Below are 57671 nucleotides of genomic sequence, written 5' to 3' on the forward strand. Positions count from 1 at the left end.
GCTGGACCTCGCCGCGATCCGCCGGACCCTGCCCCGGGAGCAGTGGCCCCGGCTGCGGGCGTACACCGTGCGGCGCTGGGACCCGCTCGCCGAGGAGCTGACCGTCGACGTGGTGCACCACGGCGACGAGGGGCTGGCCGGGCCGTGGGCGGCCGCGCTGCGCCCGGGCGATCCGGTGCACTTCGTCGGCCCCGGCGGGGCGTACGCCCCGAGCCCGGACGCGGACTGGCACCTGCTGGTCGGCGACGAGAGCGCGCTGCCGGCGATCGGCGCCGCCCTGGAACGGCTGCCGCTGGGCGCCCCGGCCCATGTCTTCGTGGAGATCGCCGACCCGGCGGAGGAGCAGAAACTACTCAGCCCGGGTGCGGTCCAGCTCACCTGGCTGCACCGCGGTGAGCGCCCGGTGGGTGCCGCGCTGGTGGCGGCGGTCCGAGAGCTGGAGTTTCCGCCCGGTCAGGTGCACGCCTTCGTGCACGGCGAGGCGACCTTCGTCCGGGAGCTGCGCCGGTTGCTGCGCACCGAGCGCGGCCTGCCCGCCGATCAGCTCTCCATCTCCGGCTACTGGCGGCGCGGCATGGACGACGAGGGCTGGCGCTCGACCAAGGCCGACTGGAACCGGCAGGTGGCTGCCGAGGAGACCACGGCCGCCTGAGCACGGTCAGCCGCCGGACCGGCGATCCCACTCCTCGCGGACCGCGGTGAGTCGCCGGTTGAGCAGCACGGCGTACCCGACGATCGCCGCGGCGATCAGGAACAGCAGCAGCCGCGGCTCGCGTACCGTCGCGCCGATCAGGCTGACCGAGACCACCCCGTAGCCGGCGATCGCCACCCGGGCCCTGCTCGGTCGGGCCGAGAGCGCGTACAGGCACAGCCCACACACCACCCAGACCACCACCGAGGCAGCCAGCAACAGCCGCAGCTCCAGCGGCAATCGGCTCGCGCCACGGTCGACCAGCCGGACCGCCTGCCCGAGCGACCAGCCGAGCAGCAGCAGCGCACCGCTGAGCGGGATGTGCAGATAGGTGTACGCCTGCCCGCCACGCAGGCGGGTCGCCGCCTGGCGGGTGGTGACGAAGGTGGTGTAGACCCACCAGACGGCGGCCGGCACGACGAAGGCCAACCCGGCGGTGAGGATCATCTGCGGCCGGGGGTGGTCCGGCACCGCGAAGAGCAGGTTGGCCAGCGCGCTGCCCAGCACGATGATGGTGAATTGCCCGATCCGTTCCGGCAGGTGCCGGTTGTCCACCGGCCATTGCTCGAGCCGGCGTCGGCCGACCCAGGGCGTGGCCAGCTCGATGGCCATCGCGACGATCCACAGCACCGGGCGCGACGCGATCGGCACGACCAGCGAGACCAGCCAGATCAGCCAGCCCAGCCCGAAGCCGAACAGGTAGACCGTGGTCACCGTGCGGGCCTCCGGGTTGGTCGGCCGGGCCCGCAGATACAGCAGGAGCAGTACGCCCCGGACGATCAGGTAGCCGATCGGCAGCAGCGGGCTCTCCGGCACCTCGTCCACGCCGAGCGTCATCGCGCCGGCGCCAACCAGGGCCACCAGCACCAACATCCGGTGCGGCAGGTCGTCCGGGTCGAATCGGGTGTCGTAGTAGACCTGCCCCATCCAGGCCCACTAGACCACCACGAAGAGCCCGATCACGGCCAGCATGGCGTTCGGCGTCGGGGTCGGGTCGGTGCCCAGCCGGGCCACCACCGCCGCCAGCGCGTACACGAAGATGACGTCCAGGAAGAGTTCCAGCCAGGTGGCGTGCCGGTGCCCGGCCTCGTCCGTCAGCGGCTCAGGCCCGCGTACGCCCAGCCAACCGGTCAACCATCCGGGCAGGTGCGCGCTGACGGTCCGTACCCTGCGCATCTGGTCATGGTCCCCGCGCGGACCCGGCTCCCGGGCCGGAACCGAAGAGCCGGTGGCGGCCGCCGCCACACCGGCGTCCCCCGGCCGGCGCGTCGTCGGTCCGGCAGGGCAGGATGTACGCCGAGGGGGTGGCGCATGGCTGGGCGGATCCGGGACGAGGACATCGCACTGGTCCGGGAACGCTCCTCGATCGGGGATGTGATCTCCGAGACCGTCACGCTGAAGTCCGCTGGGGGCGGCAACCTCAAGGGCCTGTGCCCGTTCCACGACGAGAAGAGCCCGTCGTTCAACGTCTCCCCGGCCCGCAACGTCTGGTACTGCTTCGGCTGCGGAGCCGGCGGCGACGCGATCAAGTTCCTGATGGACGCCGAGCACCTCAGCTTCGTCGAGTCCGTCGAGCGGTTGGCCGGCCGCGCCGGCATCCAACTGCGCTACGTGGAGGACGACAAGGGCACCCCGCGCCCCCGTCCCCAGCAGGGCCAGCGCCAGCGCTTGGTGGCCGCGCACGCCGCCGCGGTCGAGTTCTACCGGGCGCAACTCAGCACCGCCGGCGCCCGGCCGGCGCGGGAGTTCCTGGCCCAGCGCGGCTTCGACCGGGCCGCCGCCGAGCGCTACGGCTGCGGCTTCGCGCCGGAAGGTTGGGACCTGCTCACCAAGCACCTTCGCCAGCAGGGCTTCACCCACCAGGAGCTGGTCACCGCCGGGCTGTCCCGAGAGTCCCGCTCCGGCACGCTGATCGACCGGTTCCGCCGGCGGCTGCTCTGGCCGATCCGCGACCTCGCCGGTGACGTGATCGGCTTCGGTGCCCGCAAGCTCTTCGACGACGACGACGGGCCGAAGTACCTGAACACCCCCGAGACGCCGATCTACAAGAAGTCGCACGTGCTCTACGGCATCGACCAGGCCAAGCGGGAGATCGCCAAGCAGGGCCGTGCGGTGATCGTCGAGGGTTACACCGACGTGATGGCGTGCCACCTGGCCGGGGTGACCACAGCAGTGGCGACCTGCGGCACCGCTTTCGCAGCGGACCACATATCTGTCCTGCGTCGGCTCCTGTTCGACAGCGACGAGGTGGCCGGCGAGATTATCTTTACCTTCGACGGCGATGCTGCCGGCCAGAAGGCCGCACTGCGCGCCTTCGAAGACGATCAGCGCTTCGTCGGGCGCACCTTCATCGCGGTCAGCCCGGACAACATGGACCCGTGCGATCTGCGGCTGGCCAAGGGTGACCTGGCGGTGCGTGACCTGGTCGCCCGCCGCGAGCCGCTGGTCGACTTCGCGCTGCGACACGTGATCAGCCGCTTCGACCTGGACACCGTCGACGGCCGGGTCGAGGCGATGCGCCACGCCGCGCCGCTGGTCGCGCGACTGAAGGACCGGGAGAAGCGCCCGGAGTACGTCCGCAAGCTCGCCATGGACCTCGGCATGGAGATCGAGCCGGTGCAGCGGGCGGTGCTCGCCGCCGCCAACACCCCGCCGCCCAACGCCCGGGACGCCGCACCCGCGGCCCGGCCCGCCCCGGCCCGCCCCGAGCCGGCGCTGGACAGCCCGCAGTCGATGGTCGAGCGGGAGGCGTTGAAGCTCGCTCTCCAGCAGCCGGTGCTGGCCGGGCCCATGTTCGACGCGGTCGAGGCCACCGAATACCGCCACCCGGTGCACGTCTCGGTGCGCGCGGCCATCGCGGCGGCCGGCGGGGCCGCGTCGGCGACCGGCGGCGCGGTCTGGATCGAGTCGGTCCGCGACGCCTGCGACGACCTGGCGTCCGCGGCGCTCGTCGGCGAACTGGCCGTGGAGCCGCTGCGGATCGACGGTGAACCGGACCCGCGCTACGTGTCGATCACGATGGCCCGGGTGCAGTTCGGGTCGGTGACGGCCCGGATCCGGGAGCTCAAGTCCCGGATCCAGCGCATCAACCCGGTCAACAACAAGGACGAGTACTTCGCCGCCTTCGGCGAACTGCTGTCTCTGGAGCAGCACGCGCGGGCGCTGCGCGAGCAGGCCGCAGGAGGGCTCTGATGGGACTGTTCAGCCGCAAGCCGAAGCTTCCCCCGGCCGACCGGCCGCCGCTGACCGCCGACGAGCGGGTGCTGGCCTGGGCGGCGGCGGGCAACGGCGAGGGCGACGGGGTGGTGGTGGCCAGCAACCTCGGGTTGTGGCTGCCCGGCCGCGGGCACCGGCTCGGCTGGCACACCATTCTCAAGGCGGTCTGGTCCGGCCGGGAGCTGACCGTCACGCCCGCCGAGACCCTCGTCGAACGCGACGGCTACACGGTGGTCACCGACGGGCCGGCCGAGACCTACCTGCTGCTCGACCCGGGCGAGCTGCCGCACCAGGTGCGGGCCCGGGTGACCCGCTCGGTCGCGTACACCGAACACCACCCGGTGCCCGGCGGCGCGGCCCGGGTCGCGGCCCGGCGCGTGGCCGGGGTGGACGGTCTGACCTGGACCGTCCGCGTCGACCCCGGCACCGCGCCGGACGACGACGACCTGCTCGCCGCGACCGACCGCCTGATCACCGTCGCCCGCGCCGCCACCGCACCTGTCGACGGCTAGCGGTCGGGCGGCCACTGACCGCCCGACCCCGCCCCCCGGTCAGTTGGCGCCGAGACCCTCCAGCGCCTTGGCGGCACCGCGGTGCAGCGGAACCGGCTCGGTCTTGCGGGCGTTCTCCAGGGAGATGCCCTTGGCCGCCGGGTTGGCCTGGGCGAGGGCGTCCCGCTTGTCGAACACCGTCCGGGTGATCGCGCAGGCGACGTTGGCGTCCAGGTCCTTGCGGACCAGCAGCACGTTCGGCACGACGATCGTCGGGGTGTCCGCCGCCGTCTTGTACGCGTCCCGGCCGATCGTTCCGGCCTGGTAGGCGGGGCTCAACTCGTTCATCTTCGGCAGCAGGGGCGCGATGTCGATGAACTTCACCGTGTCGCCGGCGGTGGTGAACAGGTCGGTCAGGCCGCCGGTGGGCAGGCCACCGGACCAGAAGAAGCCGTCGACGCTGCCGTCCTTCATGCCCTCGACCGTCTTGGCCAGGTCCAGGCGCTGCGCACGGATGTCCTTGGCCGGATCGAGGCCCGCGGCCTCCAGCAGCCGGTTGGCGATCACCTCCGTGCCAGACTTCGGGGACCCGGTGGAGATCCTCTTGCCCCGCATGTCGGCCACCGAGCCGATCTGGGCGCCGTTGCGGACCACGACCTGGGTGTAGTTGTCGTAGATGCGCGCGAGCGCCTCGACCGGCTGCGGCGCGGTGAAGCTCCCCTTGCCCTGAACCGCGTTGACCGCCGTGTCGAAGAGGGAGAACGCCACGTCGTACTGGCCGCCGACCAACTGCTCGACGTTCTGCACCGAGGCGCCGGTCTCCGCGGCGGTGCCGGTGAGCTTGCCGCCGGTCGCCCCGGACAGCTGCCCGGCCAGGGCGTTGCCGACCACGTAGTAGACGCCGGTCGCGTTTCCGGTGGCGATGCCCACCCGGGTCTCCCGGTCCACCTCACAGGTGACCTCGCTGGCCGCGTCGTCCTTGGCCGCGCCGCCCTGCTGGCCTCCGCACCCCGCCGCGCCGACCGCCACGAGGGCCACCACACTCAGGCCCGCCACGAGCCGTACGTCGATTCGTCTCACAGTTTCTCCTCCCGGAGGTTGGCTGGTGATCCGGCTCGCGGCCCGCCGGTCCGGCCGGCGGCTCCGCGTCGTACGAGCACCCCCGCCACCGCGACGGCGGCCAGTGCGGCGCCGACCGTGACCGGCACGGGTTCGAGCCAGAGCAGGGTGACCCCTGCGAGTGCGCCGAGCACGCGCTCCGGGGCGCCGGCGGGGCCGACGCCGGGCAGCCAACCGCCGGCGGCGACGGCGAGCACGGCCACGCTGAGCGCGACGACCACACCGGCGAAGGCGATCCGCCCCGCGCCGCCGATGCCGAGCAGCCCCAGCCCGGCCGGCGTGATCACGAAGGCGATCGGGGTCAGGTAGGCCGGCAGCGCGTACCGCAGGGTCTGCCACATGGTCGGCACCAGCCGGCCGCCGGTGACCGCCGCGGCGGCCACCGCGGCGAGCGCGGTCGGCGGGGACACCTCGGACAGGACCGCGAAGTAGAAGACGAACATCGCCGCGGCCGGCGCCGTCACGCCCAGGTCGAGCAGCGCCGGGCCGACGATCACCCAACCGATCACGAACGAGGCGGTGACCGGCACGGCCAGGCCCAGCAGGCTCAGTGCGACGGCCGCGAGCAGCGCGGTGAGCACCAGCACGAGGGTCGGGTCCGAGGTGACCGCCTTGGCCCCGCCGATCAGCAGCGCCGCCGCCTGCGGCCCGAGGCCGGTCTTCGTGGTGGTGGCGGTGATGATGCCGGCGGCGGCGCAGACGGCGGTCACCGCCAGCACCCCGCGTACGCCGGTGACGAAGGCGGTCACCAGCCGGGCCGGGGTGAGCTGGTGCGCCCGGTCCAGGAAGGAGAGCGCCACCGCCAGGAGGGTGGCGAGGACGACCGCCCTCGTCGCGGAGAAGCCGACGGCGAGAAGCACGACGATGGCGATCAGCGAGGCGAAGTGGTAGCCGAACCGGGCCAGCAGGCGCCACGGCGAGCTGACGTCGATCACCACCGGGCGTACGCCGGAGCGCCGGGCGTCGATCTCCACGGCGAGCAGGATGCCGAGGTAGTACAGCACCGTCGGCACGGTGGCCCAGCCCAGCACCTGGAGGTACGAGACGCCGAGGTACTCGGCGATGATGAACGCCGCCGCCCCCAGGGTGGGCGGGGAGAGGATCGCGCCCACCCCGGCGGCGGCGAGCATGCCGCCGGCCCGCTCCGGGGGGTAGCCGGCGCGGCGCAGCAGCGGCCAGGTGACCGCGCCGATGCTCACCGTCGTCGCGGCGCCGGACCCGGAGACGGTGCCGAGCAGGAAGCCGGAGGCCACCGCCGTCCGTCCGGCGGCGGTGCGTGAGCGGCGGAACGCCGCCGCCGACAGATCGACGAAGAACCGCCCCGCTCCGGAGAGCTCCAGCACCGCGCCGTAGATGGTGAACAGCACGATGTACGAGGCGGCCACGTCCAGTGGTGTGCCGTAGAAGCCGCTGTCCGAGTTGTAGAACGCGTCGATCAACTGGCTGAAGTCGAGCCCCGAGTGCGCGACCGGCCAGGCCTGCGGCAGCAGCCCGCCGTAGTAGCCGTAGCCGAGGAACAGCAGGCAGACGGCGGGCAGGATCCACCCGGTGGCCCGCCGGCACGCCTCCAGCAGCAGGAGCAGCAGGACGGTGCCCATCACCAGGTCCATCGGCACGAGCAGGCCCTGCCGGTCGAGGAAGGCGTTGTAGCCGCCGCCGCCCGTACCGATGCTGATGGGCAGCACGGGGTAGAGGCAGCCGGCCACCGCCAGAGCGACCAGGGCCCAGTCCACCGCGGTGGGTCGCGCCGGCGCCGAATGTGGCAGGCCCGGCCCGACCGGTCCGTCGCCGCCGGTGCGGCGCAGCCGGGCCCGGAGCCGGGCCGCGAGCCGCAGGTCGGCCGGGTAGACCAGAAAGACCAGCGGCAGTACGCCCGCCAGAAAGAAGATCAAATAGTATTTGCTGCCCTGCGCGAGGGGGCGGAACACCTGCCAGAGGGCGAGCGCGCCGACCGCCAGCGCCGCCGCGGTGAGGAGCAGACCGGCCGGCCCGGACAACACCCGCCCCGGCTTCTCGTCCTCGAACTGGGCGGCCAGGTCCCGCGTCGCCCGTTCGGCGTCGGCGCGGGCGTCGTCGTCGACCCGCCCGGCCTGGTCGCCGCCGTCGGTCGCAGCGGGCGCGTCGGTCTCGGCCGCTCGTGGTCGGGGCGGTGCGCCGCCGTCGCCCGGTGTGGGCTCATCGGCGGAGGAGTTGGCCGGCTGTGCGGGTGGCGGCGAACCGTCGGGCGAACGGGTGGGCGACACGAGGGGACGATACACGTCGATCAAGCGACAGGTGGGGCATCGACATCCGTTTCGCCGGGTGCGGTCGAGGGTTGTGGCAGCGTCCTGTCGTCCCTGCCGGAATTTGCCTGGAGGGCTGTCGGACCCGGCGGCTAGGGTCGGGCGGTGACTTCGGGGCGACCACTGATTCAGGCTCGCGGGCTGGTGAAGCGGTTCGGCGACTTCACCGCAGTGGCCGGCATCGACGTCGAGGTGCGCTCGGGCGAGGCGTTCGGCTTCCTCGGGCCCAACGGCGCCGGCAAGTCCTCCACCATGCGGATGGTCGGCTGCATCTCCCCACCGAGCGGTGGCGAGCTGCGCATCCTCGACATGGACCCGGTCCGCGACGGGCCGGCGATCCGGGCCCGGCTCGGCGTCTGCCCGCAACTGGACAACCTCGACCCCGAGCTGACCGTCCGGGAGAACCTCACCGTCTACGCGCGCTACTTCGGCATCTCGCGGCGGGTGGCCCGGGAGCGGGCCGCCGAGCTGCTGGACTTCGTCCAGCTCAGCGAGCGGGCCGACAGCAAGGTCGAGCCGCTGTCCGGCGGGATGAAACGCCGGCTGACCATCGCCCGCGCGCTGGTCAACGACCCGGAGATCGTGCTGCTCGACGAGCCGACCACGGGGCTCGACCCGCAGGCCCGGCACCTGGTCTGGGAGCGGTTGTTCCGGCTCAAGCAGCAGGGCGTCACGCTAGTGCTCACCACGCACTACATGGACGAGGCCGAGCAGCTCTGCGACCGGCTGGTGGTGATGGACGGCGGGCGGATCGTCGCCGAGGGCTCACCCCGGGCGCTGATCGAGCAGCACTCCACCCGCGAGGTGGTGGAGCTTCGCTTCGCCGCCGAGTCGCAGGAGCCGTTCGCCGGCAAGCTCGACGGGCTGGGGGAGCGGGTCGAGGTGCTGCCCGACCGGGTCCTGCTGTATGTGCCCGACGGCGACGCGGCGGTCGCCGAGGTCGCCGCGCTGGGGCTCAGCCCGGCCAATGTGCTGGTGCGGCGCAGTGGCCTGGAGGACGTCTTCCTGCACCTGACCGGCCGCACCCTGGTCGACTGACCCGATTGGGCGCCCGACGAACGGGTCAGATGGCGGATGACCGGAGGTGCGCTGCCGGAGTGATCTTGCGTAGCATCGGCGCCCGGGTCGGCATGTCCGCCCGACCCGGAGTTGACCACGGGGGTTTCATGTCCGACGTACAGACCAACAGCCGGCATCAGGCCGGGCTGACCGCCCTCTACCTGGGCATCTTCGCGATGGTCTGGTTCAGCGTGCCCGCCGCGGAGCAGCCGTTGCGTGCCCTGCTGGTGGTGGGCAGCATCGCGGCACTGCTCACCGCCGTGGTGGGCGTCGTGCTGTCGGCCCGCACCCGGGGCGCGGGCGGCCCTCGGGACCGGGCGACCGACCGTCGGTACCTGCTGATCGTGGTCGCGGAGTTCGCCGCCGCCGGGCTGGGCGCCGCCGTGCTCGCCGCCGCCGGCTGGTCCGAGTACATCCCGGTGCTGGTCTGCGCCGTGGTCGGGCTGCACTTCTTCCCGCTCGCCCCGCTGCTGCGGGACCCGCTGCTCCGGCCGCTCGGTGTCGCGCTGTGCGTGGTGGCGGTGGCGGGCCTCGTCACCGCGCTCGCCTCGGCGGTGTCCGCCGGTCTGGTGGTCGGCACCGGCGCGGGGCTGCTGCTGCTCGGCTACGCCGTCCAGGCGCTGACCCGCGCGTACCGCCCGGTGTGACCGGCCCGCGCTTCGCCGCCGAGGTCGACACGGTCCGATCGTTGACGGTTCAGCAGCAGCCTTTCCCGCGTGTCGAGCTGTTGAGCCGCCAACGATCACGGCTCAACGGGCTCTGGCCCAGGTGAGGAATCGGTCGCTGAGTCGGTCGTGACCGGCCTGGCCGGCGAGGTCCCCGGCCGCCTCGTAAAGCAGCGTGGCGAGGTAGATGAGCAGGCCGATCCGATCCTCGCGGTATTCGCCGAGCAGCGACAGACGGGCTGGGAAGCAGGGCCACGCGGCGCCGACAACCTTCCCGCGCTGGTGGCCGTGCGCGACTCCAAGGATCCGACCGGCCCGGTGCTGGCCTTCACGCCCGATGCCTGGCGCGCGTTCGTCGGGTCCGACGTCGTTCGCCGGTAGATAGCGGCCACGCCGTTCCGATCCGCTCCTAGATCCACTCGGCTTCCGGGAAGTCGGGGTGTCGCGGCGGCTTTGACGCCCCGACATCCTGAAAGCCGTGTCGATCATCGGGCCGAAACCCGGGGGACAGGTCGGCGGATGTCGCCGTAGGGTGACCGGCGGCCTGTCGTACCCCCGGGGTAGGAAGGTCGGTGTGGCGGGGGTGGTCGTGGTGAGCGTGGCGGGTTCGGCGCGGGAGCGGGCTCGGCCCGCGCTGCCACGGGTGCCGGCGCTCGCCGTGTTCGACTACTTCCTGGTGGGTTACCGGCGCACCTGGCGGGCCGGGGTGTTCTCCTCGTTCCTGCTGCCGGTGCTGACCGTGCTCGGCTTCGGGCTGGGCGTCGGCGCCTACATCGACCAGGGCGTCGGCGGGGTGCGCTACCTCGACTGGCTGGTCCCCGGGCTGATCGCCTCGACCGCCCTCCAGGTGACCGTCGGCGACTCGACGTGGCCGGTGTTCAGCAACTTCCGGTGGATCAAGACGTACTTCGCCCAGAGCGCGGCGCCGCTGCGGGTGGCCGACGTCCTGGCCGGGCACCTGGCCTTCGTGATGTTCCGGGTGCTCACCACGATCGCGGCGTTCCTGTTGGTCACCGGGCTGTTCGGGGCGTTGCGCTCACCGTGGGCGGTGGCCACCCTGCCGGTGGTGGCGCTGCTCGGGCTTGCCGTGGCCGCACCGACCTTCGCGTACGCCGCCTCGGTGACCAGCGACAGTTGGCTGGCGATGCTGTTCCGGTTCGCGGTCATCCCGATGACGCTGTTCGCCGGGGTGTTCTTCCCGGTCGAGTCGCTGCCCGAGGCGCTGCGCTGGCTGGCGTACGGGACACCGCTGTGGCACGCCGTCGACCTCTGCCGTGCGGCCACGCTCGGCGTCGCCCCACAGTGGTCGATCGCCGGGCACCTGCTCTACCTGGCGGCCTGGTCACTCGCCGGCTGGCTGTTGGCGCTGCGCGCGTTCCGTCGCAAGCTCATCGTCTAGGGAGTTGTCGTGGTCACGCTGACCCTGCCTCGGCTGGTCGACGTCTCCGCCGCGTCCCGGCGGTCGGCGTCGGTGGTCGAGCGCAACGTCGCGGCGCTGAAGTCGGTCTACTGGCTGCTGCTGCTCTCCGGCTTCGTGGAGCCGCTGCTCTACCTGCTCTCGATCGGGGTGGGCGTCGGCACGCTGGTCGGCGACCTGCCGCTGCCCGACGGGCGGCTGGTCTCGTACGCCGAGTTCGTGGCCCCGGCGATGCTCGCCTCCTCGGCGATGACCGGGGCGCTCGCGGAGACCACTTTCAACTTCTTCGGCAAGATGAAATACATGAAGCTGTACGACGGGGTGATCGCCACCCCGGTACGGCCGTTCGAGATCGCCCTCGGCGAGTTGGGCTGGGCGATGCTGCGGGGCAGCGCCTACTCGGCGGCGTTCCTCGGTGTGATGGTCGCGCTGGGCCTGACCAGCGTCGCCCGGGCGCTGACCGCGCTTCCGGCGGCCGTGCTGGTCGGGTTCGCCTTCGGTGCGCTCGGCATGGCGCTGTCCACCTTCATGCGCAGCTGGCAGGATTTCGACCTGATGGGCTCCGCCCAGTTCACCCTCTTCCTCTTCTCCGGCACGTTCGTGCCGGCCCAGGCCTACCCGGCCCTGCTGCACTGGTTGATCGAGGTCACGCCGCTCTACCGGTCGGTGCACCTGATCCGCGGCGTCGCGCTGGGCACCGGCGGCTGGCTCTGGCTGCTCGACGTGCTCTACCTGCTGGCGATGATGGCGCTCGGCCTGTTGGTCGCTTCCCGCCGGATGGGCAGGTTGCTCTACCGGTAGGGGTTACGCGCCGCCCTCCTCGGGGCATGTCGGAGGCGACACCACGACGATGAGGAGGGGCGATGGCCTCCGACCAGTCTTCCGTTGGCAGTGGGCCTGACCGTGACCCGGCCCGTGGGCCGGTCGGCCCGGACGAGGGGCCGGACAGCCCCACCGACCTGCCCGGCAGCGGCTGGAAGGCGGCGCTGCGCCGCACGGTCACTGAGTTCCAGGACGACAGTCTGACGGACTGGGCGGCCGCGCTGACCTACTACGGGGTGCTGTCCATCTTCCCCGGGCTGCTGGTGCTGATCTCCATCCTCGGCCTGCTCGGCCCGGCCGCCACCCAGGGTGTCGAGGACACCGTCAAGCAGGCGGTGCCCGAGGGAAACATTCAGCAGATCATCACGGACGCGATCACCCAGGCGGGTGACAACGGCGGGCTGGCGAGCATCGCCGCGATCATCGGTCTGCTGGCCGCGTTCTGGTCCGCGTCCGGGTACGTTGCCGCGTTCATGCGCGCCTCGAACACCATCTACGACGTGCCGGAGGGACGGCCGATCTGGAAGACGCTGCCGATCCGGGTCGGCGTGACCGCGGTGATCGGCGTGCTGCTGCTGGCCTGCGCGGTGATCGTGGTCTTCACCGGGCGCCTGGCCGAACTGGTCGGAAACGCGATCGGGGTGGGTTCGACGGCGGTCACGGTGTGGAACGTCGCCAAGTGGCCGGTGCTGCTGATCCTGGTCAGCCTGATGTTCGCGATCCTGTACTGGGCCTCGCCGAACGCGCGGCACGGCGGCTTCCGCTGGGTCAGCCCGGGTGGCGTGCTTGCCGTGGTGATCTGGCTGGTGATCTCCGGCCTGTTCGCCTTCTACGTGAGCAACTTCGGCTCGTACGACAAGACGTACGGGACGCTGGCCGGGGTGATCATCTTCCTGGTGTGGCTCTGGCTGAGCAACATCGCGATCCTGCTGGGCGCCGAGTTCGACGCGGAGCTGGAGCGCAGCCGGGCCATCTCGGCGGGCCACTCGGCCGACGAGGAGCCGTACGTCGAGCTGCGCGACGACCGCAAGCTGAGGAAGAAGCGGAACGCCGCGGGCCGTCGCTGACCACTCCCGCCGACCGCCCCGCCACCTGGGTGTCAGGTGGCGGGGCGGTGGCGTGTCCGGCGACGGCACATTGGGCGAGCGGACCCGGGCGCGGAGCGACCCTTTTCTTGATCGACTAGTAGCTTTTGTTCGCATGGACAAAAGTTGGGATCAGAACGGCTGAAGCTCTGGACAGGCGGCACGGAACGCTCCTACTGTGTCGGACACGACACATCGGCATTGCGCCGATGTGAACGAGTCCAATGAAGAGGTGAGTCCGGGTGCGGACCGTCGACCCCCTGCACGTCCGCCTGTTGCGGTTGCTCCGCGACGAGGGGGCCGTGTCCCGGGCCGAGCTGGCCGACCGGCTCCAGATGCCCCGCCCGCGGCTGTTGGCCGAGCTGGATCGACTGGTCGCGTTGGGCTACGTCGCTGAGGCCGGGCTGGCCGCCTCCCGGGGCGGACGTCGCTCCACGCTGGTCGAGCTGAACCCGAAGCTGCGGTTCGCGGCCGTCGACCTGGGCGCCAGCTCGATGGACGTCGAGGTGGTCAACGGCCGCCTCGAACCGGTGGCGCACTACGCCGAAGCCGCCGACATCCGCAACGGACCGAAGGTGACCCTGCAACGGGTCAACGAGCTGCTGCAGAAGGCCAAGGTCGACGGCGCGTACGAGCGGCTGGACGCGGTGGGCATCGGTGTGCCCGGCCCGGTCAGCTTCCGCGACGGCGTCCCGGTCTCGCCGCCGATCATGCCCGGCTGGGACCGGTTCCCGGTGCGCGAGCTGCTCAGCCGGGAGCACGGCTGCCCTGCGGTGGTCGACAACGACGTCAACATCATGGCGATCGGTGAGCGACACGGCGGGGTGGCCCACTCGGTGGACGACTTCCTCTTCGTGAAGATCGGCACCGGAATAGGGTGCGGGATCTACCTCACCGGCGAGGTCTACCGGGGCACCGACGGCTGCGCCGGGGACATCGGCCACATCCAGGTCGACGCGCACGGCCCGATGTGCTCCTGCGGCAACGTCGGCTGCCTGGAGGCGTTGTTCAGCGGCGCCGCGCTGGCCAAGGACGCCACCGCCGCCGCCCGCAGCGGGGTGTCGCCGGCGCTGGCCGAGCGGATGGCCATGCGCGGCGTGGTGACCGCTCTCGACGTCGCCGAGGGCGCCGTCGAGGGGGACGTGACCTGCATCCAGCTGATTCGTGACGGCGGACGGCGGGTCGGTGGGGTGCTCGCCGGCCTGGTCAGCTTCACCAACCCGTCGATGATCGTGATCGGCGGCGGGCTGGCCCAGCTCGGGCACATCCTGCTCGCCGAGATCCGCAGCGTCGTCTACCGCCGATCGCTGCCGCTGGCCACCGGAAACCTGCCGGTCGTGCTGTCCGAGCTCGGCGGTCGGGCCGGCGTCGCCGGCGCGGCGGTGCTCGCCAGCGACGTCGCGTTCGCGGAGGCCACATGAGCCCGCAGTCGCAAGCCGGAGAACCGTCGTGAGCGAGGAGGAGACCGTGGCCCAGTCCGAGGAGAACGTCGCCACCGAGCCGACGGACACCGGCACCGACGCGCCGTTGATCGAAGCCCCCGCCGACACCGTCGCCGGTGAGGTCGTCCTGCGCCTGACCGACGTGGTCAAGACCTTCCCCGGCGTACGCGCCTTGGACGGCGTGCAGCTGGAGGTACGCGCGGGCGAGGTGCACTGCCTGCTCGGGCAGAACGGCGCCGGCAAGTCCACCCTGATCAAGGTGCTGTCCGGCGTGCACCAGCCGGACTCCGGCGAGGTCGAGTGGCGCGGCGAGCAGGTCACCTTCGCCAATCCGCAGGCCGCCATGCGCGCTGGCATCGCGACCATCTACCAGGAACTCGACCTGGTCGAGGATCTCTCGGTGGCGGAGAACGCCTTCCTCGGCCACGAGCACCGCAGCTTCGGGTTCGTCCGGCGCGGCCGGATGGCCCGGCACACCCGGCAGATCCTCGGCCGGCTCGGCCACGGCGAGATTCCGCCCGGGCGGATGGTCCGGGCGCTGCCGGCCGCCGGCAAGCAGATCGTCAGCATGGCGCGGGCGCTGTCGCACGAGGCCCGACTGATCATCATGGACGAGCCGAGCGCGGTGCTGGCCCACGACGAGGTCGGCAACCTGTTCCGGATCATCCGCGAGCTGACCGCACAGGGCATCGCGGTCATCTACATCTCCCACCGCCTGGAGGAGATCCGCGAGATCGGCGACCGGGTCACCGTACTCAAGGACGGCCGGACCACGGCGGCGAACCTGCCGGCACGCGACACCCCGACCCGTGACCTGGTCAGCCGGATGACCGGCCGGACCATCGAGTACGTCTTCCCGGACCGGCCGACCGACGACACGGTCGGCGCCGAGCTGCTCCAGGTGGAGGGGCTGACCCGTCCCGGCGAGTTCGCCGACGTCTCACTCGACGTCCGCGCCGGGGAGATCGTCGGCATCGCCGGCCTGGTCGGCTCCGGCCGCTCCGAGCTGCTGGAGACCATCTACGGCGCCCGCGCCGCGGAGGCCGGCACGGTCCGGATGGCCGGGCGGGTGCTGCGTCCGGGCAGTGTCGGCGCGGCGGTGCGGGCCGGCATGGGGATGGCCCCCGAGGAGCGAAAGAGCCAGGCGCTGCTGCTCGGTGAACCGATCTACCGCAACGTCACGCTGGCCACCTTCGGCCGGTACGCGCGGCTCGGCTTCACCGACGCCGCCAAGGAGCGGGCCGAGGCCGACCGGATCGCCGAGAGCCTGGAGCTGCGGCCCCGGGACGTCGGCCGGCCGGTGCGCACCCTCTCCGGCGGCAACCAGCAGAAGGTGGTGGTCGGGCGCTGGCTGCTCGGCGGCACCAGGCTGCTGCTGCTCGACGAGCCCACCCGGGGCGTGGACGTGGGCGCCCGGGCTGAGCTCTACCAGGTCATCCGGGCGTTGGCCGCGCAGGGCGTCGGGGTGCTGCTGGTCTCCAGCGAGGTGCCCGAGGTGCTCGGCCTCGCCGACCGGGTGCTGGTGATGCGGGAGGGTCGGGTCGTCCGCGAGGCCCCGGCCGGCGAACTCGACGAGAACACCGTGCTCGACCTCGTGATGGCGGGGTCCCTGATGGAAGGCGCACCGGCATGAGCGACGCGACTCCCACTCCCACCGCGACACCGGAGCGCCCGCAGCTTCCTGCGCAGTCTCCGCCGGTGGACCCGGCGGAGACGGCGGCGGCCGGCGACACGACGGCATCCAGGGGCCGGCTCTCCTGGTGGCGGGGTGAAAACGGCGACGGCGTCAAGCGCAACCTCGGTCTGATCGGGGTGCTGGCCGCGCTCATCCTGGTCGGCGCGATCACCAAGCCCGACCTCTACGACGACCCGACCTGGGTCTGGAACAACATCCTGGCCATCCTTCAGCTGGCCTCCGTCGTCGGCGTGGTCACGGTCGGCATGACCTTCGTGATCATCGGCGGCGGGATCGACCTGTCGGTCGGAGCGATCGTCGCGCTGGCCGGCGTCTGGTGCACGACGGTGGCCACCCAGAGCTACGGCGCCGGCGGCATGATCTTCACCGCCATCGTGGTCGGCATCTGCGTGGGTCTGGTCAACGGCGTGCTCATCTCGTACGGGCGGCTGGTGCCGTTCATCGCGACGCTCGCGATGCTGGTGGCCGCTCGCGGGCTCGCGGCATCGATCTCCAACAAGCAGACCCAGGTGTCCAGCAGCACCTTCATCAACGACATCGCGGCGCGCAAGGTGATCGGGATTCCGATCCTGGTCTACATCCTCGGCGCGGTGGTGGTGGCCGGGTGGATCCTGCTCAACCGGACGACCTTCGGTCGGCGGACCATCGCGGTCGGCGGTAACCCGGAGGCCGCGCGGTTGGCCGGTATCAACGTCCGCCGGCACACCATGCTGCTCTACGCGCTCTCCGGCCTCTGCTGCGGCATCGCGGCCATCATGCTCACCTCCCAGGCCACCTCGGCCCAGGCGGCGATGGCCAACCTCTACGAGCTGGACGCGATCGCCGCCGCGATCATCGGCGGGACGCTGCTCAGCGGTGGCCGGGGCACTATCGTCGGCTCACTGCTCGGCGTGATCATCTTCGCCACGATCACCAACCTCTTCGCCATCAACGGCCTCTCCATCGAGGCGCAGAACATGGTCAAGGGCGGCATCATCGTCGCCGCCGTCCTGGTCCAGCAGTTCCAGTTCAAGTCCTTCACTCGGCTCCTCGCGCGGAACAGGCTCACCACCACAACCTGACGCACCGCACGTTGTTCCTGGCGACGTCGAGATATTCGACAGTGGCCGGACCTCGCACACCCTCAACAACTCCATTCCCGTTCCCAGGAGGTCGGCATGACCCAGCACAGTCGCGACCTGTCGCGCCGTCGGTTGCTTTTCGGTGGGGCCGCCGTCGGCGCCGCCACCCTGCTCACCGCCTGCACCAGTAACGAGACCCCGGCGGCGAGCACGCAGACCAAGGCCGCCGGTGACGGCGCCGGCAACAACGCCCCGGGCAAGAAGGTCGTCATCGGCTTCTCCGCCCCGGCCGCCGACCACGGCTGGATGGGCGCGATCCACGCCAACGCCAAGGCGCAGGCCGCCGCGTACTCCGACGTCGAGCTCAAGGAGGTCGACGGCGGGACGACGTCGGAGGCGCAGCGCTCCACGCTCGGCACGCTGATCGCACAGAAGCCGGACATCATCGTCGTGCTGCCGCACGACGGCAAGGAGGTCAACGCGGTCGCTCTCCAGGCGATGCAGGCGGGCATCCCGATCGTCAACCTCGACCGGGTCTTCCCCGACGCGCTGGCGTCGCGGCTGGTCATCAAGGGCGACAACTACGGCATGGGCGTGTCCGCCGGGCACTTCATCGGCAAGCAGCTCAAGGACAAGGGCGTCACCAACCCGGTCATCGGTGAGATCGCCGGTCTGGAGATCCCGCTGACCGTCGAGCGCAGCGCGGGCTTCACGGCGGCCCTGGCCACCTACGGCTTCAAGGTGAACAACCGCCGTTCGGCCGAGTTCACCTCGGACAGCGGCCAGCGCGAGGCGGCTCAGCTGCTCCAGGCGCTGCCCAAGATCGACGCGATCTGGAACCACGACGACGACCAGGGCATCGGTGTCCTTGCCGCCATCAAGCAGGCCAACCGCTCCGAGTTCTTCATGGTCGGCGGCGCGGGCTCGAAGCTTGCGATCGACGCGATCAAGGCCGACAACAGCGTGCTCAAGGCGACGGTCACCTACAACCCGTCGATGGCCTCGTCGGCGATCTCGCTCGCCCGGCTCATCGCGCAGGGCCGGGGCCTGGGCGACTTCACCGAGCTGCAGGTGCCCAAGGAAGTGACCCTCGCCTCGGAGACGATCACCAAGGAGAACGCGAGCAGCTACGAGAAGCTCGGGTTCTGACACACGGGGGGAGACCCACCTTGTCCACGACAGACAGAGAACTGCGGGTCGGCATGGTCGGCTACGCGTTCATGGGCGCCGCGCACTCGCAGGCGTGGCGCACCGTGAACCGCGTGTACGACCTGCCGGCGCGGGCCCGGATGGCGCTGATCTGCGGCCGGGACACCGGGAAGGTGGCGGACGCCGCCGACCGGCTCGGTTGGGACGCGTACACCACGGACTGGCGTGACCTGATCAGCCGGGACGACATCGACGTGGTCGACGTCTGCACCCCGGGTGACAGCCACGCTGAGATCGCCCTCGCCGCGTTGGCCGCCGGCAAGCACGTGCTGTGCGAGAAGCCGTTGGCCAACACGGTGGCCGAGGCGCGGGCGATGGCCGCCGCGGCGGACACCGCCCGGGCAGCCGGGGTGCGGTCGATGTGCGGGTTCAACTACCGCCGGGTTCCCGCGGTCACGATGATGCGCCAGCTCGTCGCCGACGGACGACTCGGGGTGATTCGACACGTCCGAGCGACGTACCTGCAGGACTGGATCGTGGACCCGCAGTTCCCGCTGGTGTGGCGGTTGCAGAAGGACAGGGCGGGCTCCGGGGCGCTCGGCGACATCGGCGCGCACATCATTGATCTGACCCAGTTCGTCACCGGCCAACGGATCACCGGTGTCAGCGCGGTCACCGAGACCTTCGTCAAGGAGCGGCCGTTGCCGGCCGGGTCCAGCGGGTTGGCGGCCTCGGTGGACGGCGGCGGGTCGGCCGACGGCAACGCCTCGGCCACCGGTGCGGTCACCGTCGACGACGCCGCGGTCTTCGTGGCCCGGCTCGACGGTGGCGCGTTGGCCACGTACGAGGCGAGCCGGTTCGCCACCGGCCGCAAGAACGCCCTGCGTGTCGAGATCAACGGCTCGCTGGGCACCGTGGTCTTCGACCTGGAACGCCTCAACGAGCTGGAGTTCTACGACGCCACCCGGCCCAGCGTGGAACAGGGTTTCAGCCGCATCCTGGTGACCGAGGGGGAGCACCCGTACATGTCGGCGTGGTGGCCGCCCGGCCACATCATCGGCTACGAGCACTCCTTCACCCACCAGATGCGCGACTTCATCGAGGCGGTCGCCACCGGCGTCGACCCGGCTCCCTCCTTCGCCGACGCGTTGCAGGTCCAGCTCGTGCTGGACGCGGTGACCCGTTCGGCGGAGATCGGCTCCTCGTGGACCGAGGTGCAACCGGCGCTGGCCGCGGTGGCCGTCTGACCTCTGACCATCCGCGATGGTGGTGTTCGCGCCGCCATCGCCCGACCGGCTTTCCGGAGTCGACCGGCGAGGGACCGGCCGCGGTTTGCGCCCCGCGGCCGGGACGAGGTCGGCACCGGAGGGCGTGCAGCCGGGCCGTACGGCCCGGTGGCGCACGAGCAGGACGGTCGTCCGGTGCGTCCGGACCGGGATTCCCCGGCCGCACCGGAGGACCGCCACCACCCCCGGCGATCCGGAGGACCTGATGGCACCGCCCGCCGCTGCCCCCACCCGTACCGCTTCCGCTCGCCGACGTCCGGCGGGCCGTACACCGGTCGACGATCCGGTGGGCACGGCGGCCTGAGACGTCCGGTCGGGGCACGCCGACGCCCCGGTCGGCCGGATGCGGGGGAGGCAGGGTCGAGACGCCGACCGACCCTGCCTACCAGCCCCGTCTGCCCGCACCCGTGCCGGAAGCCGGCCCGGCGTCGTCGCCGCCGACGCCGATGTCGGGATCCGGTGCCATCCCGGTGCGGGGCGGGCGGGCGGGGCCCATTCACCCAGGGCGTATCTTTTCGAGAAATATTCTGATATTCCTATATTTAGCTACACCGAGGGTTCCTCCTGAACGGGAAGGAGCACCATGCGTACGGGTGTCTGGTTGGTGGGTGCGCGCGGTTCCGTCGCGACCACCAGCATCGTCGGAGGGCTCGCGCTGCGAGCCGGCCTGGCCGGGCCGACCGGCTGCGTCACCGAGCTGCCGGAGCTGCGCGGCCCCGCCCTGCCGTCCTTCGCCGATCTGGTCTTCGGCGGGCACGACCTCGCCACCACCCCACTGTGCAAGCGGGCCGAGGCGCTGGCCGACAGCGGTGTCGTCCCCGGACGGCTGGTCGCCGCGCTCCCGGACGAGCTGGCCACCGTCGAGCGGGAGCTGCGCCCCGCGCCGGTCGGCGCCACCCAGGCCGACCGGGCCGCCGCCGTGGTGCGCGACCTCACCGCCTTCCGTGAGCGGCACGCACTGGACCGGGTGGTGGTCGTCAACGTCTCGGCCACCGAACCGGCTCCCGCACCGCATCCCGGGCACGCCGATCCGGAGGCGCTGCGCGTCGCCCTCACCGGCCCCGACGAGGTGCTGCCGTCCAGCTCCCTGTACGCGTACGCGGCGCTGCTGGCCGGCTGCCCGTACGTCGACTTCACCCCGTCCACCGGGCTGCGGCTGCCGGCGCTGACCGCGCTGGCCGAGCAGGTCCGGCTGCCGTACGCGGGGCACGACGGCAAGACCGGGGAGACCCTGGTCAAGTCGGTGCTCGCGCCGATGTTCGCGATGCGGAACCTGGCCGTGCGCTCCTGGTCCGGGGTCAACCTGCTCGGCGGCGGCGACGGCGCCACCCTCGCCGACCCGGCCGCCAACGCGGCCAAGGTGCAGAGCAAGCAGCGGGTGCTCGGCGAGACGCTGGGTTACCTGCCCCAGGGCGGCACGCGGATCGAGTACGTCGAGGACCTGGGCGACTTCAAGACCGCCTGGGATCTGATCACCTTCGCCGGCTTCCTCGGCACCGGGATGCGCATGGAGTTCACCTGGCACGGCTGCGACTCGGCGCTGGCCGCGCCGCTGGTGCTCGACCTGGCCCGGCTCACCGCCGCCGCGCACGCCGCCGGGCGCGTCGGGCCGCTGGCCGAGCTGGGCTTCTTCTTCAAGGATCCGCTCGGCACACCGACCCACTCGCTGGCCGAGCAGTGGACCCGGCTGGTCGACTTCACCCGCCAGTTGCACGCCGGCCGGGACGGTGCCCATGACCACGCTGGCTGACCTCGCCGAGCTGGTCCGGGCGCCGGCGGCGCTCTCGGTCCCCGGCGACGTGGTCGCCGGCGCGGCGGCGGCTGGCACGCTGGACCGACGTACCCCCGCCCTGGCCGGCGCCTCGGTGCTGCTCTACTGGGCCGGCATGGCCGCCAACGACTGGGCCGATCGGCGGTTGGACGCCGTCGAGCGGCCCGAGCGACCCATCCCCAGCGGTCGCGTCGCCCCGGCCGCCGCGGTCGGTCTCGCGGCCGGCCTCACCGCCGCCGGCCTGGGCCTGGCCGCCGCCGTGGGCGGTCGCCGCGCCGCCGCGCTCGCCGTGCCGCTGGCGGCCAGCATCTGGGGGTACGACCTGCTGGCCAAGAACACCGCCGCCGGGCCCGCCGTGATGGCCGCCTGTCGAGGGCTGGACGTGCTGCTCGGCGCGTCCGGCGGTCGGCTGACCCGGGCGCTGCCGGCGGCGGCGACCGTCGCCGCGCACACCTGGACGGTCACCGCGCTGTCCCGCCGCGAGGTCACCGGGGCCGACGCCGCGCTGCCACTGCGTACGCTGGCCGGCACCGCCCTGGTCGCCGCCAGCGCCGCCGCACCCGCCGGCCGGGCCCGGTCGGTCGGGCTCGTCGCCGCGCTGCCCGCGATACTGTCCGGCTGGTACGCCGCCCGCTACGGCGCGGCCCAGGCCCAGGTGGTCCGGGACCCGTCGGCCGGGCGGGTACGCGCCGCGGTCGGCGCCGGGATCACCGGACTGCCCGCCCTGCAGGGAGCGCTCACCGCGCGCGGCGGTGCCAGCCTGCTCGGGCTGGCCGTCGCCGCGGCGGCACCGCTGGGCCGGCGGCTGGCCCGGAAGGTCTCCCCGACATGACCGCCCCCCAGCCGCGCACCGCGCCGCCGGCCGCCGACGCTCGGACGCTGCGCCTCGGGTACGGCACCAACGGCTTCGCCAACCACCGGCTCGACGACGCGCTGGCCGTCCTCGCCGACCTCGGCTACGTCGGGGTGGCGCTGACGCTCGACCACGACCACCTTGACCCGTTCGCGCCCGGTCTCACCCGCCGGGTCGCGGCGGTGGGCCGGCGGCTGAACGCGCTGGGCCTCGCGGTGGTGATCGAGACCGGAGCCCGCTACCTGCTCGACCCGTGGCACAAGCACGCACCGACGCTGCTGCACGACGACCCGACCCGGCGGGTCGAGTTCCTGCGCCGGGCCGTCCGGATCGGCGCCGACCTGGGCGCGGAGGCGGTCTCCTTCTGGGCCGGCGTCCGGCCCGACGCGGTGCCGGCGCAGACCGCCTGGGACCGGCTGGTGGCCGGCTGCGCCACCGTGGTCGACGCCGCCGACGCCGCCGGTGTCACCCTCGGCTTCGAACCGGAGCCGGGGATGCTGGTCGAGGACATCGCCGGCTGGCGTCGGTTGCGCGCGGCACTCGGTGAGCCGGGCCGCTTCGGCATCACCCTCGACATCGGGCACTGCCGCTGCCTGGAGCCGTGGCCGGTGCCGCAGTGCGTTGCCGAGGTGGCCGCGCACCTGGTCAACGTGCAGATCGACGACATGCGCCGAGGCGTGCACGAGCACCTGGAGTTCGGCGGCGGCGAGATCGACTTCCCGCCGGTGCTGACGGCCCTGGCGCAGGCCGGCTACCGCGGGTTGGTCGCCGTCGAGCTGCCCCGGGACTCGCACGCCGCGCCCGCCGTGGCCGCCCGGTCGATCGAGTTCCTGCGCGCCGCCGCCACGACGGCGGCGGCCCGGAGCACCACCGCGATCGTGACGGCGACCGGCCGGCGCAGCGAGGACGAGGTGCCCACGGGCGCCCTTCGCTCTGCTTCAACGGACGCACCAGCGGCCGTCCGATATCCGGACAGTGGCCGTCGCGTGGAGTGAAGCAGAGCAAGGGGCGCGCCTGGGGTGCCTGCGGAGCAGCACGAGGGAGGAGACGGGATGACACCGGATTCACTACAGGCCGCACTGCGGGGCGTACCCGATCCCGACTGGCTGGAGACGGCGCTGCGCCGGGTCGCGGCCGAGCCCGGCGCGATCAGCCGGCTCTTCCCGGCCACCGGCCGGCGCTGCGGCCGAGCCGCACTGCCCGACGCACCCGGCTGGACGGCCGACGACGCGGCCCGGGTGCTGTTGCTCACCGCCGCGCCCGCTGACCACGCCCAGCTCGCCGACACGCTCTACCGGAACGGCGACGCGGCCGAGCGGCGGGCGGTGCTGCGCGCCCTGCCGCTGCTGCCGATCGGGGCCGCCGGGGTGCCGCTGCTGCACGACGCCATCCGGACCAACGACACCCGGCTCGTCGCCGCCGCGCTCGGCCCGTACGCGCGGCACCTCGACCCGGCGGCCTGGCGGCAGGCGGTCCTCAAGTGCGTGTTCACCGGCGTGCCGCTGGCCGTCGTGGCCGACCTGGACGCCCGCGCCGACGGTGAGCTGGCCGCGATGCTGGCCGCGCTGGCCGCCGAGCGGCACGCCGCCGGCCGGGAGATGCCCGCCGACGCCACCGACCTGCTCGACCGGCTCACCGCGCACAGCGGAGGGACCGGCACCGTCGACAGTCCCACCCCCACGGAGGCGTGATGCGCATCTTCGACCCGCACATCCACATGACCTCACGCACCACGGACGACTACGAACGGATGGCCGCCGCCGGCGTCCGGGCCGTGGTGGAGCCGGCGTTCTGGCTGGGCCAACCCCGCACCAGCGCCGCCTCGTTCGCCGACTACTTCGACTCCCTGATCGGCTGGGAGCCGTTCCGCGCCGGGCAGTTCGGGGTGCGGCACCACGCCACCGTGGCGCTGAACCCCAAGGAGGCGAACGACCCGCGCTGCCGGCCGGTGCTCGACCTGCTGCCGCGCTACCTGGACAAGGACGCGGTGGTCGCGGTCGGCGAGATCGGGTACGACTCGATGACCCCGGAGGAGGACGACGCGTTCGCCGCGCAGCTCGCGCTGGCCGTGGCGTACGACCTGCCGGCGCTGGTGCACACCCCGCACCGGGACAAGGCCCGCGGCGTCGAGCGGACCCTCGCCGTGGTCACCGAGTCCGGCATCGAGCCGGGCCGGGTGGTGATCGACCACCTGAACGAGGTGACCGTCAAACTGGTCCGGGACACCGGCTGCTGGCTGGGCTTCTCCATCTATCCGGACACCAAGATGTCTCCGCCGCGGATGGTGGAGCTGCTGCGGGAGTACGGCACGGAACGAATGCTGGTCAACTCGGCCGCCGACTGGGGGCGCTCGGACCCGCTGCTGACCCGGGCCACCGGCGAGGCGATGCTGCTGGCCGGGTTCACCGACGACGACGTCGACCAGGTGCTGTGGCGCAACCCGGTGCAGTTCTACGGGCAGTCCGGCCGGCTCGACCTGACCGACCTGGAACTCGCGGCCGTGGACCCGGGGACCGGCAACTCGATCCTGCGCGGCGGCAGCTGATGCGGCTGCGGCACGCCGGCGGCGACACCGTGCACCTCGGCTACTGCACCAACGTGCACCCCGCCGAGGACCTCGCCGGCATCCTCGCCCAACTGGACACCTACGCCGTGCCGGTCCGCGCGGCGCTCGGCGGCGACCTGCTCGGCCTCGGCCTGTGGCTGGCCGCCCCGGTCGCCGCCGAGCTGGCCGCCGATCCGGCGCTGCGCCGCCGGCTGCGCGCCGAGCTGGACGCGCGTGGGCTGGAGGTGGTCACCCTCAACGGCTTCCCGTACGCGGCCTTCCAGGCGCCGGTGGTCAAGCACGACGTCTACCGGCCGGACTGGACCACCGAGCAGCGCCTGACGTACACCCTGGACCTGGCCCGGGTGCTCGCCGACCTGCTGCCCGACGACGCCGCCCGGGGCTCGATCTCCACCCTGCCGCTTGCCTGGCGGCAACCCTGGGACGACGAGCGGGCCGACGCCGCGCGGCGCCGCCTCGACCAGCTCGCCGCCGGCCTGGCCGCAGTGCAGAGCGAGACCGGCCGCCAGGTGCGGGTCGGCTTCGAACCCGAGCCGGGCTGCGTGGTGGAGAGCACCGGTCAGGCCGCCGCGCTGCTGTCCGGGATGGACACCGAACGGTTGGGCGTCTGCCTCGACCTGGCCCACCTCGCCTGCGCCTGGGAGGAGCCGGCCGCGGCACTGGACCGGCTGCGGACGGCCGGCCTGCCGGTGGTCAAGGTGCAGGTCTCCGCCGCAGTCGAGGCGGCCGACCCGGCCGGCGGCGCCGACGCGCTGCGCCGCTGGGTGGAGCCGCGCTTCCTGCACCAGACCCGGGGGGCGGGCTGCGCGGGCGGAGCCGACCCGGCCGACCCGGCGTACGCGGCCGACGACCTGGACGCGGCGCTCGACGCGGCGCTGCCCGGCCCGTGGCGGGTGCACTACCACGTGCCCCTGCACGCGCCACCCGAGGAACCGCTCGGCTCCACCCTGCCGGTGTTGCGCGCCGCGCTCGCCGCGCTCTACGCCGGCCCGGCGGCCGGCTGTGACCATCTCGACGTGGAGACGTACACCTGGGGGGTGCTGCCGGCCGCGCGGCGGCCCGGCACCGACGCGGAGCTGGCCGCCGGCATCGCCGCCGAGCTGGCCTTCGCCCGCGACGAGCTGGTCGGCCTGGGCCTGACCCCGGAGCTGACCAGGGCCAGGGCGGGGGTGCCGCGATGAGCCGGCGACTGGTGGTGCTCGACGTGGTCGGGTTGACCCCGCGACTGCTCGCGCACATGCCCCGGCTGCGGGGGATCGCCGACGGCGGCTTCCGGGCCGAGCTGGGCACCGTGCTGCCCGCGGTGACCTGCTCGGTGCAGTCCACCTTCCTCACCGGCGAGCCGCCGAGCGGGCACGGGATCGTCGGCAACGGGTGGTATTTCCGGGAGCTGGGTGAGGTGCTGCTGTGGCGGCAGCACAACGCGCTGGTCGGCGGGGAGAAGCTCTGGCAGGCGGCCCGGCGGGCCGAGCCCGGCTACACCGTCGCCAACGTCTGCTGGTGGTACGCGATGGGCGCCGACGTCGACTGGACGGTCACCCCGCGGCCCGTGTATTACGCCGACGGGCGCAAGGAACCGGACTGCTACACCGACCCGCCGGAACTGCACGACGCGCTCACCGGTCGGCTGGGCACCTTCCCGCTGTTCACCTACTGGGGGCCGACAGCCGGGCTGCCCTCGTCGCGGTGGATCTGCCGGGCGGCCGAGCAGATCCTGGCCGACGTGTCGCCCGACCTGACCCTGGTCTACGTCCCGCACCTGGACTACGACCTGCAACGGCACGGCCCGTCCTCCCCGCAGGCGGCGGCCGCGGCGGCGGAGCTGGACACGGTGCTCGGGCCGCTCCTGGACGCCGCCCGGGCCAGCGACGCGACCGTCGTGGTGCTCTCCGAGTACGGCATCACCGACGTGTCCCGACCGGTGGACGTCAACCGGCTGCTGCGCGCCGAGGGGCTGCTGCGGGTGCACACCCAGGCGGGCATGGAGTACCTCGACCCGTGGACGTCCCGGGCGTTCGCGGTCGCCGACCACCAGGTCGCGCACGTCTACGTACGGGACCCGGCCGACGTCCCTACGGTGGCGAAGCTCTGCGCCGGGCTGCCCGGGGTCGCCGAGGTGCTCGACGCCGAGGGCAAGGCCGCGCACGGGCTGGATCATCCACGCGCCGGTGAGCTGGTGCTGGTGGCCGAGCCAGACGCCTGGTTCACCTATTACTACTGGCTGGACGACGCCCGCGCGCCGGACTTCGCCCGGCTGGTGGAGATTCATCGGAAGCCGGGGTACGACCCGGCCGAGCTGTTCTTCGACCCGGCCGCGCCGGGGGCGGCGAAGCGTCGGGCGGGCGTCGCGCTGGCCCGCAAGAAGCTGGGCATGCGCTACCTGATGAGCGCGGTCGGCCTGGACGCCGGAGCCCGGGCGGTACGCGGCTCGCACGGCCGGTTGCCGACCGACCCGGCGGACGCGCCGGTGCTGCTCTGCTCCGACCCGGCCGCGGCCCGGGAGCGGATCGCCGCCACCGAGGTCAAGGAGCTGCTGCTGGAGCTGGCCGGGCTGACCCGCGGCGGTGGCGCCGACGCGGACGGGCCGGGGGAGGGGCCATGACCGTCACGGTCGCCCCCACCGACGCGAGCGGGCTGCGGGCGCGCTTCGACGCGGAGCTGGCCGGGTTCCTCGACCGGCAGGGCCCGGACTGGCCGGACGGCGCGCCACGCGGCGTGTTCACCGCGTTGCACCGGTTCGTGCTGGCTGGCGGAAAGCGGCTACGCCCGCTCTTCTGCTATTGGGGTTGGCGCGGCGCCGGGGCGCCCGATGGCACCCCGATCGTGGTGGCCGCCGCGGCACTCGAGCTGTTCCACGCGTTCGCGTTGATCCACGACGACATCCTGGACGGCAGCGACCGTCGCCGGGGCGAGCCGTCGGTGCACCGGCTCTTCGCCGACCTGCACGCCCGCTCGTCCTGGCGCGGTGACCCCGAGGCGTACGGGCGCAACACGGCGCTGCTCTGTGGGGACCTCTGCGCGGCCTGGTCGGACCAAATGTTCCACGAGTGCGGCCTGAGCACCGAGCAGGTGCACCGGGGGTACGGGGTGTTCGCGTTGATGCGGACCGAGGTGATCGCGGGGGAATACCTGGACCTGGTGTCCGGGGTGGGCGACGGCTCGGTGGCCAGCGCGCTCACCGTGATCCGGATGAAGGCCGCCCGGTACACGGTGACCCGGCCGCTGCAGATCGGCGCGGCGCTCGCCGGCGCGGGGCCGGAGCTGCTCGCCGCGCTCGGCGAGTTCGGTGACCCGCTGGGCGACGCGTTCCAGCTCCGCGACGACGTGCTGGGCGTCTTCGGCGATCCGGCGGTCACCGGCAAGTCGGTCCTCGACGACCTGCGGGAGGGCAAGCCGACGGTGATGATGGCGCTGGCCCGTAGCGCCGCTGATCGGCCGCAGACCGCCCGGCTGCGGGAGTTGTTCGGCAATCCGGCGTTGGACGCCGACGGCGCGGCGGAGCTGCGCGGGATCATCGAGGCGACCGGCGCCCGAGAGCGCATCGAGCAGATGATCCGGGTCCGGACCGAGGCCGCGCTGGCCGCGTTGGAGAGCGCGGCGGTGGCCGAGGAGGCCCGTTCCGCGCTGGTCGCGCTGGCCGCGCAGGCGATCGACCGCCGCGCCTGACCCGCCGGCGCGCGCCGGACACCGTTCCCCGGACATCGCCCGCGGCGTCTGGGGAATGGCGCTTCCTGCCGACTTTCGATCGTATCGACGAAAGTTCACGCCGATCCACCGGAAGGTATAGACACATCGACACATCGCGATTTAGTGTCGTGGCCAACACGACAATGTTTCGTCGAGGTGAACCGGCGGCGCGGTAACCCATCGGCATCCCCACCACCGCTACGGCATCCGGCGCGACGGCGCGCGCCCGGCCTGGCAGTCATTCGTCAGGAAGGGACAGCACATCATGTCCATCAAGGACGTACCCATCCACCGGTCCCGACGATGGTTCTCCACCGGATCGGCCCTGCTCCTGGTGGTCGCCGCCGGCACGGTGGCGCTCGGCGTCGGCCCGGCCGCGCTCGGTGGCCCGACCCCCGCCCAGGCCCACCCCATCAACGCCACGGACTTTCAGCAGGTCGAGCTGGCCCGCGGCGTGGCCGACATGGGTGAACCGATGTCGCTGGCCGTGCTGCCGGACCGCTCGGTCCTGCACACCGCCCGCAACGGCACGCTGCGTCGCACCGACGCCAACGGCACCACCTCGGTGATCGGCACCCTGCCGGTCTACACCCACGACGAGGAGGGCCTGCAGGGCGTCGGAGTCGACCCCAACTTCGCCAGCAACCGGCAGATCTTCCTCTACTACGCCCCGCCGCTCTCCACCCCCGGCGGCGACGCGCCGGCCACCGGCACCGACTTCTCGGCCTGGAACGGCGTCAACCGGCTCTCCCGGTTCACCCTCAACTCCGACTTCACACTCAACCAGGCGAGCAAGGTCGACGTGCTCGACGTCCCGGCCAACCGCGGCCTGTGCTGCCACGTCGGTGGGGACATCGACTTCGACGCCGCCGGCAACCTCTACCTGTCCACCGGCGACGACACCAACCCGTTCGAGTCCGCCGGCTACGCGCCGCTGGACGAGCGGACCAACCGCAACCCGGCGTACGACGCCCAGCGCAGCGCGGGCAACACCAACGACCTGCGCGGCAAGATCCTGCGGATCAAGGTGAACGCCAACGGCACGTACTCCATCCCGTCGGGCAACCTGTTCGCGCCCGGCACGGCCAGGACCCGGCCGGAGATCTACGCGATGGGGTTCCGCAACCCGTTCCGGATCAGCGTGGACAAGGCCACCGGTGTCGTCTACGTCGGTGACTACGGGCCGGACGCCGGCTCCACCAGCTCCACCCGCGGCCCGTCCGGCCAGGTGGAGTTCAACCGGGTCGCCGCGCCGGGCAACTACGGCTGGCCGTACTGCACCGGCACCAACACCTCCACCGAGACGTACAACGAGTGGGACTTCGCCACCAACACCGGCGGGGCGAAGTACAACTGCACCGGCGGGCCGACCAACAACTCGTTCCGCAACACCGGCCTGCCCACCCTGCCGCCGGCCCAGCCGGCCTGGATCCGGTACGCGGGCGACGCCGGCACCCCGCCCGAGTTCGGCGGCGGCTCCGAGTCGCCGATGGGCGGCCCGGTCTACCGCTACAACGCCTCGTCCACCTCGACGACGAAGTTCCCGCAGTCGTTCGACGGGCAGTTCTTCGCCACCGAGTTCGGCCGCGGTTGGATCAAGCCGATCCACGTCAACGCGGACGGCTCCCGGGGCACCATCGACAGTTTCCCCTGGGTGGGCAAGCAGGTGATGGACTCGGCGTTCGGCCCGGACGGCGCGTACTACGTGCTCGACTACGGCACCGGCTACTTCAACGGTGACGCCAACTCCGCGCTCTACCGCTTCGACTACGTGGCCGGCGGCAACCGGGCGCCCAACGCCACGGCCAGCGCCAACCGGACCTCCGGGGCGGCGCCGCTGGCGGTGACGTTCTCCTCGGCCGGCTCCTCGGACCCGGAGGGCGGCGCGCTGACGTACTCGTGGAACTTCGGTGACGGCACCAGCTCCACGGCGGCCAACCCGTCCAAGACCTATACCGCCAACGGCACCTACACCGCGACGCTGACCGTGCGGGACCCGCAGGGCGCCACCGGCACCGCCAGCGTGGTGATCAACGTGGGCAACACCGCGCCCACGGTGACCATCAACAACCCCGGCAACGGGCAGCTGTTCAGCTTCGGCGACACGGTGCCGTTCAGCATCACCGTGACCGACCCGGAGGACGGCACGATCGACTGCACGAAGGTCAAGATGACCTACGTCCTCGGGCACGACCAGCACGGTCACCAGATCACCTCGAAGACCGGCTGCTCCGGATCGATCACCATCCCGGTCGACGGTGAGCACGACGACGCGGCGAACATCTTCGCCATCTTCGACGCCGAGTACACCGACGCCGGTGGGCTGACCACGCACACCCAGCACACGCTGCCCCCGCGGCACCGGCAGGCCGAGTTCTTCGGCACCTCGTCCGGGATCAACGTGTTCAGCAAGACCCCGGCCGAGGGTGGCAAGACCGTCGGCGACATCAACAACGGCGACTGGATCGCGTTCCAGCCGTACCGGTTGGGCAACGTGACGTCGTTCAGCGCCCGGGTCTCCTCGGCCGGTGCCGGCGGCACAATCCAGGTGCGGGCCGGCTCGGCCACCGGCACGGTGCTCGGTTGGGCCACGGTGCCGGTCACCGGAGGCTGGGAGACCTTCACGACGGTGACGGGGGCGATCACCAACCCGCCGACCGGCACCACGACGCTCTACCTGACCTTCGCCGGGTCGGGCACCGGCGCGCTCTACGACGTGGACGCGTTCACCCTCACCACCGGTACCCCCTCCGGCGGAGGCGGCGCGATCAAGGGCCTGGCCGGTAAGTGCCTGGACGTGCGCAACGCCGCCACCGCCGACGGCACGCAGATCCAGATCTACACCTGCAACGGCAGCGCGGCGCAGACCTGGACGGTCACGCCGAACTCGACGATCAGGGCGTTGGGCAAGTGCCTCGACGTCTCGGGTGGGGGTTCGGCCGACGGCACCAAGATCCAGCTCTGGACCTGCAACGGGACCGGCGCGCAGAACTGGGCCGCGCAGGCCGACGGCACGGTCCGCAACGTCCAGTCCGGCAAGTGCCTCGACGTCTCGGGAAACAACTCGGCGGACAGCACCGCCGTGCACCTCTGGACCTGCACCGCCGCCGCGAACCAGAAGTGGACCCTGCCCTGAGTTGAAAGGAAGGGCCCCTTGTTAACGCCTAGTGTTGTACAAGGGGCCCCTCCTAACCGTTCTTAGGAGAGCGATATGCGCAGACTCCTGCGACCCATCCTCGGCGCGGCCACCGCCGTCCTCGCCGTCCTCGCCTGTACGACCCCGGCCACCCCGGCCAGCGCCGCCGACGCCCCCTACGACGTGCTGGTCTTCTCCAAGACGGCCGGCTTCCGGCACGACGCGATCCCGGTCGGCATCCAGACCATCCGCGACCTGGGCGCGGGGAACAGCTTCACCGTCACCGCCACCGAGGACGCCGCCGCCTTCACCACCGCCAACCTCAACCAGTACGAGGCGGTCGTCTTCCTCAACACCACCGGCGACGTGCTCAACGCCAGCCAGCAGACGGCCTTCGAGTCGTACATCGGCTCCGGCCGGGGGTACGTGGGCGTGCACGCCGCCGCCGACACCGAGTACGACTGGCCGTTCTACGGCAACCTGGTCGGGGCGTGGTTCGCCTCGCACCCGGCCATCCAGCAGGCCAACGTCAAGGTCGAGGACCGGGGGCACGCGGCGACCGCGCACCTGCCGCAGACGTGGACCCGCACCGACGAGTGGTACAACTACCGGACCAACGCCCGGTCCACGGCCCACGTGCTGGCCACCCTGGACGAGTCGTCGTACTCCGGTGGCGGGATGGGCGCCGACCACCCGCACTCCTGGTGCAAGAGCTACAGCGGCGGCCGGTCGTTCTACACCGGCGGTGGGCACACCCAGGCGTCGTACGCCGAGCCGGCGTTCCGGGCGCACCTGCTCGGCGGCATCCGGTACGCGGCCGGTCGCAGCAAGGCGGACTGCCGGCCCGAGACCGGCTACACCCCGCTCTACAACGGCTCGACCCGCGGCTGGTCGCAGGCCGGTCCGGGCAACTTCACCAACTCCGACGCCACCCTCACCTCGGTGGGCGGGATGGGGTTGTTCTGGTACAACGCCAAGCAGTTCACCAACTACTCGCTGAAGCTGGACTGGAAGCTGGCCGGCGACGACAACTCCGGCGTGTTCATCGGCTTCCCGCCCTCCAGTGACCCCTGGTCGGCGGTGGACAACGGCTACGAGATCCAGATCGACGCCACCGATGCGGCGGACCGCACCACCGGGTCGGTCTACACCTTCAAGTCCGCCGACATCGCCGCCCGTGACGCGGCGCTGAACGCGCCGGGGGAGTGGAACACCTACGAGCTGCTGGTCGAGGGTGAGCGGTTGCAGATCTTCCTCAACGGCGTGAAGATCAACGACTTCACCAACACGAACCCGGTTCGTTCGCTGGCCGGGCACATCGGCATCCAGAACCATGGCACCGGCGACGACGCCTCGTTCCGCAACATCCGGATCAAGGAGCTGGGCACCACGCCGCCGCCGACGGGGAACACCACCGTCCAGGCGGAGGCGTTCAGCTCGGCCAACGGGGTCACCCCGTTCACCAAGGCGGGCGCCAACGGTGGCCAGACCATCGGCTACATCGACCCGGGTGACTGGGCCGCGTACAACGGTGTGAACCTGACCGGGGTCACCTCGTTCACGTCCCGGGTCGTCTCGGGCGGCGCGGGCGGCACCATCCAGGTGCGTACCGGTTCGGCCACCGGCCCGGTGCTCGGCTCGGTCGCGGTGCCGAACACCGGCAGCTGGACCACCTTCGCCAACGTCACCACCGCGCTGTCCGGTGTCCCGTCCGGCGCCCAGAACCTCTACCTCACCTTCACCGGTAGCGGCACCGGGCTCTTCGACGTGGATGACTTCACCCTGGTCAGGGGCGGCGGTGGCGGCACGCCGGGAGTCGGCCCGATCAAGGGCCTGGTCGGCAAGTGCCTGGACGTGCGCAACAGCGGCACCGCCGACGGCACCCAGATCCAGATCTACACCTGCAACGGCAGTACGGCGCAGACCTGGACCGTGACGCCGAACTCGACGGTCAAGGCGCTCGGCAAGTGCCTGGACGTGTCCGGCAACGGCACCGCCGATGGCACCAAGATCCAGCTCTGGACCTGCAACGGCACCGGGGCGCAGAACTGGGCGGCCCAGGCCGACGGCAGCCTGCGCAACACGTCGTCGAGCAAGTGCCTCGACGTCTCCGGGAACAACTCCGCGGACAGCACCGTCGTGCACCTCTGGACCTGCAACGGCGCGGCTAACCAGAAGTGGACGCTGCCCTGATCCGCTGAGCCTGGAGGGCCGCCGGTCACGGCTGACGGTCCCTCCGGGCCACCCGCCCCAGCGCAGACCATGCCCGGCCGAGTGTGCCCCGCCCGGCCGGGCATGGTCTGTCTGCTTGCCGGCGCTACCGGCCGGAGTGGCAGCGAGACTCCTGGGAGGCATGCACACCAATCATTCGCGCCCCGCCGCCTGCGAGGCCACGGACCGACTCGCAGTTGACTGCCGTACCTTGACGAGCATGGGGCGTTTCACGCGGTGGCGCCGGATGGTGCGGGCGCACGGGCACCGGCTGCTGCACCGGGCCGAGGAGCCCGATTCGTCGACCGGGCCGGCGCCCAGCCTGAACCGCCTCGACGCGCTGGTGGAGGGCTTCGCCGCGGGTCAGCCGGTGCGCTGGACCCTGGCCGGGCCGCCCCGGCCGCTGCCCGGCGCGGTCGACGCGGCGGCGTACCGGATCATCGAGGAGTCGCTGACCAACGCGCGCCGGCACGCACCGGGCGCACCGGTCGCGGTCCGGCTGCGCTACGACGCCACGGGCATCACCATCGAGGTACGCGACGAAGGCGCTGGTGCCGCGCCGACGGGCGGGGGCGCCGGGCGCGGTCTGATCACACTGCGTCGGCGCGCCGAGCGGATCGGCGGCACCTTCTCCGCCGGCCCGCGCGCCGGAGGCGGCTTCGTCGTCCGGGCTGTCCTGCCAGCTCCCGAGGAGGTGGCCGAGTGACGATCCGGCGGCGGGGCTTTCGCGAAGGGGCCCGGCGGAAATAGGGTGGGAGCGGCGACCGTGACGGTGGCCGGTGACCCGGTGGGAGGCGCAACCCGCCGGGCTCAGGTGCGCTCCGCACCCACCGGTGTCCCGTCCCGCTGCCGCGTACCGGTCTGACCGGTCACCCTCGCCCCGGTCCGCACACGGAATCCCCATCACAACAGGGGAGAAGGACAATGGCGCGACCCATCACGCTCTTCACCGGCCAGTGGGCCGACCTGCCGTTCGAGGAGGTCTGCCGGCTCGCCTCCGAGTGGGGCTATAACGGTCTGGAGATCGCCTGCTGGGGCGACCACTTCGAGGTCGACAAGGCGCTCGCCGACGACTCGTACGTCGATCGCAAGCGGGAGACGCTCGCGAAGCACAACCTCGAGGTCTTCGCGATCTCCAACCACCTCGTCGGTCAGGCGGTCTGCGACCACCCGATCGACGAGCGGCACCAGGACATCCTGCCCGGCCGGATCTGGGGTGACGGGGAGCCCGAGGGCGTCCGCCAGCGGGCCGCCGAGGAGATCAAGGACACGGCGCGGGCGGCGGCGAAGCTCGGGGTGAAGACGGTCGTCGGCTTCACCGGCTCGTCGATCTGGCACACCCTGGCGATGTTCCCACCGGTGCCGCCAGCGATGATCGAGCGCGGCTACCAGGACTTCGCCGACCGGTGGAACCCGATCCTCGACGTGTTCGACGAGGTGGGGGTGCGGTTCGCGCACGAGGTGCACCCCAGCGAGATCGCGTACGACTACTGGACGACGAAGCGCACGCTGGAGGCGATCGGCAACCGGCCCGCGTTCGGGTTGAACTGGGACCCGTCGCACTTCGTCTGGCAGGAGCTGGACCCGGTGAACTTCATCTTCGACTTCGCCGACCGGATCTACCACGTGGACTGCAAGGACGCCAAGGTGCGTACCGGGGACGGCCGGCGCGGCCGGCTCGCCTCGCACCTGCCCTGGGCGGACCTGCGCCGGGGCTGGGACTTCGTCTCCACGGGGCACGGGGACGTGCCCTGGGAGGACTGCTTCCGGGCGTTGAACGCGATCGGCTACACCGGCCCGATCTCGATCGAGTGGGAGGACGCCGGGATGGACCGGCTGGTCGGTGCCCCGGAGGCGTTGCAGTTCGTCCGCCGGCTCGCCTTCGACGCCCCGTCGGCCGCCTTCGACGCGGCCTTCAGCAGCAAGGACTGACCCGCCGGTACCGGGGGCCGACCGCCGGTCGGCCCCCGGTCAGCCGGTGGCGAAGACGTGCTCGCTGGCCAGCCGCGCCGCACCCACCACCCCGGCCCGGCCGGCCAGGTCGGACAGGACGATCGGCATGGTGCCGGTGGCGAGCGGCGCCGACCGGCGGTAGACCACGGCGCGGATCTCGGCGAGCAGGATGTGCCCGAGCCCGTCCGCCGCACCCCCGATGACGACGATGCCGGGGTTGAAGAAGCTCACCAGGCCGACCAGCAACCGACCGAGGCGGCGGGCGGCGTCCCGCACCACCGTCTGCGCGACCGGGTCGCCGGCTGTCGCCGCCCCGGCGACGTCGCGCACGGTGAGGGTGCCCGCCTCGGCGAGCCGGGCGGCCAGCGCGTCGGACCGGCCGGTCCGAGCGGTGGCGAGCGCCGCCTGGACCAGCCCCGCGTCGCCGCAGTACGCCTCCAGGCATCCGCTGTCGCCACAAGCGCAGGCCGGCCCACCCTCGCCGAGCGCCAGGTGCCCGATGTCGCCCGCGCTGCTGGTCGAACCCCGGTAGAGGCTCCCGCCGAGGATCAGGCCGCAGCCGATGGCGGTGCCCAACTTGAGGTAGAGGAAGTCGTCGAAGGTCCGGCCGACCCCCGCGTGCTGCTCGCCGAGGGCCATCACGTTGGCGTCGTTGTCGACCAGCACGGGGCAGCCCAGCTCGGCGGCGAACGCGTCGCGTACTCCGAAGCGCTGCCAGCCCGGCAGGACCGGCGGCACGGCCGTCCCCGCGTCGACGCCGACCGGCCCGGGCAGGCCGACACCGACCCCGGTGAGCTGGGACACGCCCAGCTCGGCGCGGAGCTTCCCGACCAGTTCGACGGCCCGCCCGACCACCGGTTCCGGCCCGGTGCGGACGTCCGCCGGCTCGTCGACCTCGGCGAGCACGTTCAGCTCGCCGTCGGTCACCGCCACGGTGATCCGGTCGGGGGCGACGACCACGCCGGCGAAGCGCACCCCGCCGGCGAGGCGCAGGAGTGCGGAGCGGCGTCCGCCGCGCGACGCCGCCGGCCCGGCGGTCTCCACCAGGCCCCGCTCGACGAGCCGGTCCAGCTCCGCGGTCAGCGTCGTCCGGGACAGGCCCAGCAGGTCGCCCAGCTCCACCCGGGACCGGGGACCGTCGTCGCGCAGCAGCCGGACCAGCCGGGACTGGTGCCTGTTCTCGGGCCTGACGAGCACCATCGCCACCACCTCCGGCCGGAGTCTCGCATGGCGGTGTTTCGGCCGCATGGCGCGAGGGGCCGCATCCGATGACGGATGCGGCCCCGGGCGTGCGTGTCGGGTCGGTCAGCCCCGCAGACTCGACATGTGCTGGTAGCTGATCTCCGCGAACCGAAGCGAGCGGCCCGGGTCGGAGGCGCCGCCCGGTGCGTTGTCCTGCTCCCACATCGGGTTGTGGTAACCCTTCGCGCCCATGTTGGCGAAGAAGTTCCCGTAGTCGATGTCACCCTCGCCGAGCGGCACCATCTCGTACCCGGCCGCGCTGGCCGGGTTGTACGTGCCGTCCTTGGCGTGGAACAGCGGGAACCGGATCGTCTGGGCCGCGACCACGGCCAGCGGGTCGAAGATGCTGGTCTGGGTCACCCCGTCCGGGTCGGTGTAGCTGCGGAACCGGTGCTGGGCCACGTGCGCCCAGTAGATGTCCATCTCGAACCAGACCCACTCCGGGTTGGTCAGCCCGATGAAGTACTCCAGCTTCCGCACGCCGGAGGACCGGGTCGGCCGGCCCTGGGCGTCCAACGGCCCGCTGTCGAGCAGGAAGTTGTACGCCGCGTCGTGGTTGTGTGTGTAGAGCTTCAGCCCACGGGCGGCGGCCATCTCGCCGAACGTGTTCCACCGGTCGACGGCGGCGTCCCAGTCGGCCTTGTAGTTGCTGCCGGTCGGGTCGTTGCCGGTGCCGATGTGGGTCATGCCCAGCGTTTCGGCGATGTCGAGCTGCTGCTCGAACTGCGCGATGGTGGTCGGGTTGACGGTGCCCGGCACCGAGGCGTGCGAGCCGTTGGCGCGCAGCCCGTTGTCGTCGAGAACCTTGCGGATCTCCTCGGGGGTGATCTGCCGGCCCAGGATGGAGGTGTTCTGGGTGTAGCCGGCGAACTCCACCTCCTTGTAGCCGATCTCGGCGAGCCGGCCGAGCACCCGCTCGAAGCCGTACGGCACGCTGGTGGCGTCCGGGGCGGCGCTGATCCGGTCCCGGACGCTGTAGAGGATGATGCCGCGCTTGCCGGTGGGAACCAGCAGGCCGTTGCCGGCGAGGGCCGGGGAGGCCAGGCCGGTGGCACCGACGGCGGCCGCGCCGGCGGCGCCGGCCAAGGCGCCGAGCATCCGGCGACGGCTCATTCCGTGCTGACTGTCGTTCATCTACTGCTGCCTTCCTTTGGTACGGGTTGTCGATGTGGGTGACGGGTGGAGCGCTGGGCCGGGCCGCTGGCGGCGACCCCGGCCCACGGCGGTCGCTACGGCGCGACGCCGATGCCCTGACCGGTGAACTCGACCCAGTTCAGGTTGCCGAGTCCGCTGGTCGGGCCGCCCGGGACGGTGGTGAACACGAGGTAGAGCCGGTGCGTGCCGCCCGGGTCGGCGACCGGCACGGTGGTGCTGGTGAAGGCGTTGTTGCCGCTGGTCGCGTTGACCACGGCGGTGGTCAGCACCGGGCCGGTGGGCGAGTCGAGCCGCAGCTGAACGCCGAACCGGGGCTGCCCGGCGGTGGCTGCGCTGCCGCCGGAGGTGCGCAGCGTGACCGACTGCATGTTCCGCAGGTTCACGCCGTTGTTCACCGCGATCCAGTCGCCCGGGTCGAGGCTGCCGCGCTGCTGCCCGCCACCGGTGTCGGCGCTCGTGCCGACGGTGGTGCCGGATTCGTCGGTGGCGAATTCCACCTCCTGCCGCTTGGCCTGGATGATCTGCTGGTCCACGGTGGTCAGGGCCGGCTGCCCGTTTGCCCCCTTGTCCGTGTAGGCGGCGCTGACCACGCCGTAGATGTAGCCACCGTGCGACGCGTCGTCGGCGTCCGTGGGCAGGACGCCCGAGCAGCCGAACTGGTTGGCCTCACCGTGGCCGTGGGTGTCGTGGCCGAGGACGAAGGTCACCTCGACCTTGGCGCAGTCGACCGGTCCGTCCTCGGGGTCGGTGACCGTCACCGACCACGGGATGTCGTCACCCCAGCTGAAGAAGCCGCCCTCCACCGGGGTGGTGACGGTCACCGTCGGGGCGGTGTTGCCGACCGTGATGGTGGTGTTGGCGGACGCACTCTTGCCGCTGGAGTCGGTCACCGTCAGCCGCGCGGTGTAGACGCCGTTGGCGGTGTAGGTGTGCGTCGGGTTCGGGTCGACGGAGTCGGTCGTGCCGTTGCCGTCGAAGTCCCAGGCGAACGAGATGGAGTCCGCCGGGTCGGGGTCCTTCGACCCCTCGCTGGAGAAGGCGACGGTCAGCGGCGCCCTCCCGTTGGTCGGGGTCGCCGAAACCACGGCGGTCGGCGCCCGCAGGCCCTTCACGTAGCTGAACTTCAGCATCGCCGCGTCCGGGTTGACGTTGAAGAACCCGTCGCCGTACGTCAGCAGGTAGAAGTTGCCGTCCGGACCCCACTTCATGTCCATCGGGTTGTCGCAGAGGAACGGCTTGGTCGGCGTGGTGGGTGCCTGCCCGCAGTTCAGCACATTGTTGATCTTCAGGATGTCGCCCTGGCCGTCGAGCTTGATCTCCTTGAGCGTGTCCCGGGTGAACTCGCCGAAGAAGATCGATCCGTCGAAGTACGCGGGGAACTTCGTCTGCGACCTCAGCTCCGGGTCGTAGTCGTAGCGCGCCGCGCCGTGCGGTCCGACGCCGCCGGTGCCCAACTCCGGGAAGAGCACCGGACAGGTCTGCGTCGGGGTGGACAGGTAGGACTCCGGGCACGGGGTCGGGGCCTGGAACGAGTACCAGAGCTCCGACTTCTGCACCGCCGGCAGGTCGGTCAGGCCGGTGTTGTGCCGGGAGGTGTTGCGCGGCGCCGCGCAATCGAACGGCGCGACCGGCGTGATCGGGTTGGTGGTCCAGTTCATCTCGATGTATGGCAGGTTCGGCTGCACGCACATCGGCCAGCCGTAGTTCGCCGGCTTGTCCACCACCATCATCCGGCCGGTCCCCGCCGGTCCCCGGCCAACCGCCGCTGTCGACGAGTCGGGGGAGTAGTCGGTGATGTAGGCGACGTCGTTCTTGTCGAGGGTGATCCGGAAGGGGTTCCGGAAGCCCATCGCGTAGATCTCCGGGCGGGTCTTGTCGCCCGGGTCCTGCGCCTCGGGGAACATGTTCCCCTCGGGGGCGGTGTAACTGCCGTCCGCTCCCACCGCGATGCGCAGAATCTTGCCGCGCAGGTCGTTGGTGTTGGCGGCGCTGCGCCGGGCGTCCACGAACGGCGCCTGGTAGACGCCGGTGGCGCTGACCGAGTCGTTGTGCGGGGAGAAGCCGCCGGACCCGCCGCCGCCGGCCGGGGTGTCGTCCCCGGTGACCAGCCAGAGGTTGTTCTTGGAGTCGAACGCGATGTCACCCGCCACGTGACAGCAGGCGCCCCGGTCCACCGGCACCTGGAGGATCTTCTGCTCCGAGGCCACGTCCAGCGACGGGGTCTCGCCGTCGACGAACTTGAAGCGGGACAGTTGGAAGTAGCCCTTCCACTGGTTCCAGGCGGCCGGGTCGGTGCTGGTGGTGGGCGCGCCGCCGGTCGGAGTATTCAGCGGCGGGGCGTAGTAGAGGTAGACCCACCGGTTGGTGGCGAACTCCCGGTCGACCGCCGGCCCGTACATCCCGTCCTCGCTGTGCGTGTAGACCGGGATCTGGGCCAGCACGGTGGTCTCGTTGCTCTCCGGGTCGTGCAGCCGTACGCCGCCGCGGCGGTCGGTCTGGATCACCCGGCCGTCGGGCAGCACGTCGAAGCCGATCGGCTCGTTGACGTTGGGCTGCGCGCCGATGACCTCCATCTGGTAGTTGGCCAGCACGGTCGCGCCGCAGTCGCCGTCGGTGGTGCCGGCGGCCCACTGGATCGCCCCGGCGAGGTGGGCGCGCAGATCGGCACCGGAGTAGCTCTCCGGGGTGGCGCCGAGTCCGGTGTAGAAGGACCGGCCGCCCTGGTAGTCCTTGCACCAGGTGATCGGGTGGTCGAAGCCCATGGCGCCGCCGGAGTACGTCTTCTCGTCCACCGTGGCCAGGACGTGTGAGACGCCCCGGACGTTGGCCGCGAAGTTGTACCACCGGTCGGTCGTGGTCCACCGCTCGGGCAGCGGCGCGGACGCCGGGTGCACCCGGTCGGCGACGGTCACCGTGGCGGGGCTGACCGGCGCGGCGGCGCCGACAGCCCGGGTTCCGAGCACATTGTCGAGGAAGGCCCAGCCCGGCTCGGCCTCGATCGCGGAGTGCACGCCGACGAAGCCGCCGCCGTCGCGGTAGTACTGCTCGAAAGCGGCCTGCTGGCCGTCGGTCAGTACGTCGCCGGAGGTGTTCAGGAAGACCACCGCACGGAACTGCTTCAGGTGCGACTCGTCGAACTTCCGGGCGTCGTCGGTCACCTGGACCGTGAAGCGCCGGTCGTTGGCGAGTTCGCGGATCGCCTGGACGCCGGCGTCGGTGGCCGCGTGGCTGCCGCCGGTCGAGCGGGTGAAGACGAGAACCTTGTACTGGATACCGTTGCTCTCGGCCACGGGCGCGGCGAATGCCGGTGTGGCCCGTTGCGGCTCGGTCGCGACGAGCGTCGCGCCGACGAGGGTGAGAAGGCTGACATAGCTAGCGGCTCTTCGGCCGATTGGTCTACGCATCGAACCTCGCTCTGGTCGGGCGGGTCCGCCTCAGCGCCGGTACGTCGCTGAGGAGGTCGCCGGGGAGTACCAAGAGCCTGGCCAGGTTCTATGCAGGACGATATTTGCGCTCGGGAACAAAGAGAAGAGGTTGGGAGCAGAAGTTTTCGATGAACCGGACGAACTTTTGCTTCAAATCGGAGAAAGTGCCCCAGTGGTGATGATGCGCCGCCCTGACGTGCGGAGACACGAACGGACCCGGCCTCCACTGTGGCGGCCGGGCCCGTTCGATGTGCGTCTACAGGGTGCTGGCGTTGGTGCCCGAGCCGGACGGCTTGGTGCGGGGGGTGGCCGACGGCGACCCGGAGGTCGTGCCGACCGTGCTGCTGGTGCCCGACGAGCCGGAGCCCGCCTTGGCGCCAACGGTGGCGGGCGTGCCGGCGAACGCGTCGTCCGCGGCGGTCAGCTCCTGCTTGCCGGTGCTGCCGTTGCCCGTGCCCAGCTTCTCGCCCAGCTTGGTCTGGCCGAGCTTGTCCTTGCCCTCGCTGTAGAGCCGGTTGGCCTGGGCCTGCGCGACCCCGGCCGCCTCCTGGACGGTCGGGTGGTCGAGCACCTTGCGGCCCCGGACGACCAGCTCTTCGTACTTCTCCCGGCCGGCACGGGCGCCCAGGACGAATCCCGCAGCCAGCCCGCCAAGAAACATGATCTTTCCGCGCATGGCGGCTCCTTCCGTACCTGACGCGCCGTCGCCCCGGCGAGCTGCCCCGTCGGGAGCGACCAAATCGCGCCTGCGTCCTCTGTCCGCAGCTAACTACCCATCCTGCTCCCCGCTCATACCTGCTTGTGCCCGGATGACGATTTGCCCCGATTATCGATGGACCGCGCTGCTGACCTGGGCGTCTGGATCATGGAAGGCGGGAGGCCCAACCCGCTGGACCGACGCCCCCGGATGTCCTGTACGCTTGTCCCGTCGCACGGCGACGGAGAGATCCGGGTCGAGCGGTGCACGGTCCCCTGTAGCTCAATTGGCAGAGCAGCCGGCTGTTAACCGGCAGGTTATTGGTTCGAGTCCAATCGGGGGAGCTTCTCCACCCAACGCCCGTCGGCAGCAAGCCCGACGGGCGTCTTCGTGTTCACACACCCCTCTCGGTCCGGTTTCGCCCTCCCTCGGTCCGCTCGCCCGGCAGGATGGTCGCTGTCGACTTGGACTCCCGCTGCGTCGATTGGTGCGTCGATTCTTGGGGTGAGTGCGGATGTCCGGACGAGGAGGCCACGGCCGGGCCACCCTGATCGCGGTGGCGGTCGTGCTTGCCTGGCTGGTGATCGGGGGTGTGGCTGGGCCGTACTCCGGGCGCCTTGGCGAGGTCGCCACCAACGACAACGCCGCCTTCCTGCCCACCGACGCCGAGGCGACCCGCGCCCAGGACCTCGCCGGCGAGTTCGTCGACCGGCAGACCATCCCGGCGCTGGTCGTCTACGAGCGGACCTCGGGCATCACCGACGCGGACCGGCAGCGGGCGAGCGCCGACGTGGCCCGCTTCGCGCAGGTGCCCGGCGTGGTCAACCCGCTGCCCCCGCCGATCCCCAGCGAGGACGGCCAGGCGCTCCAGGTCGTCGTGCCGGTGGACGACGCGGAGGGGGAGGAGATCGGCTCGGTCGTCGAGCACCTGCGCGACATCGCCGGCGGCGACCGGGACGGGCTCACCGTCGACGTCGCCGGACCGGCCGGTCTGCTCGCCGACCTGATCGAGGTCTTCTCCGCCATCGACGGGCCACTGCTGCTGGTCACCCTGGTCGTGGTGCTGGTGATCCTGCTCATCGTCTACCGCAGCCCCGTGCTCTGGGTCTTCCCGCTACTGGCCGCCGGGATGTCGTACGCGCTGGCTTCGGTCTTCGTCTACCTGCTCGCCGACGCCGACGTGCTCAAACTCAACGGGCAGGCCCAGGGCATCCTCACCGTGCTGGTCTTCGGCGCCGGCACCGACTACGCGCTGCTGCTCATCGCCCGCTACCGGGAGGAGCTGCACCGGCACGACCGCCCCTGGGACGCCATTCGTACGGCGTGGAAGGGCGCCGCCCCCGCCATCATCGCCTCCGGCGGGACGGTCATCGTCAGCCTGCTCTGCCTGCTGCTGTCCAGTCTCAACTCCAACCGGGCGCTCGGCCCGGTCGCCGCCATCGGCATCGCCGCCACCCTGCTGGTGATGCTCACCTTCCTGCCCGCGCTGCTGCTGCTCGGCGGTCGGTGGGCGTTCTGGCCGCGACGGCCCCGGGCCGACCAGGCCGACCCGCGGACCGAGCACGGCATCTGGAGCCGGATCGCCGGCTTCGTGGCCCGGCACGCCCGACCGGTCTGGCTGAGCACCGCGGTCGTGCTGGCCATCCTCACGCTCGGCCTCACCCAGCTCGGCGCCACCACCCTCGGCCAGTCCGACCTGTTCACCCAGCGCACCGACTCGGTCGACGGTCAGGAAATCATCGCCCGGCACTACCCGGCCGGCACCGGCAGCCCGGCCACCATCTTCGCCACCGAGCAGACCGCCCGGCAGGTGGCCCAGGTGGCGCAGCGCGTGCCCGGCGTCGCCGACGTCCGTCCGCTCACCGCCGGACCGCAGACCGGCCCGCCCCAGGAGAACGCCGCACCGAAGGTCGTCGAAGGGCGGGTGCAACTGGAGGCGACCCTCGCCGACCCGCCCGACAGCGACGGCGCCGAGCGGACCATCCGCGACCTGCGGGTCGCCGTACACCAGGTGCCCGGCGCCGACGCGGTGGTCGGAGGCTTCACCGCGATCAACGTGGACACCTCCGACGCCGCCCGGCGCGACCAGAACGTCATCATCCCGGTGGTGCTTGTCGTCATCGCGGTCATCCTGGCCCTGCTGCTGCGCGCACTCCTCGCACCGGTGCTACTGATCGCCACCGTGCTGCTCAGCTTCGCGGCCACGCTCGGCCTCTGCGCGCTTTTGTTCCGCCACGCCTTCGACTTCCCCGGGGTGGACGCGTCGTTCCCGCTGTTCGCGTTCGTCTTCCTGGTCGCGCTCGGCATCGACTACAACATCTTCCTGATGAGCCGGGTCCGGGAGGAGTCCGTCAAGCGCGGCAGCCGAGTCGGGGTGCTCGCCGGCCTCGCCGTCACCGGCGGGGTGATCACCTCCGCCGGCATCGTGCTCGCCGCGACCTTCTCCGCGCTGGCCGTCCTGCCGCTGGTGGTGCTGGTCGAGCTGGGCACCGCGGTCGCGGTCGGGGTGCTCATCGACACCATCATCGTCCGGTCGCTGCTGGTGCCCGCGCTCGCGTACGACATCGGGCCGAAGGTCTGGTGGCCGGGCCGGTTGTCCCGGGCGAACGGTGAGCGGGAGGCACGCCATGCTCGCTGAGACCGACGTCGTCATCGTCGGCGGCGGCCTGGCCGGCCTGGCCGCCGCCCGCCGGCTGCACCGCGCCGGCGTGCCCTGGCGGCTGCTGGAGGCCGGGAGTCGGCTCGGTGGACGGATCGCCACCGACGTCGTGGACGGCTACCTGATCGACCGTGGCTTCCAGGTGCTCAACACCGCCTACCCCCGGCTCGGCACGCTGCTGGACACCGACCGGCTCGACCTCGGGTACTTCACCTCCGGGGTGCTCGTCCGCAAGGGCGACGACCTGCTGCGGCTGGTCAACCCGCTGCGCGAGCCGACCGGCGGGCCGCGCACCGCGCTGGCCGGGGTCGGCTCCCTGCTCGACCGGCTGCGTTTCGCCGCGCTCGCCACCGGCTGCGCCACCCTGCCCGCGTCCCTGCTGCTCACCGCACCGGAGACCAGCGCCGAGGTGGCGCTGCGGCGGGCCGGCCTGTCCGACGCGATCATCGAGGAACTGCTGCGGCCGTTCCTGTCCGGCGTGCTCATCGACCGGGAACTGGCGACCTCCAGCCACGTGCTGGCGATGGTGCTGCGCTCCTTCGCCCGCGGCCGGATCGGGCTGCCCGCCGAGGGGATGGCCGCGCTGCCCCGGGCGATCGCCGACCCACTGCCGGCCGACCTGATCACGCTGGACACCCCGGTCGCCGAGGTCGCCCCCTGCCGGGTCCGCACCCAGGCCGGCGACATCCGCTGCCGGGCCGTCGTGGTCGCCGTCGACCCGCCCGCCGCGGCCGCGCTGCTGCCGGCCCTGGCGACGGTACGGATGCACAGCTACACCACCTACTACCACAGCGCGCCCGAGCCACCGCTGACCGAACCGATCCTGCTCATCGACGGTGACCGGCGGGAAACCGTCGCCAACACCGTGGTGCTCAGCAACGCCGCCCCGACGTACGCGCCAGCCGGACGACACCTCGTGGCCACCTCGGTCGTCGGCCCCACGGCCCCGCCCGAGCCGACCGTACGGGCCGAGTTGACCCGGCTGTACGGCCGGTCCACCGCCGACTGGACCCACCTCACCACCGTCGCCGTCCCCGACGCGCTACCCGCCGCGCCGCCACCGCAGGGGCGGCTGCGCAAGCCGGTCGCGCTGGGGGAAGGGCTGTTCGTGGCCGGTGACCACCGCGACAGCCCATCGATCCAGGGCGCGCTGACCAGCGGCTGGCGTACCGCCGGGGCGGTGCTGGCGGAGCTGCGTGCAGCCTGACCGGCCGCCGCCCGGCCTCCCCGGGCGGTCGGCAGCGCGCTGTTATATTCCTGTAGCCCATCGTGCTACTGCGGGCGTGGGCGCCGGCCGGCTCGATGCTGGCCGTCGACGACTGGGCGGGATAAGATCCGGCACGGTGTCGGGGCGGTAGCTCAGCCGGTTAGAGCAGGGGACTCATAATCCCTCGGTCGCGGGTTCGAGTCCCGCCCGCCCCACTCCATGACGTGATCTCGCTGCCTACTTGCGCTTCTGCGGTTCGCGTGACCGGAGGGCGCGTCCAGTAGGCGGCGGTGCGCGAACCACAGGGACGGCCGCATGCTGCGGTAGGCCGCCGCTCGGTGGATACGGGCCCGGCGAGGTTCCGCGCTCTGTCTGCGTGTTACTTGCGGCTATCCGGCGCGGGCCGACGCGGCGGTATTTGCTGGCTGCGACGACGCGTTCGGGCGTGCCGGCTCAGGCTGATGGCGGGTCGGCAATGATGCGCGCGAGAGTGCGTCGGCCCATCCGACTCATGGTGGCGTTGGTCTGGTGGTAGTACCAAACCACCCCCATCGCCTGCTGGAAGGCCCACGCTTTGCCGCGCTCCCATTCGAGATCGTCGCAGCCGAGTTGCTGCCGAAGCGCCTGACGTGGCCCGCTTTCCAGCAGGTGCCAGGCACTTACGAGGTCAAGGGCAGGGTCGGCCGGCCCCAGTCCGCCCACGTCGAGAACCCCGGCCAGCCGCCCGTCGGAGACGAGGACGTTTCCCGGAATGAGATCACCATGGTTCATCCTGTCCGGGGCCTCGCCCCGCGGCAGTTCCCGCATGACCTCCCAGATCCGGCGGAGCAGCGGGACGTCCAGCAGCGTCTCGCTGTGCCCGAAGCAGGTTTCCATCCACCCGTCGTGCGCTGCTAGCTCGCCACCGCGACCCTGGCCTGTGAACGTGCGTCCCCGTGCGTCGATGGCTCGCACGCCACTGACGAACTCGGCCAGATCGAGCGCGAACGCGAACGAGTCACCTGGGTCCTGGTCGGTGGCTACGACACCGGGTACCCACGTCTGTACCGACCATGGAAGCGGGTAGCCGACGCCGGGTTCACCGATGGCGACCGGCTCGGGGGTGGGAAATCGCGTACGACCCACCAGTTCTCGGGCCGCTTCCGCTTCGCATTCCAGCCAGCGCCGCGCCGCCTCGACCTCACGAGGCTGAAGGGGGAACCGGGCCGTGAACCGTTCCCCGATACGGAAGATGGCATTGACCGTTCCCTGCGAAGCGACGCGCCCGACAGGCAGGCTCCGCCACTCGGGGAACTGCGCGTCCACCAGCTCACGCACCATCTCGAGCGAAACGGCGAGCTGGTCATCGTGCATAGGTGCATCCGGCGACAGGGGTGGGCGGTGGGTACAGGCTGGCAAGTCAACCATCCTTGGTCAGGCGTTCTGGGCAGCGACCGTGGTTCGAGTGTGGCCGGTGGCGGGGGTCGACGTCAGGTAGCGGGCAAGAGCTGTCACGGCGAGGAGCGTCAACACCGTGCATACACCCAGCCACCCGAAGTGGGCGTAGGCGCGGGCCCCCAGCCAGGAGCCGAGGCTGCCGCCGAGGTAGGCGCAGGTCATGTAGGCGGTGTTGAGTCTGCTCCGGGCTTCGGGCCCCAGGGCGTAGATGCGTACCTGGTTGGCGACCATGCCGGACTGCATTCCGACGTCGAGCAGCAACGTGCCGAGCGCCAGTGCCGCGAGGCCCCCCGCCCCGCCGAGACTGGCGAACGCGAGGACGGCGGCCGAGGCGATGATCCCGAGCAGGCAGGCCAGGTTCACCGCGTCGCTGCCCCGCCGGTCCACCTGCCGTCCGGCGACCGGGGTGCACAGCATTGTCGCCGCATTGACCAGTGCGAGCATCCCGACCGCCGGTGCGCCCAGGCCGTACGTCGGACCGGTCAGCAGCAGCGCGACGGCGGTCCAGACCGCCGAGAAACCGGCGAAGATCGTCGCCTGGTAGAAGCAGGAGCGGCGCAGGTCGGCCTCGGTGCGCAGCAGGCGCAGCGGCTCGGCCAGCAGCGCCGGATATCGGTGCCCGGACGGCGGTTGTGTTGTCGGCAGCACGCGGGCCATGACCACCGCGATGAGCAGCACGGATGCCGCCGCCGTCAGGTAGGGGGCCCGCCATCCCCACCAGTCGCCGATGGTGCCCGCGACGGTGCGGGACAGCAGCATGCCACCGATCGAGCCGCTCAGCAGCGTGCCACTGACCATGCCGCGCTGCTCTTCGGCAACGAGGCCGGCTGCCATGGGGCCGATGATCGGCGCGACCACGGTCGTGACCCCGACGAGGGCGCTCGCGCCGACGAGCGGCGGCAGCGCCGGCGCGGCGCACGCGGCGAGCAGCCCCAGCCCGCTGAGGCCGAGCAGGGTGACGATCAGCGGGCGGTGCGGGAGCCGGTCGCCGAGCGGCACCAGCAGGAAGATCCCGGCGGCATAGCCGAGCTGCACCGCGGTCACCACCAGCGCGGCCGAGTCAGCGCTGACGTGCAGGCTGGCGGCGACCAGCGGGCTGATCGTCTGGGGGAAGTAGATGTTTCCGACGGCGACCCCGCAGGTGAGGGCGAGGAGCACCAGCAGCCTGCGACTCATTTGCGAACCGCCTGTCCGAAAGCGTCGATCACGTCAGTCCACCGGCCCGCCGGCGACGTAGATGACCTGGCCGGAGACGAACCCGGCTTCGGGGCTGACCAGGTACGACGCGGTGTGCGCGATGTCCTCGGGCTGGCCGACCCGGCGCACCGGGATGGTCTGCGCCACGATCCGCTGGTGCTCCTCGAAGCTGCGGCCACGCCGCTGGGCCGCGACCCTGGTCATGTCACTGACGACGAAGCCCGGCCCGATGGCGTTCGCCGTCACGCCATGCTGCCCGAGCCGCAGCGCGAGCGACTTGGTGAAGCCGATCAGACCGGCCTTCGCGGCGGCGTAGTCGACCCGGCCGGAATCGCCGAGCGCGGAGATGCTCGACATGTTGACGATCCGTCCCCAGCCGGCGGCGATCATGTAGGGGGTCACGGCCCGAGTGAGGAAGAACGCCCCGCGCAGGCTGACCCCGACGACCGCGTCCCACTGCTGGGTGCTCGTCTCCTCGACGCCGGCGTTGGGGCCGCCGATGCCGGCGTTGTTGATCAGCACCGTCGGTGATCCCAACTCAGCGGCGATCCGGGCGACAGTGGCGGCCACGGCCGCCTCGTCGTTGACGTCGGCGGCGAACGCCGCGGCTGTTCCGCCTTCGCGGGTGATGGCGTCCACGGTGTCGGCGCAGTCTTCCTGGCTCAGGTCGACCACGGCGACCGCGAGGCCGTCGCGCGCCAGACGCTTGGCCACCCCGGCGCCGATGCCGCGTGCCGCACCCGTGACGATCGCCGTACGCTGCCGATCGGCCTGCTGGCCGGGGATGTTGATCTGGTGTGTCATGGCTGAAAGTCCACGGCACCCGGCGTCGGCTGCCAACCGATGTAGCGTATAGCTTAATGATCAGCTTTCTGCTCGGCGTCGAAGACCTCGTCGACACCCGCTTCACAATCTCACCGATCCATCAGGCCGTGCTCAGCCTGCGGGTGCTACGCGAGCCCGGCCTGTACGCGCTGCACCTACCCTGGCGCAGATCGGTACTCGGTAGGCTCGATGCGCCCGACGCCAACCTGCTGACGTCCTTGGTTGGGCCAGACCGTGGCCTTCCCGACTTCCTGACGCCCCGGCCGACCGAGTTCGCCGCGACCTTCGAAGAAGAGTTGGCCGCAGTGCGCCGGACACCTCCGGACGTCGTACGCCGCGATGTGCTCGCCGTGTACCTCCGTGGTCGGCTGCCGTCCGTTCTGCGGGAGATCACCGCAAACGACGATGAGCCGGTGCTCGCGCTTCGCGACACCATCTGCGACCACCTGCACCGCTACTGGGAGGCAGCGATCAAGCCGACCTGGCCGCAGATGCGACTCGTCCTGGAAGCAGACATGACCTATCGCGCCAGACAACTGGCCGTAGGAGGCGCGCGCCTGCTCTTCGCAGACATGCACCCGAACCTGCGCTGGCACGACGGGGTCCTGCACATCGACAAGATGATCGGCAGGCACCGCGTCGCGGTATCGGGTCGTGGACTGCTGCTGGTGCCGTGCATCTTCTCGTACAAACCCTCCCCACCGGTCAGTCCGGACGAGCCGCCAATGCTGGCATACCCCTGCCGAGGAGTAGCAACGCTCTGGGCGCCGGCACCGACCGCCGACGCGACTGCCCTCGCCTCGCTCCTCGGCGCATCCAGGGCACGACTGCTCCACCTTCTTGCCGAGCCGCTACCGACGGTGGAGATCGCTCGACGGCTCGCCGTGACACCCAGCGCCGTGTCGCAACACCTGCAAGTCCTCCACGCGACCGGTCTGGTCACTCGCGCACGCGACGGACGGCATGTGCTGTATCGGCGCACCCCTCTTGGCGATCAATTGGCTGGCTGGTCGGCGGCGCGGTGATCCTAGGGTCAAGGCGCCACCCCTGATGTGATCATGTCCACCAGTCACGTGAGACCACTTGCCTACGCACCGGAGAAATCGCCACAACAGGTCCCTGAGCCCGCCTGCTGCGCGAAGGTGATCTACTGGCCGGCGTGGGCAGCTCGTACCTGGACTACCGCGGATCTGGTTTCTGGGTCCGCGACTTTCAGGCGGAAGTGTGGCTGTACCTCCTGGCGCAGGAGGCCAAGAAAATCCCCGCAGCTCCCGTATGGCTCGTTGACGCCCAAGACGACTGGGAGACGCAGGCCACAGCCGGCTTCATGGGATGCGTGTCGTCCTACCTGGACGATCATCTCGGAACGCAGCCCGATCGCGCCGCGCTTGTGCTCGACCTGTCTGAGCGCGTCCTCCGGCGACTGCACGCCTGGTCTCCGGCCATCCCGAAGGATCTCGTGAACTCCTTTGGCGCCGGGGGTGAGCAGGAGTCGTTCACCTCGGACCTGCCTACCGGCCCGCTGCTGGCATGCGGCCACGCCTTCATCAGCCTGCTTCGTGGAGAGTTTCCACTCGGTCACGACGGGTGGGCACGTTGAGATCCGTTGGGTAGCCGGACGCGGGCTATCAAGACAGATGTCCGTCCGCTTCCTCACCGTGTGCAGTCGGAATCCAGTCCGCAAAGGTCGAGGGGCGGCGGGGGAGTGATGTGAGATGCTCCTGCCGGCGTTCGACCCGCCTTCACGCGGCCGGTCTGCGTCGGAACTGCCGGCGGTACTCCGACGGTGTGACGCCTGTGGTGGACACGAACAGCGTTCGGAACGTCGCGGCGTCGGCGTACCCGACCTGGGCGGTGATCTCGTGGATGCTGCGCTCCGACGTCTCCAGCAGCCGTTTCGCGGCGCTCACGCGGGCGGCCTGCAGGTAGGCCAACGGCGAGCTGCCGGTCGCGGACGCGAAGCGGCGCAGCAGCGTGCGAGTGCTCACGTGGAAGGCGGCCGCGAGAGCCGGGAGGTCGTACCGGTCGGCGAGATGCGCGCGTAACCACGCGCACGATCAGCGCCGTCGACTGCACGTCGATGAGCGGGTAACGCCGTGCGAGTTCCGGCGCGAACAGCCAGGACGTGGTCGCGGCGTGACCATTGAGCAGGCCCGCCTCGGCGAGCACGAACGTGCCACCGCACACAGCCGACAGTTGTGTGTCCACCAGGCCACGCAGGTAGTAGGTGGCGATCCGGCCACTCGTGGTGCGTCGCTGGATCATGAAGAGTCAGGCCATGACGATCACACCGATCTTCTCGCGCGTCCCCGACACGCGCCTCAGCGCCGCGGCGACCGATCTGCTCATCGCGTCATCTCCGGCCACGCTGGTGAACCACTGCTTGCGTACGTACCATTTCGGGCTCGCGATGGCCGACCGCGACGGCCTCGACCCGGACCTCGAGTTGCTGTTCATCGGTGCCGCTCTGCACGACCTCGGGCTCACCGAACGCTACGACGGGCCGGCGCCGTTCGAGGAGATCGGCGCGGACGCCGCCGCCGAATTCCTGCTGTCGCAGGGCGTCGACGCGACGCGCGCCGACCTGGTGGCCGAGCGATCCGCCTGCACGTGCGCGCGCAGACCGCGACGGATCCACGGCCCGAGGTCGCACTCCTGAGCATCGGCGCGGCAGTCGACGTGTTCGGACTTCGCCTGGACCTGATCCCCCCGGACATCACCCGGCGAATCATCGAGGAACATCCACGGCTCGGCTTCGCCGCCGCGATCACCGCGATCGTGGCCGGCCAGCCGGCCCGCAAGCCCGACAGCGCACTGGCCCGACTCGACCGCGCAGGCGGCGCCCAACTGCTCGCGGCGGCCCTGTTCTCCGACTGACAGTCGTGGCCTGCTCGGGCTGCCGATCCCCCGGGCCGGCCCCGTCGAGGACAAAACCCCTGCTCAGGCAGCGGAAACCGTTGTCGGCGGCCGCCTTTCCATCGAAGGATCTTTACTTTCGTCAGATCGGTACATAGATTGATGTCATCAGTCGAAAGTTCTGAGTCTTCCGAGCAAAGTCGCGACGACTCATGAGCTCGCGGGGCCGTCCCTCCTGTCTCGACGGTCGCCGCACCCTGCCCTGTCGCGGCTGTGCCCGGTCGAGAACGGAGTCCCATGGACGACCATCCCGTCGGCTTCCCCCGCCACCTGTCCCGCAGATCCCTGATGACCACCGGAGTGCTGGCCGCCGGAGCGGTCGGCGTGACCGCGTCCACGGTCGGCGTCCCCTTCAGCGGTAGTCCGGCCCAGGCCGTCGCCGGCGTCACCAAGAAGGTCACCATCTACGCCGAGCAGTTGCCCGGCGGGCTGTTCGGCTACGGCCTGGCACCCGGCCAGGCCACCGTGCCCGGGCCGGTGCTGGAGATCTACGAGGGTGACACGCTGGAGATCACCCTGGTCAACACCACCAGCCAGCGGCTGTCCATCCACCCGCACGGGGTGGACTACAGCACCGACTCGGATGGCAGCCCGCTCAACGCCTCGTTCAACAATCCCGGCGAGACCCGGACGTACGTGTGGCGTTCGCGGGAGATGTTCCTCGCGTCCGGCCGGCGGTTCATGCCGGGCAGCGCCGGCTACTGGCACTACCACGATCACGCCATGGGCACCGACCACGGCACCGCCGGGGTGGCCAAGGGGCTGTACGGCGCGCTGGTCGTGCGGCGCCGCGGCGACATCCTGCCGGAGAAGCAGTTCACGGTCGTGTTCAACGACATGATGATCAACAACCGGATGGCGCCGGACACCCCGATGTTCGAGGCGAACCTGGGCCAGCGGGTGGAGTGGCTCGCAATCGGGCACGGCGGGACCTTCCATACCTTCCACCTGCACGCGCACCGCTGGGCGGACAACCGCACCGGGATGCTCGAGGGCCCGGCCGACCCCAGCCTCGTGATCGACAACAAGGACCTCAACCCGGGCAGCTCGTTCGGGTTCCAGGTGCTGGCCGGGGAGGGCGTCGGGCCCGGCGCGTGGATGTACCACTGCCACGTGCAGTCCCACTCCGACGGCGGCATGGCCGGGATCTTCCTGGTGCGCAACGCGGACGGCAGCATGCCGCCGGGCGCCGAGGAGGCCATCCACAGATTTCAGGGCCACACCCACACGCACGGCAGCTGAGTGAATCGAGAGTGGGGATGGGGATGACACGAAAACTACGACGAACCCTGGCCGCGGCGGCGGTCATCGCGACGCTGTTGCCGGGCACGGCGGCAGCGGCAGCCGCACCGAAGGAAGCACCCGCGTCCAAGGCGGCGCAGGAGAACAAGACAGCGGTCCTCGTCTTCCACGGGCCGGTGGCCGAGCAGCAGGACCCGGTTTCGCGCGCCGCGGAGGCGATCAGAGATCTTGGCGCCGGTCATGACATCGATGTCACGACCACCACGGACCCCGCCGTCTTCACCACGGCCGGGCTGTCCGCGTACCGCAGCGTGGTTTTTCTCTCCGCGACCGGCGCCGCGCTCAACCGTGACCAGGAAGCGGCGCTGCAGAGCTACATGAAGGCCGGCGGCGGGTTCGTCGGCATCGCCGACGCGGCCCGCGCGCAGGTCGACTCCGCCTGGTTCACCGGTCTGATCGGCACCCGCCCGGCGGGCGCCATCCCGGTGGCCGAGCCGGTGGCCCGGGTGACCGCCAGCGGCGAGAACCCGCCGAACGAGACGAAGGAGAAGCTGACCGACGGCGACTCCGGCACGAAGTGGCTCGTCCGCACCCCGACGGCATGGGTGGCGTACGAGTTGAGCGCCGCCAAGCGGATCACCGGGTACGCGCTGACGTCGGCGAACGACTCTTCCGGCCGCGACCCGAAGGACTGGACCCTGCAGGGCTCGGCGGACGGCCAGAGCTGGTCCGACCTGGACCGACGCACTGGCCGGACCTTCCCGGAGCGGTTCCAGACCCGGCGGTTCGACATCGCCACCCCGCAGGAGTTCAAGCACTTCCGGCTGAACATCACCGCGAACAGCGGTGAACCGCTGACCCAGCTCGCCGACCTGCGCCTGTTCACCGGCAGCACAGCTCCACCGGAGCCACCGGCGGTGAACCGGGCGGTCGTCAACATCCTGGACCGCAACCACCCGGCGACGGCGTCGCTGCCGATGACGCTCACCCGGTCGGACCGGTGGGAGAACTGGGACCCGAACCCGATCGGCACGGTGCACACCGTCGCCCAGGTCGAGGAGCGCCACTACAACGCCGGACCGGGCGCCAACGGGCCGTTCCACCCGGTGTCCTGGTGCCGGGACTACGACGGCGGTCGGTCGTTCTACACCGGCATGGGCCACACCGAGGGCAGCTACGGCGAGGCGGCGTTCCGCACGCACCTGACCGGGGCACTCAAGTGGACCACCGGCCTGGAGCGCGGTGACTGCCAGGCGACGATCGCCGCGAACTACAAGGTCGAGCGGCTCACCGCGGCCAACCAGACCGGGCAACTGGACCAGATCGGCGAGCCGCACGGGCTGACCATCGCCCCGGACGGCACGGTGTTCTACGTCGGCAAGGCGGCCTGCCCGAGCGGCCCCGTCGCGGACTGGAACAACCCGAACGTCGGCCTGGGCTGCGGCACCATCCACTCGTGGGACCCGCGCACCAAGCAGGCCAAACTGCTCACGACCCTCGAGGTGATGGGTAACCGGGGCAGCGGCTCCGAGCTGGTGAAGAACGAGGAGGGTCTGCTCGGCATCGTGCCCGACCCCACGTTCGCCGAGAACGGTTGGCTCTACGTCTACTGGATGCCGCACGAGTCGGTCGACCGGGTCAAGCGGGTCGGGCAGCGGACCATCTCCCGGTTCACCTACGACCGCGAGACCCAGACCATCGACCAGGCCACCCGCAAGGACCTGCTGCAGTTCCCGGTGCAGATCCACAGCTGCTGCCACGCCGGTGGCGGCATGGCGTTCGACGCCAAGGGCAACCTGTACGTGGGGTCCGGCGACAACAACTCCTCCGAGGGCTCGCAGGGCTACTCCGGCAACAACTGGACCCAGGAGTACCAGGGGATCTCGTTCCAGGACGCCCGCCGCACCTCGGGCAACACCAACGACCTCGCCGGCAAGATCATCCGGATCCACCCGGAGGCGGACGGCACGTACACCATCCCGGAGGGCAACCTGTTCCCACCGGGCACCGAGAAGACCCGACCGGAGATCTACGTGATGGGCGTGCGGAACATCGCCCGCCTCCAGGTCGACCCGAAGCACCAGTGGCTGACCGCCGGCTGGGTGGGGCCCGACGCCTCGTCGCCCAGCCCGACGTTGGGCCCGGCCAAGTACGAGACCGCGACCATCATCACCTCGGCCGGCAACCATGGCTGGCCGTACTGCATGGGCAACCGGCAGCCGTACCGGGACCGCAGCAGCACCGACGCGACCGTGCTGACCGGCTGGTACGACTGCGACAACCTGAAGAACGAGTCGCCGCGCAACACCGGCCTGGTGGACATCCCGCCGGCCCGGGACAACATGATCTGGTACTCCCCGGACGGCGGCGGTCCGGTGTTCCCGGAGCGGACCGACGGCAGCGGGCTCCCGACCTACGTCGCCGCCGACGCCACCTACACCCAGCCGTACCTCCGCGGCGGCGGTCAGGCCATCATGTCCGGTCCGACCTACCACCGCGATCTGGTCGACACGACCAGCGGCGTGGCGTGGCCGGCGCACTGGGACGGCAAGTGGCTCATCGGTGACCAGTCGAACCCGAACAACCGCGTCGCGGTCACCGTCGACCCGGCTGGCGTACCCACCGCGGCCCCGCCGGTGTTCGCCGAGTCGCTGCGGGCCATCATCCCGGGCGGCAACGGCGATGCTCGACTGCAGAGCTGGATGGACGCCAAGTTCGGCCCGGACGGCGCGCTCTACCTGCTGGACTACGGAGGCGGCTTCTTCAGCCTGCACCCCAACCAGAAGCTCATCCGGATCACCTACACCGGCGGCGCACCCACCCCGGCACCGGCCGCCAGCTCGGTCGCCGTTCAGAACAAGCCGCTGACCATGGCCTTCAACGGGTCCCGCTCCGGCGGGGTCAGCTACCGGTGGGAGTTCGGCGACGGCGCCACGTCGACCGAGGCGAACCCTCGGCACACGTACGCCCGGGTCGGCACCTACACGGCGAAGCTGACCGTCAAATACGCCGACGGTGAGACGGCGACGGTGCAGACCACGGTCACGGTGGGCTGCGCAGTGCCGGACAACCGGGCCACGGTGTGGCTCGGGGACACGGACACCAAGGTGCCTAGCCGCACGGTCGGGCAGGGCTGCACCAGCAACGACCTGATCGACGACGAGAGCACCTGGGCCGACCACAACAGCTTCGTCCGGCACGTGACCGCGGTGACCGACACGCTCCAGGACGACGGCCTGCTCACCGCCCGCGAAGCCGGCACGCTGACCCGCCTGGCTGCCGCGTCCGAGATCGGCCGGGATGGTCGCACCGGGTACGAGCCGCTCTTCGACGGCACCGCCGAGTCGCTGCTCGGCTGGCAGCAGGCGCCGTCCGGATCGTTCGGCATCCAGCCGGACGGCTCGCTGCGGTCCAGTGGTGGCCTGGGCATGCTCTGGCACACCAGGGAACTCGCCGACTTCTCGCTGAAGGTGCAGTTCCGCGACATCGCGCCCGGTACCGGCCGGGCCAACACCGGCGTCTTCACCCGGTTCCCGGACCCGCGGATCCCGCTGGAGCAACGCCCACCGGGCAGCTGCGGCACCGTCGGATCGGCCCGAACCTCGCAGGCGTGGGTGGCGATCTACTGCGGCCACGAGATCCAGATCTACGACGGTGAGACCGGCGAGCCGCAGAAGACCGGCTCGGTCTACAACTTCGATCCGGTGCCGCTCGCCCAGGCCGGCGTCACCCCGAAGGACCAGTGGAACGACTACGAGATCCGCGTGGTCGGGCAGCACTACACGATGATCCGCAACGGTGTGGTGATCAACGAGTTCGACAACACGCCGGGCAAGCAGTCCTCCCGCGCGGGTGACCCGCCGACCGATCTGCGGCAGTTCCTCAGCGGCTTCATCGGGCTCCAGAACCACGGCGACAACGATCTGATCGAGTTCCGCAACATCCGCGTGCGCGAGCTCTAGGAGGATCCATGATCCGACGACTGACGGCCGCGCTGGCGGCGCTCCTGCT

At 71.4% G+C, this 57671-nt stretch carries 44 protein-coding genes, 2 tRNA genes and 3 pseudogenes (2 of these 49 only partly in view); 37 read left to right on the forward strand and 12 right to left on the reverse strand.

All coding sequences use genetic code 11. The annotated features are described in order from the left end of the window. Positions 1 to 652 carry the 3' portion of a siderophore-interacting protein gene (locus ACFYPS_RS08735; protein ID WP_354965552.1) on the forward strand. The gene continues 179 nt to the left of window position 1, outside the view, so the window shows 652 of its 831 coding nt (coding positions 180–831); its start codon lies beyond the left edge, outside the window; it ends in the stop codon at positions 650 to 652. Between the two features lie 6 nt (positions 653 to 658). Here the strand turns inward: ACFYPS_RS08735 and ACFYPS_RS08740 are convergent, their stop codons facing one another. Together ACFYPS_RS08740 and ACFYPS_RS08745 are read right to left on the reverse strand one after the other, a co-directional pair. Then, on the reverse strand, positions 659 to 1618 hold the full coding sequence (locus ACFYPS_RS08740) for a low temperature requirement protein A (protein ID WP_354965551.1): 960 nt from the start codon (positions 1616 to 1618) through the stop codon (positions 659 to 661). A 9-nt stretch (positions 1619 to 1627) separates the two neighbouring features. Continuing rightward, positions 1628 to 1867: a hypothetical protein gene (locus ACFYPS_RS08745; RefSeq protein WP_354965550.1), complete on the reverse strand. Its 240-nt coding sequence runs from the start codon at positions 1865 to 1867 to the stop codon at positions 1628 to 1630. A gap of 113 nt (positions 1868 to 1980) precedes the next feature. Here ACFYPS_RS08745 and dnaG point away from each other — a divergent pair. Both dnaG and ACFYPS_RS08755 read left to right on the forward strand, forming a co-directional pair. Next, a pseudogene (gene dnaG, locus ACFYPS_RS08750) lies at positions 1981 to 3883 on the forward strand (DNA primase). Further along, positions 3883 to 4419 (forward strand): hypothetical protein, encoded by a 537-nt coding sequence (locus tag ACFYPS_RS08755; protein ID WP_354965549.1) that lies wholly within the window; start codon positions 3883 to 3885, stop codon positions 4417 to 4419. The pseudogene dnaG and the gene ACFYPS_RS08755 overlap by 1 nt, the downstream one beginning before the upstream one ends. 39 nt (positions 4420 to 4458) lie before the next feature. On the opposite strand, the gene ACFYPS_RS08760 is transcribed toward ACFYPS_RS08755, so the two are convergent. After that, positions 4459 to 5478, reverse strand: coding sequence for a TAXI family TRAP transporter solute-binding subunit (locus ACFYPS_RS08760; protein WP_354965548.1), 1020 nt, complete (start codon positions 5476 to 5478; stop codon positions 4459 to 4461). Further along, the gene (locus ACFYPS_RS08765; protein ID WP_354965547.1) at positions 5475 to 7760 is read right to left on the reverse strand and encodes a TRAP transporter fused permease subunit; all 2286 of its coding nucleotides are present in this window, start codon (positions 7758 to 7760) and stop codon (positions 5475 to 5477) included. Before ACFYPS_RS08765 ends, ACFYPS_RS08760 begins: the two co-directional genes overlap by 4 nt. A 144-nt stretch (positions 7761 to 7904) precedes the next feature. Here ACFYPS_RS08765 and ACFYPS_RS08770 point away from each other — a divergent pair, with 144 nt between their 5' ends. From ACFYPS_RS08770 to ACFYPS_RS08880, 23 genes are all read left to right on the forward strand, one after another. Next, complete coding sequence (locus ACFYPS_RS08770) at positions 7905 to 8837, forward strand: ABC transporter ATP-binding protein (protein WP_354965546.1); 933 nt, start codon at positions 7905 to 7907, stop codon at positions 8835 to 8837. 128 nt (positions 8838 to 8965) lie between these two features. Beyond that, positions 8966 to 9505, forward strand: coding sequence for a hypothetical protein (locus tag ACFYPS_RS08775; protein WP_354965545.1), 540 nt, complete (start codon positions 8966 to 8968; stop codon positions 9503 to 9505). Positions 9506 to 9727: 222 nt separating this feature from the next. Next, positions 9728 to 9904, forward strand: a complete 177-nt coding sequence (locus tag ACFYPS_RS08780; protein ID WP_354965652.1) for a DUF397 domain-containing protein — start codon at positions 9728 to 9730, stop codon at positions 9902 to 9904. Positions 9905 to 10121: 217 nt separating this feature from the next. After that, on the forward strand, positions 10122 to 10922 hold the full coding sequence (locus ACFYPS_RS08785) for an ABC transporter permease (protein ID WP_354965651.1): 801 nt from the start codon (positions 10122 to 10124) through the stop codon (positions 10920 to 10922). 9 nt (positions 10923 to 10931) lie between these two features. Further along, positions 10932 to 11741: an ABC transporter permease gene (locus ACFYPS_RS08790; RefSeq protein ID WP_354965544.1), complete on the forward strand. Its 810-nt coding sequence runs from the start codon at positions 10932 to 10934 to the stop codon at positions 11739 to 11741. Between the two features lie 62 nt (positions 11742 to 11803). Further along, the gene (locus ACFYPS_RS08795) at positions 11804 to 12829 is read left to right on the forward strand and encodes a YihY/virulence factor BrkB family protein (protein ID WP_354965543.1); all 1026 of its coding nucleotides are present in this window, start codon (positions 11804 to 11806) and stop codon (positions 12827 to 12829) included. A gap of 260 nt (positions 12830 to 13089) precedes the next feature. Further along, positions 13090 to 14268: an ROK family transcriptional regulator gene (locus ACFYPS_RS08800; RefSeq protein ID WP_354965542.1), complete on the forward strand. Its 1179-nt coding sequence runs from the start codon at positions 13090 to 13092 to the stop codon at positions 14266 to 14268. A gap of 106 nt (positions 14269 to 14374) precedes the next feature. After that, on the forward strand, positions 14375 to 15922 hold the full coding sequence (locus tag ACFYPS_RS08805) for a sugar ABC transporter ATP-binding protein (protein ID WP_354965650.1): 1548 nt from the start codon (positions 14375 to 14377) through the stop codon (positions 15920 to 15922). Continuing rightward, positions 15919 to 17046, forward strand: coding sequence for an ABC transporter permease (locus ACFYPS_RS08810; protein ID WP_354965541.1), 1128 nt, complete (start codon positions 15919 to 15921; stop codon positions 17044 to 17046). The genes ACFYPS_RS08805 and ACFYPS_RS08810 overlap by 4 nt, the downstream gene beginning before the upstream one ends. Positions 17047 to 17142: 96 nt before the next feature. After that, a complete protein-coding gene (locus ACFYPS_RS08815) occupies positions 17143 to 18195 on the forward strand; it encodes a substrate-binding domain-containing protein (protein WP_354965540.1) in 1053 nt (350 codons plus the stop codon). Positions 18196 to 18248: 53 nt separating this feature from the next. Then, a complete protein-coding gene (locus ACFYPS_RS08820) occupies positions 18249 to 19442 on the forward strand; it encodes a Gfo/Idh/MocA family protein (protein WP_387323973.1) in 1194 nt (397 codons plus the stop codon). Positions 19443 to 20064: 622 nt separating this feature from the next. After that, positions 20065 to 21231: an inositol-3-phosphate synthase gene (locus ACFYPS_RS08825; RefSeq protein WP_354965538.1), complete on the forward strand. Its 1167-nt coding sequence runs from the start codon at positions 20065 to 20067 to the stop codon at positions 21229 to 21231. Further along, positions 21215 to 22084 (forward strand): SCO3242 family prenyltransferase, encoded by an 870-nt coding sequence (locus tag ACFYPS_RS08830; protein ID WP_354965537.1) that lies wholly within the window; start codon positions 21215 to 21217, stop codon positions 22082 to 22084. The genes ACFYPS_RS08825 and ACFYPS_RS08830 overlap by 17 nt, the downstream gene beginning before the upstream one ends. Beyond that, positions 22081 to 23100 carry a sugar phosphate isomerase/epimerase family protein gene (locus ACFYPS_RS08835; RefSeq protein ID WP_354965536.1) on the forward strand — a complete coding sequence of 340 codons (1020 nt, stop codon included), beginning with the start codon at positions 22081 to 22083 and terminating at the stop codon, positions 23098 to 23100. The genes ACFYPS_RS08830 and ACFYPS_RS08835 overlap by 4 nt, the downstream gene beginning before the upstream one ends. A gap of 57 nt (positions 23101 to 23157) precedes the next feature. After that, positions 23158 to 23796, forward strand: coding sequence for an EboA domain-containing protein (locus ACFYPS_RS08840; protein ID WP_354965535.1), 639 nt, complete (start codon positions 23158 to 23160; stop codon positions 23794 to 23796). Further along, positions 23796 to 24650 (forward strand): TatD family hydrolase, encoded by an 855-nt coding sequence (locus tag ACFYPS_RS08845; RefSeq protein ID WP_354965534.1) that lies wholly within the window; start codon positions 23796 to 23798, stop codon positions 24648 to 24650. Before ACFYPS_RS08840 ends, ACFYPS_RS08845 begins: the two co-directional genes overlap by 1 nt. Further along, entirely contained in the window at positions 24650 to 25852 is a 1203-nt protein-coding gene (gene eboE, locus ACFYPS_RS08850; protein ID WP_354965533.1) for a metabolite traffic protein EboE, read from the forward strand. Before ACFYPS_RS08845 ends, eboE begins: the two co-directional genes overlap by 1 nt. Beyond that, positions 25849 to 27273, forward strand: coding sequence for a nucleotide pyrophosphatase/phosphodiesterase family protein (locus ACFYPS_RS08855; protein ID WP_354965532.1), 1425 nt, complete (start codon positions 25849 to 25851; stop codon positions 27271 to 27273). The genes eboE and ACFYPS_RS08855 overlap by 4 nt, the downstream gene beginning before the upstream one ends. After that, positions 27270 to 28337: a polyprenyl synthetase family protein gene (locus tag ACFYPS_RS08860; RefSeq protein WP_354965531.1), complete on the forward strand. Its 1068-nt coding sequence runs from the start codon at positions 27270 to 27272 to the stop codon at positions 28335 to 28337. Before ACFYPS_RS08855 ends, ACFYPS_RS08860 begins: the two co-directional genes overlap by 4 nt. Positions 28338 to 28623: 286 nt before the next feature. Next, a complete protein-coding gene (locus ACFYPS_RS08865; protein WP_354965530.1) occupies positions 28624 to 31494 on the forward strand; it encodes a PQQ-dependent sugar dehydrogenase in 2871 nt (956 codons plus the stop codon). 75 nt (positions 31495 to 31569) lie between these two features. Continuing rightward, positions 31570 to 33687, forward strand: coding sequence for a ThuA domain-containing protein (locus ACFYPS_RS08870; RefSeq protein ID WP_354965529.1), 2118 nt, complete (start codon positions 31570 to 31572; stop codon positions 33685 to 33687). 238 nt (positions 33688 to 33925) lie between these two features. Continuing rightward, complete coding sequence (locus ACFYPS_RS08875; RefSeq protein WP_354965528.1) at positions 33926 to 34411, forward strand: ATP-binding protein; 486 nt, start codon at positions 33926 to 33928, stop codon at positions 34409 to 34411. A 218-nt stretch (positions 34412 to 34629) separates the two neighbouring features. Further along, complete coding sequence (locus ACFYPS_RS08880) at positions 34630 to 35637, forward strand: sugar phosphate isomerase/epimerase family protein (protein WP_354965527.1); 1008 nt, start codon at positions 34630 to 34632, stop codon at positions 35635 to 35637. A 39-nt stretch (positions 35638 to 35676) separates the two neighbouring features. Here ACFYPS_RS08880 and ACFYPS_RS08885 read toward each other — a convergent pair whose 3' ends face one another. The 4 genes from ACFYPS_RS08885 to ACFYPS_RS08900 all read right to left on the reverse strand — a co-directional run bounded on the left by ACFYPS_RS08885 (position 35677) and on the right by ACFYPS_RS08900 (position 42156). Continuing rightward, the gene (locus ACFYPS_RS08885) at positions 35677 to 36858 is read right to left on the reverse strand and encodes an ROK family transcriptional regulator (RefSeq protein WP_354965526.1); all 1182 of its coding nucleotides are present in this window, start codon (positions 36856 to 36858) and stop codon (positions 35677 to 35679) included. Between the two features lie 105 nt (positions 36859 to 36963). Next, positions 36964 to 38034, reverse strand: coding sequence for a sugar phosphate isomerase/epimerase family protein (locus ACFYPS_RS08890; RefSeq protein WP_354965525.1), 1071 nt, complete (start codon positions 38032 to 38034; stop codon positions 36964 to 36966). A 95-nt stretch (positions 38035 to 38129) separates the two neighbouring features. Then, positions 38130 to 41459 (reverse strand): ThuA domain-containing protein, encoded by a 3330-nt coding sequence (locus ACFYPS_RS08895; RefSeq protein WP_387323713.1) that lies wholly within the window; start codon positions 41457 to 41459, stop codon positions 38130 to 38132. A 277-nt stretch (positions 41460 to 41736) separates the two neighbouring features. Beyond that, the gene (locus tag ACFYPS_RS08900) at positions 41737 to 42156 is read right to left on the reverse strand and encodes a hypothetical protein (RefSeq protein WP_354965523.1); all 420 of its coding nucleotides are present in this window, start codon (positions 42154 to 42156) and stop codon (positions 41737 to 41739) included. A gap of 292 nt (positions 42157 to 42448) precedes the next feature. Between ACFYPS_RS08900 and ACFYPS_RS08905 the strand changes: the two genes are divergently transcribed. From ACFYPS_RS08905 to ACFYPS_RS08920, 4 genes are all read left to right on the forward strand, one after another. After that, positions 42449 to 42521: transfer RNA gene (locus tag ACFYPS_RS08905), tRNA-Asn, on the forward strand. Between the two features lie 170 nt (positions 42522 to 42691). Continuing rightward, positions 42692 to 44815 (forward strand): MMPL family transporter, encoded by a 2124-nt coding sequence (locus ACFYPS_RS08910; protein ID WP_354965522.1) that lies wholly within the window; start codon positions 42692 to 42694, stop codon positions 44813 to 44815. Continuing rightward, positions 44805 to 46043: an FAD-dependent oxidoreductase gene (locus ACFYPS_RS08915; RefSeq protein WP_354965521.1), complete on the forward strand. Its 1239-nt coding sequence runs from the start codon at positions 44805 to 44807 to the stop codon at positions 46041 to 46043. Before ACFYPS_RS08910 ends, ACFYPS_RS08915 begins: the two co-directional genes overlap by 11 nt. Positions 46044 to 46184: 141 nt before the next feature. Beyond that, positions 46185 to 46258: transfer RNA gene (locus ACFYPS_RS08920), tRNA-Ile, on the forward strand. 238 nt (positions 46259 to 46496) lie between these two features. On the opposite strand, the gene ACFYPS_RS08925 is transcribed toward ACFYPS_RS08920, so the two are convergent. The 3 genes from ACFYPS_RS08925 to ACFYPS_RS08935 are packed head-to-tail and all read right to left on the reverse strand — an operon-like array spanning position 46497 to position 49481. After that, a complete protein-coding gene (locus tag ACFYPS_RS08925) occupies positions 46497 to 47396 on the reverse strand; it encodes an aminoglycoside phosphotransferase family protein (RefSeq protein ID WP_354965520.1) in 900 nt (299 codons plus the stop codon). Positions 47397 to 47456: 60 nt separating this feature from the next. After that, entirely contained in the window at positions 47457 to 48656 is a 1200-nt protein-coding gene (locus tag ACFYPS_RS08930; protein ID WP_354965519.1) for an MFS transporter, read from the reverse strand. Positions 48657 to 48689: 33 nt separating this feature from the next. Next, positions 48690 to 49481, reverse strand: a complete 792-nt coding sequence (locus tag ACFYPS_RS08935) for an SDR family NAD(P)-dependent oxidoreductase (protein WP_354965518.1) — start codon at positions 49479 to 49481, stop codon at positions 48690 to 48692. 56 nt (positions 49482 to 49537) lie between these two features. On the opposite strand from ACFYPS_RS08935, the gene ACFYPS_RS08940 reads away from it, so the two are divergent. Together ACFYPS_RS08940 and ACFYPS_RS08945 are read left to right on the forward strand one after the other, a co-directional pair. Continuing rightward, complete coding sequence (locus ACFYPS_RS08940; protein ID WP_354965517.1) at positions 49538 to 50527, forward strand: winged helix-turn-helix domain-containing protein; 990 nt, start codon at positions 49538 to 49540, stop codon at positions 50525 to 50527. A 134-nt stretch (positions 50528 to 50661) separates the two neighbouring features. Beyond that, positions 50662 to 51102, forward strand: coding sequence for a hypothetical protein (locus tag ACFYPS_RS08945; protein ID WP_354965516.1), 441 nt, complete (start codon positions 50662 to 50664; stop codon positions 51100 to 51102). 142 nt (positions 51103 to 51244) lie between these two features. On the opposite strand, the pseudogene ACFYPS_RS08950 reads toward ACFYPS_RS08945, so the two are convergent. Then, positions 51245 to 51496, reverse strand: a pseudogene (locus ACFYPS_RS08950) (helix-turn-helix domain-containing protein); the annotation flags it as partial. A 284-nt stretch (positions 51497 to 51780) separates the two neighbouring features. On the opposite strand from ACFYPS_RS08950, the gene ACFYPS_RS08955 reads away from it, so the two are divergent. The 5 genes and pseudogenes from ACFYPS_RS08955 to ACFYPS_RS08975 form a co-directional block, all read left to right on the forward strand. Beyond that, complete coding sequence (locus tag ACFYPS_RS08955; protein WP_354965515.1) at positions 51781 to 52161, forward strand: HD domain-containing protein; 381 nt, start codon at positions 51781 to 51783, stop codon at positions 52159 to 52161. A 20-nt stretch (positions 52162 to 52181) separates the two neighbouring features. Further along, positions 52182 to 52379 (forward strand): hypothetical protein, encoded by a 198-nt coding sequence (locus ACFYPS_RS08960; RefSeq protein ID WP_354965514.1) that lies wholly within the window; start codon positions 52182 to 52184, stop codon positions 52377 to 52379. 276 nt (positions 52380 to 52655) lie between these two features. Beyond that, on the forward strand, positions 52656 to 53660 hold the full coding sequence (locus ACFYPS_RS08965) for a multicopper oxidase domain-containing protein (RefSeq protein WP_354965513.1): 1005 nt from the start codon (positions 52656 to 52658) through the stop codon (positions 53658 to 53660). A 23-nt stretch (positions 53661 to 53683) separates the two neighbouring features. Next, positions 53684 to 57622, forward strand: coding sequence for a ThuA domain-containing protein (locus tag ACFYPS_RS08970; protein WP_354965512.1), 3939 nt, complete (start codon positions 53684 to 53686; stop codon positions 57620 to 57622). Between the two features lie 8 nt (positions 57623 to 57630). Beyond that, positions 57631 to 57671: pseudogene (locus ACFYPS_RS08975) on the forward strand (plastocyanin/azurin family copper-binding protein); its annotated part runs 382 nt beyond the window's last position; the annotation flags it as partial.

The organism is Micromonospora sp. NPDC005087, assembly GCF_042872965.1.
Classification (GTDB): Bacteria; Actinomycetota; Actinomycetes; order Mycobacteriales; family Micromonosporaceae; genus Micromonospora.

Bases quoted from the DNA above. Each gene is read 5' to 3' on its own strand.
- ACFYPS_RS08740 (WP_354965551.1), bottom strand. From the start codon at position 1,618: ATGGGGCAGGTCTACTACGACACCCGATTCGACCCGGACGACCTGCCG.
- ACFYPS_RS08745 (WP_354965550.1), bottom strand. From the start codon at position 1,867: ATGCGCAGGGTACGGACCGTCAGCGCGCACCTGCCCGGATGGTTGACC.
- ACFYPS_RS08755 (WP_354965549.1), top strand. From the start codon at position 3,883: ATGGGACTGTTCAGCCGCAAGCCGAAGCTTCCCCCGGCCGACCGGCCG.
- ACFYPS_RS08775 (WP_354965545.1), top strand. From the start codon at position 8,966: ATGTCCGACGTACAGACCAACAGCCGGCATCAGGCCGGGCTGACCGCC.
- ACFYPS_RS08795 (WP_354965543.1), top strand. From the start codon at position 11,804: ATGGCCTCCGACCAGTCTTCCGTTGGCAGTGGGCCTGACCGTGACCCG.
- ACFYPS_RS08810 (WP_354965541.1), top strand. From the start codon at position 15,919: ATGAGCGACGCGACTCCCACTCCCACCGCGACACCGGAGCGCCCGCAG.
- ACFYPS_RS08815 (WP_354965540.1), top strand. From the start codon at position 17,143: ATGACCCAGCACAGTCGCGACCTGTCGCGCCGTCGGTTGCTTTTCGGT.
- ACFYPS_RS08820 (WP_387323973.1), top strand. From the start codon at position 18,249: ATGGTCGGCTACGCGTTCATGGGCGCCGCGCACTCGCAGGCGTGGCGC.
- ACFYPS_RS08825 (WP_354965538.1), top strand. From the start codon at position 20,065: ATGCGTACGGGTGTCTGGTTGGTGGGTGCGCGCGGTTCCGTCGCGACC.
- ACFYPS_RS08830 (WP_354965537.1), top strand. From the start codon at position 21,215: ATGACCACGCTGGCTGACCTCGCCGAGCTGGTCCGGGCGCCGGCGGCG.
- ACFYPS_RS08835 (WP_354965536.1), top strand. From the start codon at position 22,081: ATGACCGCCCCCCAGCCGCGCACCGCGCCGCCGGCCGCCGACGCTCGG.
- ACFYPS_RS08840 (WP_354965535.1), top strand. From the start codon at position 23,158: ATGACACCGGATTCACTACAGGCCGCACTGCGGGGCGTACCCGATCCC.
- ACFYPS_RS08845 (WP_354965534.1), top strand. From the start codon at position 23,796: ATGCGCATCTTCGACCCGCACATCCACATGACCTCACGCACCACGGAC.
- eboE (WP_354965533.1), top strand. From the start codon at position 24,650: ATGCGGCTGCGGCACGCCGGCGGCGACACCGTGCACCTCGGCTACTGC.
- ACFYPS_RS08855 (WP_354965532.1), top strand. From the start codon at position 25,849: ATGAGCCGGCGACTGGTGGTGCTCGACGTGGTCGGGTTGACCCCGCGA.
- ACFYPS_RS08860 (WP_354965531.1), top strand. From the start codon at position 27,270: ATGACCGTCACGGTCGCCCCCACCGACGCGAGCGGGCTGCGGGCGCGC.
- ACFYPS_RS08865 (WP_354965530.1), top strand. From the start codon at position 28,624: ATGTCCATCAAGGACGTACCCATCCACCGGTCCCGACGATGGTTCTCC.
- ACFYPS_RS08870 (WP_354965529.1), top strand. From the start codon at position 31,570: ATGCGCAGACTCCTGCGACCCATCCTCGGCGCGGCCACCGCCGTCCTC.
- ACFYPS_RS08875 (WP_354965528.1), top strand. From the start codon at position 33,926: ATGGGGCGTTTCACGCGGTGGCGCCGGATGGTGCGGGCGCACGGGCAC.
- ACFYPS_RS08880 (WP_354965527.1), top strand. From the start codon at position 34,630: ATGGCGCGACCCATCACGCTCTTCACCGGCCAGTGGGCCGACCTGCCG.
- ACFYPS_RS08885 (WP_354965526.1), bottom strand. From the start codon at position 36,858: ATGGTGCTCGTCAGGCCCGAGAACAGGCACCAGTCCCGGCTGGTCCGG.
- ACFYPS_RS08890 (WP_354965525.1), bottom strand. From the start codon at position 38,034: ATGAACGACAGTCAGCACGGAATGAGCCGTCGCCGGATGCTCGGCGCC.
- ACFYPS_RS08895 (WP_387323713.1), bottom strand. From the start codon at position 41,459: ATGCGTAGACCAATCGGCCGAAGAGCCGCTAGCTATGTCAGCCTTCTC.
- ACFYPS_RS08900 (WP_354965523.1), bottom strand. From the start codon at position 42,156: ATGCGCGGAAAGATCATGTTTCTTGGCGGGCTGGCTGCGGGATTCGTC.
- ACFYPS_RS08910 (WP_354965522.1), top strand. From the start codon at position 42,692: ATGTCCGGACGAGGAGGCCACGGCCGGGCCACCCTGATCGCGGTGGCG.
- ACFYPS_RS08915 (WP_354965521.1), top strand. From the start codon at position 44,805: ATGCTCGCTGAGACCGACGTCGTCATCGTCGGCGGCGGCCTGGCCGGC.
- ACFYPS_RS08925 (WP_354965520.1), bottom strand. From the start codon at position 47,396: ATGCACGATGACCAGCTCGCCGTTTCGCTCGAGATGGTGCGTGAGCTG.
- ACFYPS_RS08930 (WP_354965519.1), bottom strand. From the start codon at position 48,656: ATGAGTCGCAGGCTGCTGGTGCTCCTCGCCCTCACCTGCGGGGTCGCC.
- ACFYPS_RS08935 (WP_354965518.1), bottom strand. From the start codon at position 49,481: ATGACACACCAGATCAACATCCCCGGCCAGCAGGCCGATCGGCAGCGT.
- ACFYPS_RS08940 (WP_354965517.1), top strand. From the start codon at position 49,538: ATGATCAGCTTTCTGCTCGGCGTCGAAGACCTCGTCGACACCCGCTTC.
- ACFYPS_RS08955 (WP_354965515.1), top strand. From the start codon at position 51,781: ATGACGATCACACCGATCTTCTCGCGCGTCCCCGACACGCGCCTCAGC.
- ACFYPS_RS08965 (WP_354965513.1), top strand. From the start codon at position 52,656: ATGGACGACCATCCCGTCGGCTTCCCCCGCCACCTGTCCCGCAGATCC.
- ACFYPS_RS08970 (WP_354965512.1), top strand. From the start codon at position 53,684: ATGACACGAAAACTACGACGAACCCTGGCCGCGGCGGCGGTCATCGCG.